Consider the following 57,671-nt stretch of genomic DNA (forward strand, 5'->3'; position numbering starts at 1 on the left):
CCGTCGGGGTGTGCCACGACGGTACCGCAACCTTTGAGCGCAATGTGTGCGCGGTAACGCCGAGCGAGCGCCTTGGCGGTCGCGACGCGGTCCGCCTGAACGGCGGCGGTTGTCGATTGAAGCAGGCGCGCCGCTTCGGCTGGGTGCGGGGTCATCAAAGTATCGTGCGGACGGGCGATCAGAAGCGTTTCCAGGTCGGGATCGGCGCCAATCAGATTGAGTGCGTCCGCATCCAGCACGAGAGGGCCTGCAAACGCCAGGCAGCGCTTTAGCAGCGCGCGTGCTGGCTCGTGTTGTCCCAGGCCGGGGCCAACCGCCAATACGGAAGCCAATGAAGGCACTTCGTCGGCGCGGCGCATCATCAGCTCGACGGCGCTGGGGTCCAACGCCGGTGCGTCGGCCGCCAGGCATCCGACGAACACCCGCCCGGCACCGAGCGCCAGGGCAGCGCGGCCGGCGATCCAGGCCGCACCGACCATGCCGCTCGCGCCGCCGACAATGCCGACGTCGCCATAGAGCCCTTTGTGGCTGTTGCGAGGGCGCGGCGTGAGGAGGGTCTCGAAGTTGCTGCGGGTGATCAGGCGACCGGCGTCATAGTGCTGGTCCACCGTGACGTCCAGCGTTGCCAGATGGAGCCGACCGCAATGGTCAGGCCCGTCCAGCGTCATCAAACCCGGCTTCCAGGCGATGAAGCTCAAGGTGTCGGTTGCGCGCACCGCGCAACCCAGAGCGCGGCCAGTATCGGCATCGATGCCGCTTGCAATATCGAGCGACAGGCGGCGGCACTTGAGCGCGTTGAAGCGTCCGACCCATTCGGCGACCTGGCCAGTCAGCGGGCGCGTTAGTCCAATACCAAATAGCGCGTCGACGGCCAGCACCCAGCCGTCGGACTTGAACTCTCGTGCCAGCGCGCCGCCGCCCTGTAGCCACGCGGCCATTGCAGCGGCGGCATCGGGGGGCAGGCGGTCGGCATCGCCGAGAAAGGCAACAACGACCTCACGGCCTCGCTGTCTCAGTTCGCTTGCGAGAACCAGACCATCGCCGCCATTGTTGCCAGGGCCGGCCAGAACCAGGATCGGCCCCGGGGGAAGATGGAGCTGCTCGACGAGCCGGGCGGCAGCGTGGCCGGCGCGTTGCATCAGCGTGGGCGCTGCGTCCTTGTAGACCGACTCCACCGAACGTATTGCGGCGGTCGAAAGTATCCAGTTCGCGATTGTGGCAGTCACGCGCCATTCCTCCCTGAGTACCGCCATTCTAGGGGGTCGGCAAGCGGGACGCTCAGAAACGAAAACCCCGGCTCAAGGCCGGGGTTGTACAGCTGATCGCCTTGGCCCGAAGGCCCAATGAATCAGTGCGCGGCAATCGCCGAGACAGGTGCGTTGAACCACATTGCGCCGCGCGACGGATCAAGGCGCTGCGCTTCGCCGTAGGCTTCGTTGGCCTGGGCGTAGCTGTGCAGCTTGCGGTAGCAATAGCCGAGGCCTTGCCAGGCGTCGGTGCGGTCCGGAACGAAACTCAGGACGGTGCGGAAAGCTTCGACTGCTTCCTCGAAGCGGCCAGTGCGGGCGTGGTCAACCGCGGTGGCGAAATGGCTGTCGGCGTTGACCGTGGCACCCGCGGCGTGGCGGAAACGAAGGCTGATTTCGTTGTTCATGTTCAAAGTTCCTTGGTGTGGATTCCGGTGCCGGTGCGTACCGTCTGATGCGGTGTTTGCTTTCCGGCGGGGTTGAATGAAGTGTAGGTTCGGGGGGCGAGCCACACCAATTCAGGAATTCAATCTGACCAATAGCGGAACTCGCGCTGTCCAGGCAGCAAGCGCGCAAGCGGGCATGCGAACAGCCCTCCGGCGGGTAAACGCCAAGAGGGTTATCGGGTACGCAGAGGAAATGCGCGTCGCCGAGCCGGCGACGAGGTGGCGCGGACCATAAGGTCCGCGCAAGCACGGCAGCTCATCGACTGCCGGGCGGGGTAGGTCAGCGGCGCGGGCCGTTCTGGCCAGGCGCGGCGCCCATTGCGGGACCACGCTCGTCTTTGTGGCGGAACGTGATCCGCCCCTTGGTCAGGTCATACGGCGACATTTCCAGCGTCACTTTGTCGCCGGCGAGGATACGGATGCGGTGCTTGCGCATCTTGCCGGAGGCGTAGGCGATCACGCCGATGCCATTGTCGAGAATCACCTTGAAGCGCGTATCGGGCATCACTTCTTCGATGACGCCGTTCATTTCCAGCAGTTCTTCCTTCGCCATTCATGGCTCCTGTCCGATGCAGACCCGGACGTCTGCGTGTTTATTGGGGCGGCAACAAAAAAGCCCGGGCGAACCGGGCTTTTCGCAAGCATCAGCCCGTGGCTGATTACTCGGGGCGGATGTTCGACGCTTGCTTGCCCTTCGGGCCGGTCGTGACATCAAAGTTCACGCGCTGGCCTTCGGCGAGCGTGCGGAAACCCTTGGTCTGGATTGCGGAGAAGTGCGCGAACAGATCGTCGCCGCCCTCATCCGGGGTGATGAAGCCGAAGCCTTTGGATTCGTTGAACCACTTAACGGTACCGGTAGCCATGTATCTAGCGTCCTGATGAAAAAATTTGGGTATTCGCCTTACCCGGAAAAATTGAAAATCAAGACGGAAGTGATCGAGAACCGGAGAACCGCACGCAGAACTGCTGCGGGGCCTAGCTACTGCAACTGCACACTGCTTGAAATTCGGCGAACCGGTAGTGTGTATCTGCTTTCCGGATTTGGCAAGGATTATTTTTCCTTCAACGCATCACTCGCACCAACAATCCAACCCTCCACAGGGTCGAAGTTGCGCGGCAATCCATAGTTTTCGGCTCGCGCCGACCAGGCTGTGGCCGCCTGGGTGAGTGCGAGCAGGGCATCGAGCAGGTCGCCACTGCCGTCGGAACATGCCTCGACTTTTAGTTTATCTGGCAAGCGAACAGTCAGGCCGGGCGTCAGTTGGCCGCCGGACAGGGCTGCCACGATCTCGGACCGGACGCGCTCGCGCTCAGGCGTTTGCTTGGTGCGCTCGTCGCTCTTGTAGGACGCACCGCTCACCTTGCGCGCCACCAAGGCGGGGTAAGCCTCTACGGCGATACGCAGCGGGTCGGCCTGGCACATGCCTGGAATGGTGACACCGGCCGCGAGCAGTCGCGGGGCACCTTCAAGAAACATCATGCCGACGGGCGGATTCACAAGTTTGAACGGGCTGTGGCTGCGGGCCGGGATATCGGTGGCGCGATGTGGATAGCGCTCGCCGTAGGGGCGTTCCGTGCGATCTGCGTCGAGTGCTGACTTGAACGCCTGCTTACCGAGCGCGGCACAGTGGGCGACCAATTCCGACCAGCGATCGGGCCACCCCAGCTTGCTCACGCCGTCACGCGGCAATCCAAAGGGGAAATCGAAGGCCCCAAGCCAGGGGCCGGGCGCGCGCAGCAGTTGCTCGAAGCTGAGCCATGCCTCGTGACGGGCAAGCGCTTCGCATACGAGCGTGCCGCCTTCAAGTCGCCCGTGCGCCACGGTAATTGGCTTGCGCCGCGAAGGTGCGGAGGTGAAGTCGACCCCGAGGAGCTTCATCGGTGACGCGCGTCCGCGGCAGCGAAGAAGCACTGATGCGCACGCGAAACGGTTTCGCAGTGGATCGCAACCGTGTCACCGATATCGTTTGCGTAGCCGCCGGCCATGGCGATGGCGAGTGGAACACGATGCGCGAGACAGGCATCGAACACCGCCTGGTCCCTTGCAGCAAGGCCGTCGCGGCTCAGCGCCAGCCGACCAAGGCGATCGCCCTCGAAGGGGTCGGCACCTGCAAGATAGATCACAAGCTGAGGCCGTGACCGGTCAAACGTCGTCTCCAACCCATGCGCCAGCGCGGCCATGTAATCGGCATCGCCGGTGCCGTCTGGCAACTCAATATCGAGATCGCTCGTCTGTTTGCGGAAGGGGAAGTTCTTTGCCCCATGCATGCTGAAGGTGAAGGCGCGCGGATCACCCGCGAGGATTGCGGCGGTGCCGTCGCCCTGGTGGACGTCGCAGTCGATGATCGCAACGCGCGATAGGTGGCCTTCTGCCAGCATGCAGCGCGCTGCGACGGCGGCATCGTTGAACACGCAGAAGCCCGATCCGAAATCCGCATGTGCGTGGTGAGTGCCGCCGGCAAGGTTGGCCGAGCATCCATCCGCAAGTGCGCTGCGGCACGCCGCAATCGTTGCGCCCGTGGAACGGCGTGAGCGCTCAACCATTTCGGGCGACCACGGAAAGCCGATGCGACGAATCTCGTCGGCCGCCAACTCGCCGCAGACAACCCGGCGGACATAGTCGGCGGTGTGGGCCAGTTGCAAGGTCGCGTCGTCGGCGGCGTCCGGTATGCAGAAATCGCTTGCCGCAAAGCGGCCGGTGGCCAGCAAGGCTTCGCGCAGCATCCGGTATTTCGCCATGGGAAACCGGTGCCCCTCGGGCAAGGGCAGTACGAACTCGTCGGCGTAGTAAAGCTTCATCGTTGAGCTTGCGGCGTGGCGTCGTCGCCTTGCGGCCGAACGATCAATCGCTGCCCTGATTGAAGACTGGCGCCTGGTAGCCAATCTTTCGCAGCCCCTCGCTGAGCGCGCGAGAGAGCTTCTTTCCCTCGGGGGTGCGGCGGAAGGCAACGTGAAGGCTCTTGAGCTCGAGCAGGCGGGAGTTCATCACGAGCTGCCCGCGCATACCAACGAGCCGGTGGTCGTTGCCCATCAGATTGGCGAAGACTTTCGAGTCGATCACGGCAAGGTCGATGCGGCCCGCAGCGAGCTTCATCAGGTTGCTGACGTCGTCGAGGGTGCTGTCCGAATTCTGTTCGCCGCTCGCGATCCGTCGGTCCAGGGCGGTGGTGTTGATGTAACCCTCGACCACGCCGATCCGCAGTGATTTCAGGTCGTCCAGCGTTGCCCAGATGCTTGGCGAATCGGCGCGCTGGGCGAAGCCGAGCGGGCTTTCGCCGACAGGGTCGGAGAGTTCGGTGCGGCGATCCCGGTCAGACGAGTAGTAGCTTGGGAAGTAGCCAGCAAACCCCTTGCCGGTTTCTCCGAGCGCGACCGCCTTGGGCCAGGGGTGATATTCGACGACCAACTTGTAGCCCGATGCGGCAAGCGCTCGCCGCACGGTATCGGTAACGGTGCCGCCCTCGGAAATGTTCGCGCCGGTGTACGGCGGCCATTCGAGTGACGCCAGACGGACCACGCGGTCCTCCGCGCGAGCTTGAGATGAAGCGAATGCGAATACGACCAGCAACGCGGCAAGCAGAAAACGCATGAATCGGTCCACGGTGGGATCTCGGCACCGCCCCCCCGGCCGGTGCAACCGGCGCGTATGTTACTCAAGTTCCGGCCCGGCCACCCGCGCATCGGCGTCTAGCAGGTGGCAGAGTCGACTCAAGATGCGGTCCGCCGCCGCCCGGTCCGCTGGCGCGAGACCGCCAATCAGCGCTCGCGCCTCGGTGTCGAGCAACGCGGTGACTTGCCTCGCGAGCTGATGTCCACTTGGCGTGGCGGCAAGCAGCAGCGCGCGAGCGTCTGCTGCGTCGGGCTCCTTGGTGACCAAGCCCCGTGCGTGAAGTACGTCGGTCGCGCGGGTGACGGCGCTCTTCTCCCAACCGGTCTGCCGCACCAGTTCGCGCATCGCAATCGTGTTGGCGCCGGCAATGCGCAGCAGCAGGCCCATCTGGGCATCGCTGCAGTCCGACATGCGGCGAAAGAGGCGCCGTTCTGCGGCGAGCACGCGTTCAGCCAGCGTTCGTAGGGTTAGCGACGGCATCTTCGGTGCTCCAGGCGCAATCCGCCAACGGTATTTTTTTACGTTGCGACTTGCAACTAATGGTGCCGAGCTCCGGTGCCCCGAAGCGATACGTAACCGTACGCTGCGATGCCGCTACCGCATTGCAACGTGACAATGCCCTGCATGCCGCTATACCAATAAATCCGGCGTATCCGGAGTGGATGCATAGCTCTGCGTTCGACGTGGCTTGCCCGAGAGCAACTCGAACGATCGCTGCTAGCGGGCCCGCCATTCAAGCTTTCTGGTGCCGGCTATCGCTACGGGTGCGTACGGAAAACACAACAAACACCTGAAGGAGGAGAAGGTGAATCACAAACGCTTGCGCATCTTTGTCTGTTTCATTGCCCTGCTGTTGTCGCCAGTGGTTTCGGCCGACACCTATACGCAGACGCGGTACCCGATCGTGCTCGTGCACGGAATGATGGGTTTTGACTCTATCGGTGCGATCAATTACTGGTACGGCATTCCAGAGAACCTTCGCGCCGGCGGCGCCACGGTTTTTGTGGCATCGATATCGGCCCTGAACAGTAACGAGGCGCGCGGTGAGCAGTTGCTTCAATACCTTGAAACGCTGCGGGCGAAGTACGGCTACGAACGCTTCAACCTGATTGGCCACAGTCATGGCGGGGCGACTTCCCGCTACGTCGCCGGCGTGGCACCCGGCATCGTGGCGTCGGTCACCACGGTTGGTGCGCCGCACGACGGTAGCAAGGTGGCGGACCTCATCAAGGCGGGCACCAGCGTGACCGGCACGACCGATCTGGTTGCGGCCCTCGTCAACGGTCTCGGGCAACTGATCGGCTTGCTGTCCGGCAACGGATCGCCTCAGGACGCGCTCGGGTCGCTTGCGTCGCTCAATACGGCTGGCGCCCGCGACTTCAATAGACGTTTCCCGGCTGGTGCGCCGACTTCGTATTGCGGAAACGGTGCGGAGCTGGCCGTAAACGGTGTGCGGTACTACTCGGTGGGCGGCACCTCGGTGGCGACCAACGTGCTGGACGTCCTCGATCCGATGCTGGTGGCGTCGTCACTCGTGTTCGGTTTCGAGGCCAACGACGGCCTTGTGTCGCGCTGTTCCTCGCATTGGGGGCGTGTGCTGCGTGACGACTACGGGTGGAACCATATCGACGAAATGAACCATGTCTTCGGCCTGCGCGGGCTCTTCAGCACCAATCCGGTGTCGTTCTACCGCGCTCAGGCGAACCGCCTGCGGAACCTGGGACTGTGAAACGCATTGTCATCGCTACTACCGCCGCTTTTGCGGCGGTAGTTTTGCTGCTCTGCCTCGCTCGTGCGCCAAGTAGCGTGGTGCCCGCGCGAACCGAAAGTGCGCACCAGAAGCCGGCAGACGTGAGTGGCGCGAGGGGTTCCGCGGGCCTTCCTTTCCTGTCGAGCCAGCTTGCCCAACGCACACTGAGTGAGTTGCGGGTGGCCGCTCGCGGCGGTGTGCTCGCTGGGGTTGAGCCGGACGGAAGATGGGTCTGCGCGGCAGACGGTGGTTTGCGGCCCGATCGGCGGATTCGCGAGCGCATGGATTGGTACGGCAATCAGCTCGGCCCGATGTCTGCCGACGAGCTCGCCCTGGTGCTGTCGGCCGAGGCGGCCGAAGCTTGCGGCCCAAAGGCGGGGCAGGATGCATCGCAAGTGTGGCGCGTGTATCAGGACGCCATGGTCGCCGTGGCGGGCGTTGTTCCGGCTGACCGTGCGGCGCTTGAACAGAGCGCTCGCGCCGCGGCGGCGGCACGACGCCGCAGCATGGGCCCAAGCTGGGCTGAGGCTTTCTTCGGTGACGACGAGCGCTTGCTGGCGGCGCAGCTTGCGGGGCAGGGTAGCCGGGAAGTGGAGCCACAGCCTCTGCCGGATGCAGCGGCGCGCTCTGCCGCCGTCGATGCATCGTGGGCGAGCTGGCGTCAGCGCATTGAAGATGCGCAGCAAGCCGTTAATCAGCTGCGCAATGACCCCAGCCTTAACGCAGAAACGCGGGCGGGCAAATTCCATGAGTTGATCGAGCAACGCTTCGCAGAAACGGAGCGATTGCGCGCCGAGGGGCTCTTGCGCCCAACGCTGGGCGGTTAGCCGACCAGAACGCGACTCTGCCGCGGCACGTGCCGGGCAAGGAAGTCCATCTGATCCGCCAGGATGTTGCGGTTGCAGAGGATCAGGTACTCGGCCTTGTTCGGCACGTACGGGGCATAGATCAGCTCCATGCGCGCCTGCTCAGGCGTGCGACCGCCTTTGCGCTGATTGCATGGGCGGCAGGCGGTAACGACGTTCATCCAAATGTCTCGACCGCCTTGCGATACGGGAAGGACGTGATCGCGCGTGAGCTTGCCGGCGGGCAGATGCGTGCCGCAATAGCCGCAGACCTGACGGTCACGGTGGAAGAGTTCGCGATTCGAAAGCGGTGGAACCCGATGCAGCGCGCGCTGGCTGAGCGCCTTGCCGCGTATGGCGATGATGCTGTTTGCCGTGATTACGGAACGCAGCCCGGTATCACGGCGCATACCGCCCTGGATCATGAACTCGTTGTCGCCAGCGGACCAGGCGACCTGATCCCTCGCATAGTAGATCACCGCATGCTGCCAGCTGACCCAGCGGAAGGGCTGGCCATGCACATCAAGCGTGAGGATCAGCGGCCGTCGCGAATTGCCCGCGACCGTGCCGCGTTCAACGAGGATCACGGCGACTCTCTCTCTACAATCGTATAGAGCATACGCCTTGCATGTGTGATTTCAATGACTACTTCAATGTGTCGCGCGACAGGCCAGGGGCGTCCGTTGTATTGGGCGCTTTTGTTGTCGATTGCGGTACATGGCGCTGCGTTGTTTCTGTTTCCAACGATCGACGCCGGCGCTCGCAGTTTGCGGGTTCGGCTTTCGGCTCAAGGGGCTGGCCGTGGCGCTGGCGCATCGGGCGATGTTGCGGCCCCACGACTTTTGAGCGCGGCGGCGGTGCCGGCCGTGCCTGCACCACGCCAAGCAAACCGGTCGCTGCAGCCGACGAATGGGCGGGCTCGCACCGCTCGCGCGGTAGATATGCCCAAGCGTGCGCCCGACTCGGCGCCGCTGGCGCCCGAACTTCAGGGGCTCGATGCCGGGGCTTTGCGCGGCCTGAAGGTGGCACTCGCGAGCGGATTGGCCGGCGTCTCCTTGCCAGCAGATGCCGCGGGCGCCAGCACCGAGGCGCACCTGGTGTTCGGCGACGGCGGTCGCTTGCTTGCCGTGAGTTTCAGCGGGCAGCAAAGCAGCCGCGAGTTGGAGGCGCGGCTGCGAGAGGCGCTGATGAAAGCGGCGGCGCGGATTAACCTTCCGGCGGGGCTGCGGGATGCTCGTTTCGAACTTGAGCTCGCGTTTGAGCTGGGTGACGACGGGCGCTGAGGGTCAGTAGGCGGCAACTGTTGCGGCGAGCGCCTCTTTCACGGTGTAGCGAGGGCGCCAGCCAAGGCCGTGGGTCAGGGCGCTGATGTCGACTTCGAGCGAACCAAGCAGACGATCGGCTTCCGCTTCTTTGCCGCAAAGCGTCAGCACTCCTCTGAGCACTTTGGGGGGTACTGGAATCAGGTGTGCGGACCTTCCGAGCGCGTTGCCCACTGCGCGGATCAGCGCTGGCGTACTCAGGGGCTCGCCGTCACTGATGAGAAACACCTTGCCGACGGCGTCCGGATGCTCTCCAAGCAGGCACAGCGCGTCGGCGAGATTACCGACGAAGACCAGATCGCGGCGGTTCTGGATGGCGCCGAGCGGCAGCCAGTATCCCTTCCGTACTAAGTGCAACAAGCGCGCGAAGTTTGCGCCGACGCCAGGGCCGTAGACGAGCGGGGGGCGCAGCACGACGGCGTCCACGCACGAGGTCAGCACCGCCGCCTCGGCTTCCAGTTTGGAAACGGCGTAGGGGTCAGCGGGAGCGGGCGGGTCCTCGGGGCGGAAAGGATGTTCCGGTGCGCTGGATTCGCCATTGACCTTGACTGAGCTGAGGTAGACCAGGCGCCGCACACCGGCAGCCGCGGCTGCGGCACAGAGTTCCGCCGTTCGCGCCACATTGACGCGCCGGAATGCGGCCAGTGGGTCGCGTTCGCTTTCCTGCATCACGTGCACCCGCGCGGCCAGATGCCAGATAGCATCGACACCCGACACTGCGACACGCCAGTCGACCGGCAAATTCAGGTCGCCGACGACAACGGATTCGTCCCAGGGGCCCGGCCGAGGTTGGCGAAGTGCAGCGCGCACACGGTAGCCGCGTGCTTTGAGCTGTGGAATCAGTGCCGTGCCAACAAAGCCGTTGGCGCCGGTCACCAGCGCGATATGGCGGGAAGATGACGACATGTTCCCATTTTGCCCGAGCCGGGCGGGCCGGCGCCGCGACGCGCGTGGTGGCGTCGCGGCGGCGCGGTCGCTTACTCCTCGTCGACCGGTTTGAACGCAGCAGTCAATGCCTGCTGTACGTTTGGCGGGGCTGGTTCATAGTCGGCCATCTCCAGCGTGTAACTGCCTTGTCCGCCAGTGATTGACTTCAGGCGCCCCTGAAAGTCGTTCAGCTCGGCGAGCGGTGCTCGTGCATTGATGGTCACCATGCCGCCGCGTGCCGTGCCGGTCTGCGTGACCTGACCGCGTCGAAGTGCGAGTTCGCCGTTCACGTCACCGATGGCCATCTCGGGCACTGTGACCTCCAGGTTCACAATCGGCTCCAGCACCATGCCGCGCGCCTTGCTGATTGCATCGAGGAAGGCCTTCCGACCCGCCGTGATGAAAGCGACTTCCTTGCCGTCGACCGGGTGGGTCTTGCCGTCATACACGGTGACCTCCAGATCCTGCACCGGGAAGCCGGCAATCGCACCGCCACCGAGCACGTCGCGCACGCCTTTTTCCACTGCGGGAATGAACACACCCGGGATCGTGCCGCCCTTGACGGCGTCGACAAAGCGGAACCCTTCGCCGCGGGCGAGCGGGGCGATCTTCAGGTAGACCTCACCGAACTGACCGGCACCGCCGCTTTGCTTCTTGTGGCGATGGTGGCCTTCCGCAGCGAGCGTGATGGTCTCGCGGTAAGGAATCGTTGGCGGGTGACTGTCCACTTCGAGCTTGTACTGTGCGCGCATCTTTTCGAGGATACGGCTCAGGTGCAGCTCGCCTTGGCCGCGAATCAACGCCTCGTGGGTGGTGACGTCGTGCTCGACGTGCAGGCCCGGATCTTCCGCGGCCAGACGGTGGAGGATCTCGGCGAGCTTCTGTTCGTCTCCACGGCGTTTGACGCGTACGGCCAAGCCGTACACCGCATGCGGAATCGGCAGCGGGTGGAAGTGGATCACTGCGTCTTCCGGGGCATCGTGGAGGACAGCATCGAAGGCCATGTCGTCGATCTTCGTGATCGCGCAGATCTCGCCGGGGCCCGCGCGATCAATCGGGGTGAGCTGCTTGCCCTGCATGCGGAACAAATGAGCGACACGGAAAGGCTTGCGTGCCTCGCCGGCATACAGCTGGGTATCCGGCGTGAGCGTGCCTTGCAGCACTCGCACCACGCCGATCTTGCCCATGTAAGGGTCGACTTCGACTTTGAATACATGGGCCAGCGCATGGTCGTTTGGGTCGTGGCTGGCGATCAGGGGCTCCGCTGCGTCGGCATTGCCGCCTGGCCATTTCTCGAAAAGCGGCGGGTTGCCTTCGAGCGGGCTGGGCGCGAGGCGCACGATGAAATCGATCAGCTCCGGGATGCCGGCACCGGTGCGGGCGGATACGAACAGCACCGGAACCAGGTGATCCTCACGCAGCGCGCGTTCGAACGCGTCGTGCAGCGCTTCCGGTGCGATCTCTTCGCCTTCGAGGTAACGCTCGGTCAGCGCTTCGTCCACTTCGACGACCTGCTCAACCAGGGCACGGTGTGCGTCCTCGATTGAGCTGAAATCGGTTGCGTCTCCGCTCAGGTTGAAGAAGCAGTCGACGACGCGGCTTCCTCCATCGGCCGGCAGGTTGATCGGCAGGCATTCGCGCCCGAAGGCGGCCTGAAGCTCTTCAACGAGGGCGGGGAGGTTTACCCGCTCGGCGTCGATCTTGTTCACAACGACGAGGCGGCAGAGCTTGCGTGTCTGGGCCCAGAGCATTGCCCGGCGGGCCGTGATTTCGATGCCGTTCTGCGCGTTAACGACGGTGGCGACCGTGTCCGCCGCATCCAGTGCGGCAAGCGCCTGACCAGCGAAGTCGGGGAATCCGGGCGTGTCCAGCAGGTGCACCAGGGTGCCGGCGCGTTCGAAGTTTGCAACCGCCAGTTTGGCGGAGTGACCATGTTCCTTTTCGAGTGGATCGTAGTCGCAGACCGTGGTGCCGCGGTCTACGCTGCCTGCCTGTGGAATCGCGCCGGCGGAAACGAGGACTGATTCGATCAGTGTCGTTTTGCCGGCGCCCGCGTGGCCTAGCAGGGCGAGAGTCCTCAGATCTTGCGGGGTCGTCATGGCTGCCTCCTTTGTGAGTCTTCTTGGCTGTGACGCTACACCCGGCGCGGTGCGCTCAGGTTTGACGCGCGTCAGCGCGTTGGCGGGCGGTTTGCTGGACTTCGCCGCGGCGCTGGCGTAGCATCCGCGCCCCTTCAGAATAGACGCCACCATGCTTGACCACGCGGCCCGCGCTTGCGGCATTGACTTCGGCACCTCGAACTCCACCGTCGGCTGGCTGCGTCCTGGCGCTCCCGCCTTGCTGACCTTGGAAGACGGCAAGCCGACGCTGCCCTCAGCGGTGTTCTTCAATGCGGATGAAGACAGCGTCTGTTTTGGCCGCGCCGCGCTGGCCGAATACCTGGACGGCTACGAGGGGCGCCTGATGCGCGCGCTGAAGACGCTGCTCGGTTCCAGCCTGATGGACGGCAACACCGAGGTGCTTGGCCGCCTGTTGCCCTTTCGCGATCTGCTCAGGCAATTCATCGCCGAACTCAAGCGGCGTGGCGAGCTCGCGGCTGGCCGCAGCTTCGATCAGGCGGTGTTCGGCCGTCCGGTGCATTTCGTCGACGACGACAGTGCCGCCGACCAGCTTGCGCAGGACACGCTGGCGCAGATTGCCCACGCCGTCGGTTTCCGCGAGGTGAGCTTCCAATATGAGCCGATCGCAGCGGCCTTCCACTACGAACAGTCGCTCGACCGCGAAGAGTTGGTGCTGATTGCCGACATCGGCGGCGGCACCTCGGACTTTTCGTTGGTGCGCTTGTCACCGGAGCGCGCGAAGGTGGACGATCGCCGCGAGGATCTGCTCGCCAACGCCGGCGTGCACATTGGTGGTACCGATCTGGACCGCGCGTTCAACCTGGCGCAGGTAATGCCCCTGCTGGGCTTTCGCTCGAAGAAGAAGAACGGCACCGAACTGCCGGCGACGCCGTTCTTCAACCTGGCGACCTGGCACACGATCAACTTTTGCTACACCCGCGCCGCCTGGACCGAGTTTCAGGACATGTATCGCGACGGTGCCGAGCGCGAGAAACTGGAGCTGCTGCTCAATCTGATCGGCGAACGCGCGGGGCACTGGCTGTCCTTGCAGGTGGAGGAGGCGAAGATCGCGCTGTCCGACGTGCCGGAGGTTGTGCTGGATCTTGCGCGGCTGCACCGCAAAGGCGGTACGCCGGTGCACCCGACGATCACGCGTGCTGCGCTGGATGCCGCGATTGCGCCGCTGGTTGATCGCGTCGGCGACACCGTGGCGGGCATGCTCGATCGCGCGGGGGTGGCGCGTTCGCGCATCGATACGGTGTTCTTTACCGGTGGTTCGAGCGGCGTGCCCTTGCTGCGCCAACGCATTGCGTCGGAAATCCCAACCGCGCGTGCGGTCGAGGGCGATCTCTTCGGCAGCATTGGTGCGGGCCTCGCGGTGGATGCCGCGCGCCGCTACGGCTAGTCACGCGCCGTTCCTGCTGGTTTGAACCCTCACGCGCGCACTGCAGTGCGCCACGCAATCCAGAGTTTGCGAATCGGGCCGAGCGAGGTGCGGTGCGTCAGTACCTGGCAGCCATCGGCGCGGATCTCGCTCAGCAGCGTGCGGTAGATCGCGGCCATCACGAGGCCAGCGCGCTGCGATTTGCGGTCTTCCTTCGGCAGCAGCGCCATCGCTTGCTCGTAGTGGTGTTCGGCGCGGTCGATCTGGAATTCCATCAGCGCGCGAAAGTTCTCCGAGTGCTTACGGTCAGAGATCTCACGCGCGGTCACGTTGAAGCGCTGCAAGTCTTCCACCGGCAGGTAGATGCGGCCGCGGCCCGCGTCTTCGCCCACATCACGGATGATGTTGGTGAGCTGGAAGGCTAGCCCCAGTTCGTGCGCGTACTTCTGCGTCTGCCGGTTGCTGTAGCCGAAGATTTCGGCGGCGAGCAGGCCTACCACGCCGGCCACGCGGTGGCAGTAGAGCGAGAGCCCCTTGAAGTCGAGGTAGCGGGACTGCGTGAGGTCCATCTCCATGCCGTCGATGATCTCGGACAGGTGCTCCTGCGGCAGGTTGAACTGCTGCACCATCGGCTGCAGCGCCTTGCCAACCGGATGCTGCGGGGTACCGTTATAGACCGCGGCGAGCTCCTTTCGCCACCAAGCAAGCTTGGTCTGCGCGAGCTGCGGATCAAGCGTTTCGTCCACGACGTCGTCGACCTCGCGGCAGAAGGCGTAGAGCGCGGTGATCGCGCGGCGCCGTTCCGGTGGCAGGAACAGGAAGCTGTAGTAGAAGGAAGATCCGCTCGCGGCGGCTTTCTGTTGGCAGTATTCGTCAGGCGTCATGGTTTCATTCGCAGCGCGCGCCAGATCAGGCGCAGCCAGTCTGTCCGTGCCAGCGTGGGGCGGCGGCGGAACACGTCGTAATCATTGCTTTCGATGGCCTCGCAGATGCGCAGGCCGCCCTGAACTACCAGCCGCAATTCCCAGCCGAAGCGGCCCGGCAGGGCCAGCGCCAGCGCGGCCCCGTCCAGCATCATGGTGCGTGCGCGTCCGACCTCGAAGGCCATCAGCGCGCGCCAGTTTGCGTCAATGCGCCCATCGGCGATCTGGGTTTCGTCGACGCCGAAGCGGGCGAGATCTTCGGCCGGAAGATACACGCGGCCCTTGGCCCAGTCGATCGCAACGTCCTGCCAGAAGTTGATCAGCTGCAGGCTGCTGCAGATCTGGTCAGACCAGCGTACATGCTGCGATGTGTCGGCGCGGAACAGCCGCAGCATCAGGCGACCGACGGGGTCGGCCGAGCGTCGAGTGTAGTCGCGCAGTTCGACGAAGTCCGCGTAGCGGGTCTTGCCGACGTCCTGACTGAAGGCGTCCAGCAGGTCGCGTAGCAACACGGTGGGCAGCTGGTGCTCGCGAACGGCCGCCGCAAGTCGTGCGAACATCGGCAACTTCGGTGTCTCGCCGCGGTCGATGGCATTGATCTCGCGGCGGTAGTCGTTGAGCTGCGCAAGGCGCTGGATTGCTGGCGCATCACCTTCGTCTGCAATGTCGTCCGCACTGCGTGCGAAGGCGTAAAGCGCTTCCACGGCCGGACGCAGATGCCGCGGTAGGAGGACGGACGCGACAGGGAAGTTCTCGTAGTGGTCAACCGGCATGGGGGCCGCAGTATAGCGGAGCCGCGTGGCGCGGCCTGGTGCGGGGCCGGCTGCACGGGGTATTCAAGGGGGCAGGGTGACGCGGCAACTGGAAATTGAAGGCCTGGCGAAGCAGGTTGCGGGGCGGCCGCTTTTTGCCGGCCTGCAACTGACCATGAAGGCTGGCGAGTTCGTGGCAGTGATGGGTGAGTCCGGCACCGGGAAATCCACCCTGCTGAACCTGATCGCCGGGCTGGAGACGCCGGACGCTGGGGCAATTGCGCTCGCAGGGCAGGCGCTGGGCGGGCTCGACGATCGCGCGCTGACCTTGTGGCGTCGTCACGCGCTGGGTTTTGTGTTTCAGTCTTTCCACATCCTGCCGCACTTGTCGGTAGGCGATAACGTCGCGCTTCCGTTGCGGCTCAACGGACATCGCGCGCCAGCGGCCGCTAAAGCCGCCTCCGCGATGCTTGAACGGGTGGGCCTGGCGGCGCGGGCGACCAGCATGCCTTCGGAACTCTCCGGCGGCGAGATGCAGCGGGTGGCGATTGCCCGCGCGCTGGTGCACCAGCCCTTGCTGGTGCTGGCAGACGAGCCGACCGGCAACCTTGATCCGGACAACGCAGCACGCGTGCTCGCCTTGCTCGCCGAGCAGGTGCGCGAGCAGGGTGCGATGTGCCTGATGGTGACCCACTCTCACCAGGCTGCATTGGTGGCCGACAGGGTGTTGCGGCTTGCCGATGGCTGTCTGACCGCAGCATGAACCTGGTCGTCGGCCTCTTCATATCCAGCCTGCGCCGGCGGCGGTTTGCCACCGGCCTGAGCCTGATCGCCGTGATGCTGGGTGTCGCGCTGGGCGTGGCGGTTAGTGTTGTAAACCGATCGGCGCTCGACGAGTTTGCGCACGGCGTCCGTGTGTTGTCGGGCGACGCGGATCTGCAGCTTGTCGGTCCGCGCAATGGTTTCGACGAAAACATTTTTCCGCGCGTCGCGATCAGCGACGGCCTTGGGCTTGCAAGCCCGGTGGTGGAGCTTGATGTGCGCTTGTCGGGGCGCGACGCAACGCTGCGGGTGGTCGGCCTCGATCTGCTGCGCTCGATGCAGGTGCAGCCAGAACTTCGCCCAGAAGTCGATGCGTCTTTGGACGCAGGGGCGCTGCTCGATCCAGATGTGATCTACCCGTCGCCTGCCGCCCTGCAGGCCTTCGCGCTGCGGACGGGGCAGACGATCACGCTGCAAGCGGGCTTGCGGACCGTATCGCTTCGCGTCGGGGGGACGGCGGGCGGTTTCGCGCCTGGTCAGGTCGCCGCGCTGATGGATATTGCGGGCGTGCAGTGGCATTTGGGGATGCTTGGGCGCCTGACGCGGATCGATTTACGCTGGGCGACCGGCGGCGATACACAGGCTACCCGTGCGGCGCTGCAAGCACGGCTGCCGCCAGGTCTGCAACTCGTGGCACCAGTGCAGCGCGAGATGCAGGCCGCCGACATGTCGCGCGCCTATCGCGCCAATCTGACGATGCTGGCCGTGATTGCGCTGGCGACGGGCGCCTTTCTGGTATTCGCCACCCAGAGTCTTTCGGTGGTTCGGCGGCAGTCGGAGTTTGCATTGCTGCGAGCGCTTGGGGTGACGCGCGGCCAATTGCTTGGCGGCGTAATCGCCGAGGGCTGTGCCGTGGGCCTTGTCGGCGGCTTGGCAGGCGTGGCCGCGGGGCACGGCCTTGCGGCGATCGCGCTGCGCACGCTGGGTGGCGATCTGGGGGCGGGCTACTTTGCCGGTTCGCGGCCGGCGCTGCAATTTGATCTCACGGCGAGCGCTGTGTTCTTGCTGCTGGGCCTCGCTGCCTCTGCGCTCGGCTCGTGGTGGCCGGCGCGGCGTGCCGCCAAAGCGGACATTGCGCCGGCGCTGCGAAGCGCGCATCAGCCCTTGCTGCCGCCCGCTCGTGTCCATCACCGCGTCGCGCTCTGCCTCGCACTGCTCGCACTGGCCCTCGCAAGCGCGCCGCCGCAGGGCGGCCTGCCTGTCGGCGGTTACCTTTCGGTTGCCTGTGTGCTGGCGTGCGCGGTGGTTTGCCTGCCGGCACTGGCTCATCTCGTGACCCGCTTGCTCACGCGCTGGCCGGGTTTGCTGCTTGGGCTTGTTCGTGCGCGAGCGGCGGCCACACCCAGCCACGCCGTGATTGCTGCAGGGGGTGTTCTGGCGAGCGTTGCCTTGTCCGTGGCGATGGCGATCATGGTGGCGTCTTTCCGCGATTCCGTGGATGCCTGGCTGGGGCGGGTGTTGCCGGCTGACCTGTATATCCGCACCGCTCAAGGTGCGGTGGTGGTGGGGCTGGATTCAGCAGCCCTGCAGCGGCTTGCCGCGATCCCGGGCGTAGCGCGCGTCGAGCCGATTCGGCATGAGCAGATCAGGCTGGGCGACAACAGCCTTCCGGTTGCGCTGGTGGCGCGTCCGGTGCCAGCCGAGGGGGCAGACCGTGTCTTCCCGATGCGTGCATTGCGAGCGTGCACGGGCGATTGCATCTGGGTCTCCGAGGCCATGACCGATCTGTATGGCTGGCGCCCGGGCCAGCAGGTAACGATCCCGATCGGCGAAAGCCTGCGGCGGTTTGAAGTGGCCGGTATCTGGCGTGACTACGCGCGGCAGAGTGGCGCGATCCTGATCGACCTTGCCCGGTATCGCGCGCTGACCGGTGACCAGCGGGTGAACGATGTGGCGGTGTGGGCTGCAGCGGGTGTGGCGCCGGATGCGCTGCGCGGCCGGGTCCGGCAGGTCTTCGGGCCCGGTGTCGAGATCGCCAGTGCCGAACTCATTCGGCGCAGCAGCCTTGCGCTGTTCGACCGTACCTTTGCAGTGACTTACGCATTGGAGGCTTGCGCCGTGCTGATCGGCCTCTTCGGCATTGCCGCAAGCTTTGCAGCGCTTGCCGCGGCGCGGCGCCGAGAGTTTGGCATGCTGCGGCACATTGGCGTCACGCGCGGCCAGATCGGCAGCATGCTGGCACTGGAAGGTGCCTTGGTCGCCGGGATCGGTGTGCTCGGCGGCCTGCTGGCGGGCGCCGCGATCAGCGTGCTGCTGATCTATGTGGTGAATCGGCAGAGTTTTCACTGGAGCATGGACTTCGCGGTGCCGGGTGCCAGCCTTGCGCTGTTCTCCGTGGCAATGCTCTTGTTTGCCGCGCTCGCGGCACGCTGGGCCGGCAGCCAGGCAATGCGGCTGGATGCCGTGCGCGCCGTGCGGGAGGACGCGTAATGCGGCCAACGCGTCGTCGCCTGCTGGGCATGCTCGCCGCGGCACCGTTTGCGCCCGCCGTCGCGGTGCCCGAATACCCGAGCGTGCAGCGGCAAGTGCTGCGCTTTCCGGCAGACCATGGCGCCCACCCCGAGCACCGCATCGAATGGTGGTATCTCACCGGCTGGCTGGAGACTGCGGGCGTTGCGCCATTTGGGTTCCAGCTCACCTTTTTTCAGGTCCGGCCCGGCATTGCGGAGGGCAATCCGAGCCGTTTCGCCGCTCACCACATTGTCGTTGCCCATGCGGCCGTGGCATGGCCCGGCGCAGGGCATTTGCTGCATGCGGCCCGAACAGCGCGCAGCATGGCGGGGCTGGTTGGCGCAAGTGTTGGCGATTGCGATGTGCGCCTTGATCGTTGGCGCCTATGGCGGCAGGCGGACTCGTTCAAGGCGGATGTCGACGCTGGCGACTTCGCCTTGCAACTTGCTTTTGGGCCAAGTGGTGCGCCATTGCTCCACGGTGATGGCGGCTTCAGCCAGAAGGCGCCCGGCGCGCAACACGCCAGCCAGTATGTGAGCCTGCCGCAGTTGCCGGTGCGCGGGCAGGTACGTGCGGCAGGGCGGGCATTGCAGGTTGAAGGGCGGGCCTGGTTCGATCACGAATGGTCCAGCAGCCTGATGCATCCCGAGGCAGCGGGTTGGGACTGGACCGGCATCAATCTTCACGACGGATCGGCGTTGATGCTGTTCCGCATGCGCCGGCGCGACGGCAGTGCCTTATGGCACGGCGGTACCTTACGGCGAGCGGATGGGGCTATCCAACACTACGGCCCGACGGACATCGCGTGGCAAACGCTTCGCAACTGGCGCAGTCCGCGCTCAGACGTGCGCTGGCCTGTGTCGCAGCGCGTCCGATTTGCCGGTCGCGCACTGACGCTGACGCCCTTGATGGACGACCAGGAACTCGACACCCAAAGCACTACAGGTGCGATCTACTGGGAGGGCGCGGTACGCGCGCACGAAGGCGGGCAGGAGGTCGGCCGTGGCTATCTTGAGCTGACCGGCTACGACAAGGCGTTACGTTTGTGACGCCGGCTGTGGCGATTGATTCCATCAAATTGGGTAAGCTGGCCCCGCTGGCGCGCGCTTCAAGGCGCTAATCGGCGGCGCGCCACGATGGGCCGGGCGATATGAACTGCGATACTCTCGGCGCTTGGAAGGCTGTTTGGCTGGCGGATCGGGGTGATCGTCGCGAGCCTCTGTGCGGCTGTGAAATACCGGCATCGGGCCGGTGCGAATGCGGAGAAGTTGGATGAAGAAGACCCTGATGTGGATCGTGCTGTGGCTGTGCTCGTTGTCGGCCGCGTGGGCGCTGGAGTCGCCCGCGCGCACGCCGCTTACGCCTCAGCAGCATCAGGCTTCGACGGCCAAGATGGTCGCGACCTTGTTGTCGCGTTATCACTATTCGGCGCCGCCGCTGGATGACGCCTTGTCGGTAAAGGTGTTCGACCATTACCTCGAATCGCTGGATTCCGAGCGGGTGCTGTTCCTGCAGCGCGATGTGGATCTCTACTCCGCGGCCCGCAAGCGTCTGGATGACGCGATCCTTGCCGAAGACATGCGGGTGCCATTCGCGCTGTTCAACACTTATCGGGATCGTCAGATCGAGCGCTATACGTATTCCAGGCAGTTGCTCAAGGCCGGCTTCGACTTCACCGAGAAGGAGACGCTGGACTATGACCGCAAGGCCGCCGACTGGCCGCGCACACAGGAGGAGTTGCGCGATCTGTGGCGCAAGCGCGTCAAGAACGACTGGTTGAGGCTGCGCCTCGCCGGGCAGAAGGACGACGCGATCCGTACCACGCTGGACAAACGCTACGAAGGTTTCCTCAGCCGTATCGACAAGACCAATGCGAGCGACGTGTTCCAGGTCTTCATGGATGCCTACGCAACCGCCGTGGATCCACATACCAACTATCTCGGCCCGCGCGCATCGGAAGAGTTCGATATTTCGATGAAGCTCTCGCTGGTGGGTATCGGTGCAGTGCTTCAGACCCGTGACGAATACACGACGATCCGCGAGCTGGTGCCGGGCGGTCCGGCAGCGCTGTCGGGCAAGCTCAAGGTGGGTGACCGCATCGTCGGCGTGGGGCAGGGCACGACTGCACCGGTGACCGAAGTGCTGGGCTGGCGGCTGGACGATGTGGTCAGCCAGATCCGCGGCAAGCTCGATACTGTGGTGGTGCTCGATGTATTGCCCGGTGATGCTGGGCTCGATGGCAAGCGCAAGCTGATTCAGCTGACGCGGAAGAAGATCAGTATCGAGGAGCAGGCGGCCCGCAAGACGATCATCGAAGTGAAGGAGGGTGCTTCGGTACGCAAGATCGGCGTGATTACGCTGCCGTCCTTCTACGAGGATTTCGAGGCGCGACGCCAGGGCGACAAGGAATTCCGCAGTGCATCGCGCGACGTCGCGCGCCTGCTGGGTGAGCTGAAGAAGGACAAGGTCGACGGCGTGGTGGTCGATTTGCGTAACAACGGCGGCGGTTCTTTGCGGCAAGCGGTTGAAATTACCGGTCTGTTCATCGACCAGGGGCCGGTGGTGCAGCAGCGTGATGCACAGGGCAAGGTGGTGGTGGAGTCAGATACGCGCCCCGGCTTTGCGTGGAGTGGGCCGATGGCGGTGCTGATCAACCGCTTCTCAGCGTCGGCGTCGGAGATCTTTGCTGCAGCGATTCAGGATTACGGGCGCGGCGTGGTGCTGGGCGAGCCGAGCTTTGGCAAGGGCACGGTGCAGACGGTGGTCAGCCTCGATCAGTTGCTCAAGTCAGAGAAGCCGGTCTATGGCGAGGTCAAGCTCACGGTGGCGGAGTTCTTCCGCGTAAATGGCGATACCACCCAGCTGCGGGGCGTCAAGCCTGATATTGCCTTCCCGGTACTCAGCGACATCGAGCATCTGGGGGAATCCAGCTTCGATAACGCCTTGCCGGCGATCCAGATCAAACCGGCCAGTTTTGCGCCGGCGGGCGAGTTGGGCGGGCTGATTCCGGACCTGCGCTCGCGCTATCAGTTGCGCCTTGGAAGCGACCGTGCGCTCAAGCGTTTGAACGAGGATGCGGATGAGATTGCCGCGTTGCGCAAACGGACAACGGTGTCGCTGAACGAAGCGGAACGTCGCGCCGAACGTGACGCGCAAGAAGCCCGCCAGAAGCAGCGCGCCGCGGAAGACGCGCGGGCCAGCGGCAAGGCCGGTGCTGGCAAAACTGTCACGCGCGGTGCGGCAGCTGTCGATCCGGATGACGCCGATGACGGCTTGCTCGATAGCGAGCGCCCGGCTGGCCAGACGCGCACCGACAAAGCCAAGAAGAAACGTGAAGAGCCGGATGTTCTGCTGACTGAGAGCGCGCGGATCCTCAGCGACGAGGTCAGCCTGCTCAAGGGTGACGCACGCTTGGCCGCCAAGGTACTGCCACGAGCGGCTGTGACAGCAGGCAATCCGTAACGCGAAGCCTGTCGTTCAAAACTACCGCTTGCTTCGCTCGAATACTGTAATAAAATACAGTTGTCGCGCCGCCTTCGTGGCGCGGTATCGAGCGGAGCAGCGAACATGCACTATCACGGCAGTTGTCACTGTGGGCGGATCGCCTACGAAGTCGAAGGCGAAGTCGAGCAGGGCATCGAGTGCAACTGCTCGCATTGCAGCCGCAAGGGCTATTGCCTTTGGTTCGTCTCGCGCGAGCAGGTTCGTCTGCTGACCCCGCCGAGCGCGATGAGTACCTACACCTTCAACCGGCATGTGATCCAACATCACTTCTGCCCGGTCTGCGGCTGTTCCCCCTTTGGGTTTGGTCGTTCGCCAGACGGCAAGGAAACGGCGGCTGTTAACCTGCGCTGCCTGCAGGACTTTGATCTGGCCAGCGTGCCGCGCGTGCAGGTGGACGGGCGCAGCTTCTAACGACACCTGTCGGGACGCTGTGGCAAGGGCGCGCACCGTGATGCAGGCTCAAAAGTCGGACTCCGATACGGGTACCCGTAAATCTGCGCCCGCCATGTTCGCGCGCCGATCCGTTATCGAAAGCGCCAGCCTGCCCGCATGTCGACGAGGCATTGCTGCGGCGTTGCGTGCAAGCCTGACTGGGCCGGCCACAGCGCCATGAGCGGGCCGAGCTTGCTGATCTCCATACCGCCAGTATCCAAGCCCGCATTGCCTTCCTGCCATGTCTGCCGTTCCGCTTCCTCTTTCTGCTCTGTTGCAGCGCGCCGATGTGTGGCGTGGGGACGCGCTCGGCAGTGCGGAGCAGGCGGGGGTGGCGAGCGGCTTCGCAAGCCTTGATGCCCTGCTGCCCGGTGGTGGCTGGCCGCGGGGGGCGCTGACCGAATTGCTTTTGCCGCGCGCCGGATTGGGGGGCGGCCTTGGTGAGTTAGCCTTGCTGCGGCCTGCGCTGAAGGCGTTGGACGCTGATGCTGGGTGGGTGTTGCTGGTGTCGCCACCCTGGCGGCCGCTCGCACCCGCGTGGCAAGGATTTGGTCCCGGCCTGTCACGACTGCTCGTGGTAGAGGCCGCTCGCGACGATGCCGCCTGGGCGTGCGAACAACTGCTCGCCAGCGGCTCAGTTGCTGCGTTGCTGGCCTGGTTGCCAGACTCGGATGCAAAAGCGCTGCGTCGGTTGCAATTGGCAATGGCGGGGCAACAGACGCTCGCGTTTGTGTTCCGCCCCGATCAGGTTGTTGGCAGTGCATCCCCAGCACCACTTCGGATTTCACTGGAAGCAGATGAAGCGGGCCTGAAGCTGCACATCGTCAAACGCCGTGGGCCACCGCTGGCTGCACCGCTGACCCTGCAGGTCGAGCGTCCGGTCAGTTGGGCACGACTGGCTGCACGGCAAGTTCTTGCATCGCGGCAACCGGCCGTGGTGACGCGGGGAGGCGCCCCTGAGGGGCGGGTGGTCAATGCGGCAGATGCAGCCCGGGCTTAATCATCGGCGGCCTGCCAGCAAGCGTTTTTCCGGCTCGTGATCCTGGCTTCTGGAGGTTCCCGATGCGCTGGCTAGCACTCCGTATGTTTCGCCTTCCGATCGAAGTCTTTGCTGCTCGAGCCCCGGCTGTCGCGGTGACGCGCGGCCGCGTGCAGGCAGCGGACGCGGCGGCTGAGGCGCTCGGCGTGTTACCGGGGCAGAAGTTGTCGAGCGCCTTGGGGCTGGCGCCGCAGCTGACAGCCTGCGAACGCGATCTGCTGCGCGAATCGGCTGCCCTGGCCCGTCTGGCTTGCTGGGCCGGCCGCTTCAGCCCGCAGGTCTGCCTCGCGCCGCCAGACGAGTTGCTGATTGATATCGGTGGCAGCCTGCGTCTGTTCGGAGGACTCGCCCCCTTGCTGCAGCAAGCCGCGGCCGGCGTTGCAGCCGAGGCTTACTCGGTCAGTCTCGGGTTGGCGAGCACGCCGCTGGCTGCGCAGTGGTTTGCGCGCGCCGGTGTGGCACCTGAACTGACACAACGCCCCGCTGACGAACAGACGCAGTTGGCGGAATTGCCGGTCGCGGTGCTGGGCTTGGACGAGCGTTCAGCGCGCCGGCTTGCGGTGCTCGGGATCGAGCGCGTAGGCACGTTGCTGGCCTTGCCTGCCGCATCGCTTGCGCGCCGTTTCGGCCCCGCCTTGCCGATGCAGTTGGCACAGGCGCGCGGCGAGTTACCCGATCTGCGTCGATGTTTCGACTTTCCGGAACGTTTCTCCGAATACCTTGAATTGCCGGCGCGCGTCGAGCAGGCGCCGATGCTGCTGTTCGGCGCACGCCGGCTTCTGCAGGCGTTGGCTGGGTGGCTCAACGCGCGCGGTGCGGGCTTGCAGCAATGCGTGCTTGAGCTTGAACACGAGGACAAGGACGACTCGCGGCTGGTCCTTGGCTTTGCCGCGCCCACCCGCGATGGCGAGCGTCTGGTGCGGGTGCTGCGCGAGCGGCTCGATCGGCTTGAACTCGTCGCGCCGGTGGTGGGGCTACGTCTTGTCGCGGAGCGGATCGAGGCGATGCCGGGTGAGAGCGCACCAATGTTTGGCGAGGCGGGCACGCAAGGCATAGCACCGGTGATCGAACGCCTGCGCGCACGCTTGGGGCGTGAGGCCGTGCATGGCATTGCAACGGTGGCCGGGCATCGGCCGGAGTGCAGCACTGTCGCGCTTGATTGGCCGCAGGAAACCGCATCCAGTGAGGCGCCACTGCGCCCGCTATGGCTCTTGCGTGAGCCGCGCCCCTTGCAAGAACAAGCCGGGCGACCGCATCACGATGGCCCGCTGCAATTGCTCACCCGCCCCGAACGGATCGAGAGCGGCTGGTGGGATACCGGGGAAGGGCTGGGCGATATCCGGCGCGATTACCACGTCGCCCGCTCGGTTCGTGGCGAGTGGCTGTGGATCTACCGCGACGCCGGCGGGTGGTGGCTGCAGGGGCTGTTCGCATGAAGCCGCTACCAGCCTACGCCGAACTTCACTGCATTTCGAACTTCACCTTCCTGCGCGGCGCATCGCACCCGGAAGAGCTGGTCGAGCGCGCCTACCGGCTTGGCTACACCGCGCTGGCGATTACCGACGAGTGCTCGTTTGCCGGTGCGGTGCGCGCTTTCGATGCCTGGCGGCAACTGCGTGAGGCGGCGGGGGGCGATTTCGACTTCCGGCTGATCCATGGCGCCGAGTTTCGCTTCGAGTGCGGCCTGAAGCTGGTGCTGCTGGCGAAGAACCGCGCGGGCTATGGCAACCTCGCAGCGCTCATCACACTCGGGCGACGACGGGCTGAGAAGGGTGAGTACCGGCTGGTACGTGGCGATCTGGAATCCGTGTCGCCCAGCGGCGCAGTGCCGGACTGTTTTGCGCTATGGGTGCCGGATGAGCGCCTGAGTGTGGAAGACGGCCGCTGGCTCGCGCAGCGCTTCCCAGGCCGCATCTGGCTGGCGGTGGAACTGCACAGCGGGCCGGATGACGCGGCGCGGTTGGCTGCACTGCAGGCGCTGGCCGAAGCCTGCGGCATGCCCTGCGTGGCGAGTGGTGACGTGCACATGCATGCGCGTCTGCGCCGCCCGCTGCAGGATGTGCTGACCGCGATCCGCCTGAACACCACAGTGTTCGAGGCGGGCGACAAGCTCTACCCGAATGCCGAACGTCACCTGCGGCAGCCGCTGCGGCTATCGCGTCTGTACCCCGCTGCGATGCTGGAGGAATCGGCCCGTATCGCAGCACAGTGCAATTTCACGCTGGACGAATTGCGTTACGAATACCCGGACGAAATCGTGCCGAACGGCGAAACGCCGACCAGCTACCTGCGTCGTGAAACCTTCGCCGGCCTCGCGCGGCGCTATCCGGACGGCGTGCCGGAGATGGTGCTGGGTGACGTCGAAAACGAACTCGCGCTGATCGCAGAGCTCAAGTACGAGCCCTTCTTCCTCACGGTGTACGACATCGTCTGCTTCGCAAAGCGCGAAGGCATCCTGTGCCAGGGGCGCGGCTCGGCTGCCAATTCCATCGTCTGCTACGCGCTCGGCATCACCGAGGTCGATCCGACACGCGCCTTCCTGCTGTTCGGGCGTTTCATGTCGCGCGAACGAGACGAGCCACCGGATATCGACGTCGACTTCGAACACGAGCGGCGCGAAATCGTGATCCAGTACATCTATCGGAAGTACACACGGGAACGCGCCGCGCTGGCCGCGACACTGATCCGCTACCGCACCAAGGGCGCACTGCGTGACGCGGGGCGGGCGCTGGGTTTCGGCATTGAACAGATCGACGCGCTGTCCGGCTCACTGGCATGGTGGGACAAGCGCGAGCACCTGCCCGAACGGCTCGCCGAAATCGGGCTCGATGCGAAAAGCCCGCGCGTATCGAAGTGGCTGGCGCTCACCAACATGCTGCTCGGTTTCCCTCGCCACCTCTCGCAGCATGTGGGCGGCTTCGTGATTTCGCAGGGGCCCTTGGCCCGCCTGGTGCCGGTGGAAAACGCCGCGATGCCGGATCGCTCGGTGATCCAGTGGGACAAGGAAGATCTGGAAACCCTAGGCCTGCTGAAGGTGGATGTGCTGGCGCTGGGCATGCTCACCGCGCTCAAGCGATCGCTCGATCTGGTCAGCCAGCGGCGCGGGCGCCCGTTCGCCTTGCAGGACATCCCGCCCAAGGATGCCGCGACCTTCGAGATGCTGTGCCACGCTGATTCGGTGGGCGTTTTCCAGGTCGAATCACGCGCGCAGATGAGCATGCTGCCGCGCCTCAAACCGCGCACTTACTACGACCTGGTGGTGCAGGTGGCGATCGTGCGGCCGGGGCCGATCCAGGGCGACATGGTGCATCCCTATCTCGCCTATCGTGCCGACCCCGCCATGGCGCAGGCCGCCATGAACCGCCTGCCGAAAGAGGTGGCCGATGTGCTGACGCGCACCTGCGGCGTGCCGATCTTCCAGGAACAGGTGATGAAGCTCGCCGAGGTGGCTGCCGGCTTCACGCCTGGCGAGGCTGACCAACTGCGGCGCGCGATGGCCTCATGGCGGCATAAGGGGCATATCGACCGCTTCAAGGACAAACTGCGCGCCGGCATGGCCGCCAAGGGGCATCCGCCGGAATTTGCCGAAGCGCTGTGCCGGCAGATTGAAGGCTTCGGCGACTACGGCTTCCCGGAATCACACGCGGCAAGCTTTGCGCTGCTGGCCTACAGCTCGGCCTGGATGAAACGACATGAGCCGGAGGCCTTTCTCTGTGGGCTGCTCAACAGCCAGCCGATGGGCTTCTATGCGCCGTCTCAACTGGTGCAGGATGCGCGCCGCCATGGCGTACAAGTGCTGCCGGTGGATGTGATGAAGAGCGGCTGGGAGAGCGGTTTCGAGTACCTGCCCGGTGCGCGGCGGCCCGGGGTGCGGCTGGGCTTGCGCGAGATCCGTGGCTACCCGCAAGCAGCGGCAGCGCGTGTCGTCGCCGCACGCGAACGGGGTGCGTTCAGCTGCGTCGACGATCTCGCGCACCGCGCGATGCAAGGCGCACGTGAGCTGGAATTGTTGGCCGGCGCGGGCGCGCTGAAGCCGCTCGCCGGGCACCGGCGACAAGCGGCCTGGCAGGTCAGCGGCGTGCAGCGGCAGGGCGATCTGTTCGACAGCGCGCCGCCAGCCGAGGTGCCAGTGCAATTCGCTGCGCCGCGCGAAGGGGAGGAGATCGTTGCGGATTTCGCCGCCACGGGTTTGTCACTCGGCCGCCATCCGCTCGCGCTCTTGCGTGATCGCCTGAGTGCGCGGCGCTTCCTGGCAGCAAGCACGATCCGTGAGATGCAGCACCGTGCGCTGGTGCGCGCGGCAGGCATCGTCATCGGCCGTCAGCGCCCTGGCACGGCGCGTGGCGTGATCTTCGTGACGCTGGAAGACGAAACCGGGCAGGCGAATATCGTTGTTTATGCCGATCTTTCCGAGCGCCAGCGCCGCGAGTTGCTCGGCGCACGCCTGCTGGGTGTGTATGGCCAGCTACAGCGCGAGGGCGAAGTCGTGCACGTGCTGGCCAAGCGTCTGGTAGACCTCACGCCCTGGCTTGGCGCGCTACCTACAGCGAGCCGCGACTTTCATTGAGTTACGAGCGCTGCTGGCGCTAGAACAGTATCTTGACCAGACGAGAGATCAACTCTTCCAGCGGCATCATTGTCAGCACGAGCGGACTTAGTGGTGCGACGATCGCTGCGGCCAGCCGAATCAGGGTGTCGCGCGTAATCGGTGCGACGCGCATGCCGGCGATGATCTGCAGGCTGTTGTTCAGATCGGAGAGTGACTGGATGTCGGGGCTGCCGAGCAGCGATTCGTTCGCCGGCGCGCCGCCACGCAGCCACTTGCTATCGAACTCCTGCGCATAGCGCTGGGCGAGGGCGCCGTATTCCAGCAAGCCGGTGCGCTTCACTTCCGCGAGTCGCGGCGCAAACACCAGCAGCGGCACCAGCACAACGGCCAGCAGCACAATGACCAGCGCAATGATCTCGTACTTGAATGACAGCAACGGCGCGCCGAGGTAGAGGATGCGATTGGCGAGATTGCCGGCAAGCAATGCGCCGTGTGCCAGCAGGAGCGGCATGAATGCGAACGTGGTGCCGGCAAGAAAGCCCAAGCCACCGAGCCGATCCGGATGGATCGGCGATAGCACGAGCTCGATGCGCGACACCTGCCACAGGAAGCGCATCCAGATGAACAGGCGGAAGTACCAACGCAGCAGCAGGAACTGGAAGACCGGCAGGCTCACATAGCCTAGCCAGATCCCGGCAAGCGTCAGCTGCGAGCCGTCCGCCGACGCCGTCGAGTACCAGGTATTCGCGTCCAGCGCGGTGTATTGCCGCCAGATCAGTTGAACCCCGACGCCATACACCACTGCCAAAAGCAGCACTTCGGCCGCGGTCGAGTTGCGTAGCCGCAGCGCTGAATCGATCGCCGCATTGAAGCGTTCCATGGCGCCTGCGGGGATCAGCTTGCGCTCGACAAACTGCTTGACCAGCACCCGCATGCGCTGATGAACAATCAGTTCGGCAATGATCAACAGCGGAACGACAACCAGAAATCGACCGTGGGCTTCGAAATCGTAGAGGAAGGGAACCGCCAGCTTGCCCTGCAGCAGATTGCCCTGAAGCGCGGACAGCACCAGTAGCGGCAGCCAGCAGAACAGCGCGATCACACCAATACGCTGACCAACAAGGTGCAATTCATTGTCTGACAGATGCGCACGGCGCAGTGCCTGGAAAAGCGGGCCGCCCAGCACGAGCGAGAAGTCGGCAGGGTCCCGGAGAACCTCGTGATGCGGTGTGTGCTCGCTCATTCTCATTCTGGTTAGTCCCCGAACTCGATCGAATCCGTCGTCGGCCTGGCACGCGCTGGATCGGTGCCGCTCATCCATGGCCGACACACCGGACAGCCGCCTCCTACTTGATTGTGGGTCGTAGCGAAACGCAATGCCAGCGCGCGGCGCCTGCCCGGTTGACGCGCCTCAGCAGGCCGCCGGATAGCGCGGAGCGCAGCGTGGTGCAGTCGCGATGGAACGCGGGCGGCTGGTTTGCGGTCGAACCGCCGTTGTACGACACTCCATCAATCACCACATCACGACGGCCCATCATGAGCGAAGCCTTACAGAAGCCCGATACCGCTGCGATCCAGCCCGTGTCGGCGCGGATTCGCGAGCGGATCTATCGCGCAAAACAGCGCTTTCACGCCAACGACAACATCTCCGCCTTCCTTGAGCCCGGCGATCTCGAAGCCTTGCTGGACGAAGTGGAAGGCAAGATGCGAGGCGTGCTCGAAAGCCTTGTGATCGATACCGAGAGCGACCACAACACGCAGGACACCGCACGCCGTGTTGCAAAGATGTACCTCACCGAAGTCTTTCGGGGGCGTTACATGCCGGCCCCGGCGGTAACCGAGTTCCCGAACGCCGAGCGCCTCAATGAACTGATGATCGTTGGCCCGATCACGGTCCGCAGCGCCTGCAGCCATCACTTCTGCCCGATCATGGGGCGGCTGTGGATCGGGCTGATGCCCAACGAACACTCGAACCTGATCGGCTTGTCGAAGTACTCGCGACTCGCCGAATGGGTCATGAGCCGGCCGCAGATCCAGGAAGAAGCAATCACGCAGATGGCTGAATTGTTGATGCGCAAGGTGAGCCCGGATGGCCTTGCGGTGGTCATGGAGGCGGACCACTTCTGCATGCACTGGCGCGGAGTGAAGGATTCTGAGACCAAGATGATCAACAGCGTCATGCGCGGTTCCTTCCTCAAGGATGCAGCGCTGCGCCGCGAGTTTCTCTCACTCATCAACCTGAAAAACTGAGGCTCCGATGCTTGTTCGTTTGCTCTACGCCAGCCGCGCGGCATCGCCGCTTACTGCTCCCGTGGTGGACGCGATCCTCGCGCAGTCGCGCGACCACAACCCCAAGCTCGGCATTACCGGCATGCTCTGCTACAGCGACGACCTTTTTCTGCAGGTGTTGGAAGGTGGGCGCGATGAGGTGTGCGAGCTATTCAACACGATCGTTCGCGACGATCGGCACACCAAGGTCCGAATCCTGAGTTTCGAGGAGATCCCGGAACGGCGCTTCGGCGCATGGACCATGGGCCATGTCAACATCGCCCGCGTGAATCCTTCGCTCTTGCTCAAGTACGCCGAACGCCCGGTACTCGATCCGTTTGCCTGCTCGGGGCGCGCATCGATGGCGCTACTCGATGAGCTGATTGCAACGGCGTCGGTCATCGGTCGCTGTTGATCCTTGGACTCAATGGGCCGGCGTGCAATGCGCCGGCCTGGTCTGATCGCCGTTGAAGCAATGCAGACCGTGCAAATGCTGCTTGCAAGCCCATCGTCCTCCAAATAGACTCCACTCGATAATTCGAAAAGCATATCCGGCGCGCGGATCATCGGGAACGGACTACGGTTCGTGCTCGGCCATGCGCGTCGTCCTCGTCGCCCGGAACGGTCATGCCGGGTTGCTTGCTGCGCGCAGGTCGCCGCGGCGGACGTCACTCCCGAACACGCGTAGCGATGCCGGTCATTCCGGCACGCAGGGGCCAGTTGCCCCGTTTCGTTCAATCCAGAGGAGTGAAGCTGAATGAAGCGTTTCCATCGTTGGCCCACTGTGGCCATGACCGCCGTTGCAGCGGCGCTGCTTGCGTCGTGCGGCGACAACAGCGATCTTCCGTGCTGCGATCCACCTCCGCCTGCGCAACTGTTGCATGTGGCCTCGCCTGAATGGCAGGACCAGATCGTCTACTTCGTGATGACCGATCGCTTCAACGACGGCGACCCGAGTAACAACGACCAGGGCGCCGGCGAGTTTGATCCGGCCGACGGCGCGAAGTACAGCGGTGGCGATCTCCGCGGCGTGGAAGCCAAGATCGACTACATCAAGGGCCTGGGGGCAACGGCGGTGTGGGTGACCCCGCCGGTGGCGAACCAGTGGTGGGATCCGCTCAACAACTACGGCGGCTACCACGGTTACTGGGCCAGCAACTTCATGGAAGTCGACAAGCACATGGGGACTCTGGCCGATTACAAGAGCCTGTCGTCCTCATTGCACAAGTCGGGCATGTACCTGATTCAGGACGTTGTGCTGAACCACACCGGCAATTTCTTCAGCTATCGGGGTGGCTACGACGCGGCAGACCCGACCAAATTCCTTGTGATGAACACCGCGTCCAAACCCGGCGCCGCGCCAACGCAGTCGCCTTTTGAACTGAACGATCCGCGCAACGCGGACCATGTAAAGGCGGGCATCTACCACTGGACGCCCAGCATCAGCGACTTCCAGGACGCGGCGCAGGAGAAGAACTATCAACTCTCCGACCTCGACGACCTGAACACCGAGAACCCTGCGGTGCGCGACGCGCTGCGCAAGAGTTACGCGTACTGGATCAAGGAGGTGGGTGTCGACGGTTTCCGCATCGACACTGCATTCTACGTACCCCCCGACACCTTCAAGGACTTCCTGTACTCGACCGACACGACCAACCCCGGCATCGTCGCTGCTGCCAAGGCAACGGGCCGCGAGAACTTCCTCTCCTTCGGCGAGGGCTTCGCATCCGATCGCGCCTACGAAGACACGAAGGCGAAGAAGATCGACAGCTACATGACCGATCCGGCCACCGGCGAGACGATCCTGCCAGGCATGATCAACTTCCCGCTCTACACGTCCGCAGGCGATGTGTTTGCGCGAGGCCGGCCGACTGCGGAACTCGGCTACCGCATACGCGACGTGATGACCACGCACAAGCGGCCCCACCTGATGCCGAGCTTCCTCGACAACCATGATGTGGATCGATTCCTCGCAGGGGGTTCAGAGGCCGGGCTCAAGCAGAACCTTTTGATGATGATGACGCTGCCTGGTATCCCGGTGATTTACTACGGCACCGAGCAAGCCTTCAAGGAACAGCGCGCCGCGATGTTCAAGGCGGGCTACAAGTCGGGTGGGAAGGACAACTTCGACACCACCGCCCCGCTGTACCAGTACATCGCGCAAGTCAGTGCGCTGCGCAAGGCGAACAAGGTGTTCTCGCGCGGTACGCCGACGGTGCTGAAGGAGAATGGCGCTGCCGCTGGCGTGTTCGCCTACAAGATGAGCTGGAACGGCACGACCGCCTTTGTGGTGTTCAACACCGCCGACGGCGAAACCTTGCTCGACAACCTTGAAACCGGGCTCGCGGCTCACGCCGTGCTGAAGCCGTTGTTTGCAGCAAGTGGCACCGCAACGCAGGCCGTCGCGGACAAGAACGGTCGCCTCTCGATGAAGCTGCCCGCCCGCAGTGCCTATGTCTGGCTTGCGACGGCGGACACAGCGAGTGTGGTGGACCCGACCGCCACGATCAGCATGACGGCTCTGAATGACGCGAAAGAGGCGGGTGATTTCACCGTCAGCGGTGTCTCAACCGAACTCACGAACTTCAAACTGGTGATCGACGGCGATGTGGCGCACGCTCAGACCGTTACCCCGGCGGGCGACGGCAGCTGGTCGGCAACGGTGGACACCGCAACGATGATCGACCCGACGATCCGCCACAGCATCGTCGCCTGGAGCGAAACCTCCGCCGTGCTCTCTAACAGCGGTAGCTTCTTCGTCGATCGTCCGTTCGTGAAGCTTGCCGAGGTGGTGGACCCGGCCGGTGATGATGTTGGGCCGACGGGTGTCTACAAATACCCGACGAATGATTCCTGGGGCAGCAACCGCCAGCTCGACTTGCGCAAAGTCACGGTATCCGGCGCTGGTGGGGCGATGCGCATCGACGTGCAGACGAACAAGGTCACAACAGTCTGGAATCCGGCGAACGGCTTTGATCACGTGGCCTTTACGATCTTCATCGAAGTGCCCGGAAAGGCGGGCGGTGTGACAGCGATGCCTTTGCAGAACGCTGTGTTGCCAGGCGGGATGAAGTGGCATTACCGCCTTCGTGCGCACGGGTGGTCGAACGCCATCTTCACTTCATCGGGCGCGAGTGCCAGTAACGAGGGGACGAACGCCTCGCCCGCCGCCGGCTTGAAGGTGGATACCGCGACGAATACGGTCAGCTTCATCCTGCCCGACGCGTCGCTTGGGAAGTTGTCGTCGCTGTCTGGCGTGAAGGTCTACGTGACGACCTGGGACTATGACGGCGGCTATCGTGGTCTGTCGCCAACAACCCAGGAATGGGCGTTCTGGGGCGGTAATGGTGCGACTGACCCGCTGGTGATGGACGATACGACGGTGATCAGTTTGCCCTGATCGTTGTCGGTTCTTCTGCTGAAAAAACAGGGCGCCATCGGCGCCCTTTTTTTGGCAATTAAGGAGAGGTAATTCGGAATTGGTTGGTTTTGCAAACGAAACGAATAAGGGTGATTAATACTTTGTGCGTCCTGATTTTGAGTAACAACTGTAGGAATTGATATCCATGCATGACGGATAAATACCTACACACCAATTCAGAAAACGGAAAATGACATCTAAATGGGATATGCGCCCATATTTATGGTCTTGGTGTTCATTTGCCGTGCAGTACAAAGTCGCTTTACCAAGCTGCTTACGACAAGAACAGCCATGCAAAACAGTGCTTTATGGCTTCTTCCACGAGCCTTGATCGGTGCCGGATTGCTCAAATTGAATGACGCTCTGTGTCATTTTGTGGTGCAAAAGCGCGACCGTTCATTCGTCATAAAGTGCCGTTTGTCGCTTCGCAATTAATTCGACAAGCGGCGTTAAATATTCACGCCTAAATCAGAATGGAGGCGCTCGTTTGAGCTGACGGTTTGCAATTGAAAGCACTTTGCGTGGCGGGTTCGCAAGGTGGTTTCTTTCGATAAACCGTTGGATGGGGCGGTTCGATCGCTGCACTGACTTTGCCGCGCACGACGAATCGCAAGGGCGCCACCTTCATGGAAGGGGCGTAGGCAATGCTGAAACTTGGATTGGGCAAATACCGCTCGATCGTCGTTCTGATCACGCTGTTTCTGGTGTTCGACGTTGGCGTGCTCGGGATGACCTTCGTGATATCCCGCCAGCTGACGGCGGATGCGATCTCGATCAACCTCGCTGGCCAGCACCGTTATCTGGTGCAAAAGCTCGCCAAGACAGCGCTGTTGATCGATCAGGATGCCACCCAGGGCACCTTTGACAGCAGCGGCCGATCGAGCCTGAACGAGGTCAAGGACCTCATCGCAACCGCCGATCGCTTCAACGCGATCATCAACACGTTTGATGGCGGCGCGAAGCTACCGGACATGGCCGAAGAACTGGCGCTGACCCCGAGCCAGGACGAGCAGGCGGCCGCGATGTTCGCCTTGGTGAAGGAGCTCTGGGCGCCGATCAACAGCGAAGTGCAGTCGCTGAATCAGCCAAAGGATGGCCACCGTCCTGATGTCGGCCCGCTATTGCAGGTGCTGATTCCGAACAACTTGAACCTGCTGGCAAGCTCGCACCTGCTGACGAGCCGCCTCGAAGCCCTGTCTGCGGCAAAGGCCGCAAGGCTGCGCGCGGTGCAGATGGCCGGCATGGCGGCCGCGTTGATCAACTTCGCCTTCATCCTCTACAGCTTCCTCGGCCAGTTGCGCAAGAGCGACCAGGCGGTGGAGCGCGCGCAGCGTGAAACCGAAGACATCCTGCGGACCACACAAGAGGGGCTCTTCCTGCTCGACCCGGATTTCCGCATGGGGTCGCAAACCTCCCATGCGCTGTCGCGCATCATCGGCGTGGAGGCGAAGGGCGGCGAAAACTTCCTCGATCTGCTCAAGCCTTTGGTGACACCGAAGACTTACGACACCACCAAGGAGTACATCGAGCTGCTGCTGCGGCACGACGTGAAGGAAAAGCTCGTCGCCAGCCTCAACCCGCTCGACTGCATTGAAATCAGCGCTGTGAAGCCGAGCGGGGCGGTGGAGTCGCGCTTCCTGCAGATCCGCTTCAACCGGGTGCTGCAGGGCAACAAGGTCACGCACCTGTTGGTTACGGTCAACGACATTACTCGCCGCGTGAAGCTCGAGCGCGAGCTGAAGGACAGCGAGCGCCGCGTGCAGGATCAGATGGGCATGATGGTGAACATCCTCCAGGCTGATCCGCGACAGTTGCAGGACTTCCTGCGTGCTGCGAGCGACGGTCTCAATCAGATCAACGAGGATCTGCGCACCGCGAGCCCGACGACCGGCGTATCCACGCCGCGGGTCGACGCAATGATGCGCATCGCCCACCGCTTGAAGGGCGACGCCGCGGCGTTGCAGCTCGAAGCGGTGTCGCAGTCACTGCACGCCTTCGAGAATGTGCTTCAGGAGTTGCGCGTGCTGACTCGCCGCTCCAGTGAAGACTTGTTGCCCGTCGCGGTGCGGGTAAAGGGGCTGTATGCCGAGATCGCGGCAATCCAGGATGTGATTGCACGCATCGGTCAGGTGCGTGGCGTCGTCAGTGTCGAGCCGCCCAAACCGGCGCATGACCCCGAACTGGCGGCCCAGGCCTTCGTGCGGCAGTGGCGCGGCTTCGCGCAACAGCTCGCGCAGCGGCACGAGAAGCAAGTCGAGCTGAGTTATCAAGGCCTCGATATCGAACTGCTCAACCCGCAGTTGCGCGACGCGGTGAATACCACGGTGAATCAGTTCATCCGCAACGCCGTGGTGCACGGGGTCGAGAAGCCGGCGGATCGCAAGATGCGTGGCAAGTCCGAGGCGGGGCGGCTTTCGGTTTACGTCTCAGACCAAGGCGACGGCACGATCGAGCTGAGCTTCCGTGATGACGGACGCGGCATCAACCCTGAAAAGATCCGCGCCGCTGCCATCCGCTCCGGGCGCATCGCGGCCGACGCGGCGAAGGCGCTTGATGCGCGCCAGCTGACGTTGATGATCTTTGAGCCCGGCCTTTCCACCCGCGATCAGGTGGATGAAGACGCAGGGCGCGGCGTCGGCCTCGATGCAGTGAAAGACCTGATTACACGGCTCGGCGGCCGGATCCGCATCGGCACGACCAGTGGTGAGTACTGCCATTTCCGTGTGCAGCTGCCGATCAAAGTGGAGCCGCGCGACGACCACATTGATGCCCCGATCAAGGAGGTGGCCTGATGGCACTCAAGCTCATGATCGTGGATGACTCGAACATCATCCGCAGCAAGATCACCCGAACGCTCACGCAACACGATATGCAAGTGGTGGCGACGGCAAGCAACGGCGAGGAAGCCGTCAAGCTGTTCGGTGCCCACAAACCGGATGTCGTGACGATGGATCTGACCATGCCGCGCATGGATGGGCTTGAGTGCATCCGCGCGTTACGCAAGATCGACCCGGGCATCAGCATCCTCGTGGTCTCGGCGCTGGCGGACAAGGCCACAGCAATCCAGGCCCTGAAGGAAGGCGCTCAGGGTTTCCTGTGCAAACCGTTCTCCGAAACCGACCTCACCGAGGCGATGGAGGAACTTCTGGGGGAGGACGCTCATGGATGAGCAACAACTGCGTGTCTTCATCGACATCGTGAGCCAGTACTTCGAGCGCCAGACGGGCAAGGCGCCGGAGGTCGGAAGCCCGTATCTGGGCGATGCCAGCGCGCTGCCGATCTACGACTTCACCGGCGTGATCGGTATCTCCGGCGAGCGCCAGGGCTGCGTGTACGTCACCGCGCATCGCGATCTGCTGCGGCAACTGTTGCTGCACGTGGGCGAGGCCGATGTGTCGGATACCAATCTCTGCGATCTCGTTGGTGAGGTAGCCAACACCATTTCGGGCAACGCACGTCGTTACTTCGGGCCGGATTTCATGATCTCGGTGCCGGTCGTCGTGTCGGGCAACGCGCGTGCGATCCAGGTGCCGCGCAGCGTCAAGGCCTACATCCTGCCACTGCGGTGGCACAAGTTTGAGGCGGCACTGGTCGTGAGCCTTCAGTAGTCGGGCAACGCGCAGGGTCAAGCCAGGAGACGGAACATGACAAGCTGGGCAGCAAGAGCAGGGGTGTGGCATGTTGGGTTGGTACTGGGGCTGGTAGGTGTGTGCGGCGCGGGCGCAACTGCCCGTGCCGACACCACCCTGATCAACGCTTCGTCGAACATCAATCAGGAGATGTTCCAGGAGTACAACGCCGCGTTCACGCGCTACTGGCGCGGGAAGACCGGCGAGGCGGTGACGATCAAGCAGACACACGCGCAATCCACGAACCAGGTCGCGCGGATTCGCAACGGCGAAGAGGCGGATGTGGTGACGCTGGCGGTGTCACTGGATATCGACACAATCGCCGCCGCGGGCCTCATGCCGAGCGATTGGCAAGGCCGGCTGGCTAACCACTCGTCGCCCTTCACGTCGACCGTGGTGTTCCTCGTGCGCCGCGGCAATCCGCGCCAGATCAAGGACTGGAACGACCTCGTGCGCTGGGGCATCAACGTCGTCACGTCGAATCCCAAGAGCTCCGGCATTGCGCGCTGGGGGCATCTGGCGGCCTATGGCTATGCGCTCAAGCAGCCGGGTGGCAACGATGCGAGCGCGAAGCTCTTCCTCAAGCGCCTGTACGGCAACAACCGCGTACTTGAGTACACCGCGCGCGGCGCCAACAACGCTTTCACGAAAAACAAGATCGGTGACGTGATGATCACGTGGGAGAGCGAGGCGCTTCAGCTCGTTGCAGCTGCGCCGGACGACTACGAGATCGTGGTCCCGAGCGTATCGATCGTGGCCGAGCCGCCGGTTGCGCTGGTCGACCAGATGGTCGAGAAGCGGGGCACGCGGAAGCTTGCCGACGCCTACCTTAACTACCTGTACTCGCCCGAGGCGCAAGAGCTGCTGGTGAAGTACTACTACCGGCCCGCAGACGCCGCAATCGCCGAGAAGTACAGCAAGCGTTTCAAGCCCCTGAGCCTGTTCCGGGTGGATGAGGTCTTCGGCAGCTGGCAGCAGGCGTTCAAGACGCACTTCAGCGATGGTGGCGTGCTGGATCAGGTCTACGACCCGTATCGCAATGCGTCGTAAGCGCGCGATCGGGCAGACCGGGTGGAACGGAAACGGAAAGGAACGACAATGAAAACGCTGTTGTGTCGGGCCGTCGCGGCATGCGCGATCGCCGGGGTTTCGATCATCGCTCAGGCGGCGGAGGTGACGGGCGCCGGCGCATCGTCGCCGCGGCTGGTGTACCTGAAGTGGGCGGAGGCCTACGGCAAGGCAACCGGCAACACGATCCGCTACCAATCGATCGGTTCTGGCGGCGGCGTGAAGGAAGTGACTTCGAAGAGCGTGGACTTCGGCGCGTCCGATATTCCGCTGACCGAATCCGAACTCGACAAACGTGGCCTGGTGCAGTTTCCAGTACTCGTTGGCGCCGCGGTGCCCTTCGTGAACCTGCCCAAAGTGGCGGCCGGCGAACTGCGCCTGACCGGGCCGCTACTGGCAGACATTTTCCGCGGCCGCCTGACCCGCTGGGACGACCCGCGCATTGCAGACATCAATCCGGGCGTGTCCTTGCCGGCCATGTCGATCGTCGTCGTGCGGCGTGACGATGGCGCCGGCGTCTCGTACTTCCTCACGCACTACCTCGCCAAGGTGAGCCCGGAGTGGCGCGACAGCATTGGGGTGGGCAGCGCCGTGCAGTGGCCCGTTGGCCTTGGGGGTAAGGGTGATGAAGGCGTCGCCAACTTCGTCAAGCGTTTGCCGGGTGCCATTGGCTATGTGGAGTACGGCTACGCCCGCGCGAACAAACTGGCCTACGTGAGCATGCAGAACCGCAGCGGCGCGTTCGTTGCCCCGGATGAGAAGAGCCTTGCGGCCGCAGCGCGCAGTGCCGCATGGGACAAGAGCGCCTTCGGCGAGGTGCTGAGCGACCAGTCGGCACCCGAGGCCTGGCCGATCGCAGGCGCCAGCTTCGTGATGCTGCAGCGTACGACGGACAAGCTTGCGCAGGCGGCCGCCGTTGTGAAGTTCTTTGGCTGGTCTTGCCAGAACGGCGGCAAGTTTGCGTTGGACGGCGGCTATGTTCCGCTGCCGGGCGAAACGGTGAACCAGCTCGGAGCCGCGTGGCAGCGCATCAAGGACCCCGCCGGCAAGACCATCGCAATGTTGGAGTGATGGTGCGCGACGCTGAGAAGACAACTGCATCGCGAACGCGGAAGACGAGGTAAGCATGTTGGAGACTGATCCGGCACTCAGGGGTGTCTTGCCCCGTAAAGGGGTGCGCAAGAAGGGCGCGCTGGCGAGCGCGCCGATGCGCCCGGTCGGCGCCCTCTCGCACGTGCGGGTGCTGGATCTGTCACGCGTGCTGGCGGGCCCGTGGGCGACGCAGTTGCTCGGCGATCTTGGCGCCGAGGTCATCAAGATCGAACGGCCCGGCCGCGGCGACGACACGCGCTCCTACGGGCCGCCGTGGGCGAAGGACGAAGCGGGCGAAGACACCGATGTCTCCGCCTACTACCTGTGCGCGAACCGAAACAAGGAATCGATCACTGTCGATTTCACCCGCGCCGAGGGTCAGGCACTGCTGCGCGAGCTGGCTGCGCAATCCGATGTGCTGGTCGAGAACTTCAAGGTTGGTACGCTCGCGCGCTACGGCCTCGATTACGAAACGCTCGCGGCAATCAACCCGCGCCTGATCTACTGCTCGATTACCGGCTTCGGTCAGGATGGGCCTTACGCGGAGCGTTCGGGCTACGACTTCCTGATTCAGGGCATGGGCGGGCTGATGAGCATCACGGGCGCGCCGGATGGCACGCCGACCAAGGTCGGTGTCGCACTGGCCGATGTCATGACCGGGCTCTATGCCAGCAACGCGATTCTCGCCGCGTTGGCGTGGCGCGAGCGCAGCGGGGAAGGGCAGCATATCGATCTCGGCATGCTGGATGTGCAAGTGGCTGCGCTGGCCAATCAGGCGCTCAATTACCTTTCAAGCGGCAGAGCGCCTGCACGTGTCGGCAACGCCCATCCGAACATCGTCCCTTACGACGCGTGCCCAACCGCCGATGGCCACATGATCCTTGCGATCGGTAATGACGCTCAGTTTGCGCGCTTCTGTATCGAGGCCCGCACCGATTGGCTCGGTGACGCACGCTTCGGGAGTAACGCGGCGCGGGTACGCCATCGGGATGTACTGGTTCCACTGATACACGACGTCACCCGAACGCGTACCACGGCGGAGTGGATCGCAGCGCTGGAGGCGGCGGGCGTACCCTGCGGCCCGATCAACACGATTCCGCAGGTCTTCGATGATCCCCAGGTTCGCCACCGCGGCATGCGCATCGAAATGGCGCATCCGTCCGCTGGCAAGGTAGCGCTGGTAGGGAGCCCGATCCGTATGTCGAAAACGCCGCCCACCTACCGCCGCGCGCCGCCAAACCTCGGTAGCGATACGCGCGACCTGTTGGCGCGGCTGCTGGGTAAGGAGCGCCCGCAGCTCGATGCACTGCACGAGCAAGGCGTGATCTGAAGGAACAAAATAAAAACGCCCCGCATCTCGCGATGCAGGGCGTTCAGGCTCAGGTCATTGGCGGTCAGACTTCGACGGCCTTTGCTGCGTCCTGGTACTCGGCGATCTGATCGAAGTTCATGTACTTGTAGATCTTGCTGCCGTCAGCGTTGATCACGCCCATGTCAGCGTGGTACTCCTCGACCGTCGGGATCCGCCCGAGCTTCGATGCGATCGCGGCCAACTCGGCCGAAGCCAGATACACGTTGGTGTTCTTGCCCAAGCGGTTCGGGAAGTTACGCGTCGAGGTGGAGACCACCGTCGCACCTTCACGTACCTGTGCCTGGTTACCCATGCACAGCGAGCAGCCCGGCATTTCGGTGCGCGCGCCGGCGCTGCCGAAGACGCCGTAGTGGCCTTCCTTGGTCAGCTCGGCAGCATCCATCTTGGTCGGCGGCGCAATCCACAGTTTTACCGGGATATCGCGCTTGCCTTCGAGCAGCTTGGACGCCGCACGGAAGTGGCCGATGTTGGTCATGCACGAGCCGATGAACACTTCGTCGATCTTCGCGCCGGCGACTTCGGACAGCAGCTTCGCGTCGTCCGGATCGTTCGGGCAGCAGAGCACCGGCTCCTTCAGATCGTTCAGGTCGATCTCGATCACCGCGGCGTACTCGGCATCCTTGTCCGCTTCGAGCAGGTTCGGGTTGGCCAGCCATGCCTCGACCGCCTTGATGCGGCGTTCAAGCGTGCGCTTGTCCTGGTAGCCGTCGGCGATCATGTTCTTCATCAGCACGATGTTGCTGTTGAGGTACTCGATGATCGGTTCCTTGTTCAGCTTGACCGTGCAGCCGGCGGCCGAACGTTCAGCCGACGCGTCCGAGAGCTCGAATGCCTGCTCGACCTTCAGATCCGGCAGGCCTTCGATTTCAAGGATGCGGCCCGAGAACACGTTCTTCTTGCCGGCCTTGGCGACGGTCAGCAGACCGGCCTTGATCGCGTAGTAGGGGATCGCGTGCACCAGATCGCGCAGCGTGATGCCCGGCTGCATCTGGCCCTTGAAGCGAACGAGCACAGATTCCGGCATGTCCAGCGGCATCACACCGGTGGCGGCGCCGAAAGCCACGAGGCCCGAGCCCGCCGGGAAGGAGATGCCGATCGGGAAGCGGGTGTGCGAGTCGCCGCCGGTGCCCACGGTGTCCGGCAGCAGCAGGCGGTTGAGCCAGCTGTGGATCACGCCGTCGCCCGGACGCAGGGCAACACCGCCGCGGCTGCTGATGAAGGCCGGCAGCTCACGGTGGGTCTTCACGTCAACCGGCTTCGGGTAAGCGGCGGTGTGGCAGAAGGACTGCATCACCAGATCGGCAGAGAAGCCAAGGCAGGCCAGATCCTTCAGCTCGTCGCGCGTCATCGGGCCGGTCGTGTCCTGCGAGCCAACCGTAGTCATCTTCGGTTCGCAGTAGGTGCCGGGACGCACGCCCTGGCCTTCAGGCAGGCCGACCGCGCGGCCAACCATCTTCTGCGCCAGCGTGAAGCCAGCCTTCGATTCCGCCGGCGGCTTGGGCAGGCGGAACAGTGTCGAGGCGCCCAGGCCGAGGAACTCGCGCGCCTTGCCGGTCAGGGAACGACCGATGATCAGGTTGATACGGCCGCCAGCGCGCACTTCATCGAACAGCACGTCGGACTTGAGCTTGAACTCGGCCACCGTCTCGCCGTTCTTCAGGATCTTGCCGTCGTACGGCAGGATGTCGACGACGTCACCCATTTCCAGCTTCGAGACGTCGACTTCGATCGGCAGCGAGCCGGAGTCTTCCTGCGTGTTGAAGAAGATCGGCGCGATCTTGCCGCCGAGCGTGACCCCACCGAAGCGCTTGTTCGGCACGTACGGAATGTCCTGGCCGGTGGCCCAGATCACCGAGTTTGTCGCGGACTTACGCGAGGAGCCAGTGCCCACCACGTCGCCAACATAGGCGACCAGGTGACCCTTCTTCTTCAGGTCTTCGATGAACTGGATCGGGCCACGTTTGCCGTCTTCCTCGGGCTTGAAGGCCGCATCCGGGCGGGTGTTCTTCAGCATCGCGAGGTAGTGCAGCGGGATGTCGGGGCGGCTCCATGCGTCCGGCGCCGGTGACAGGTCATCGGTGTTGGTCTCACCCGGCACCTTGAACACGGTGACGGTGATTTTCTTGTCCACTTCCGGGCGCGTGGTGAACCACTCGGCGTCAGCCCAGCTCTGGATCACTTCCTTGGCCTTGGCGTTGCCAGCCTTGGCCTTTTCTGCGACGTCGTTGAAGAAGTCGAACATCAGCAGCGTCTTCTTCAGCCCCTCGGCGGCGACGCCAGCGACTTCGGCATCGTCCAGCAACTCGATCAGCGGGTGGACGTTGTAGCCGCCCACCATGGTGCCCAGCAGCTCGGTGGCCTTGGCCTTGGAGATCAGATCGACCTTGATGTCGCCATGCGCAACGGCGGCGAGGAAGCTGGCCTTGACCTTCGCGGCATCATCCACACCGGGTGGCACGCGGTAGGTGAGCAACTCCACCAGGAAGGCTTCTTCGCCTGCCGGCGGGTTCTTGATCAGTTCAATCAGGTCGGCCGTCTGCTTGGCATCCAGCGCAAGCGGCGGGATTCCAAGGGCGGCGCGTTCGGCGGCGTGTTGGCGGTAGGCTTCTAGCACGGTGAGGTCCTCCGGTTTGCTGTCAGGATGCCGTTCGGCATTCGGTTAATTGGGGTTGGGGGTGAAAAACCGTTGCTCGGCCTCGCTGGGCAGCGTCATCCCGGTAGACCGGGCGCGCACGAGCAAATTCCAGTAATGGCGGAACGAGCCGCGATCGTGCAATCGTGTGCCGACGCGGATCGGTCCCCAGTTCGCGTCCTGCGCAGCACAAACGATGCCAGCAGCCTCCGTCACTTCATCGGCGGCTGGGCGCATGCCTTGCAGGATCGGCTCAATCTGCGCGGGGTGGATGCTCCACATCCGCAGGTAGCCAAAGTCGTTACGAGCGAGGCGCGCATCATCGAAAGCGACCTGCGTGTCGTCGAGTACGGTGGTCACGTTGTGCGTCGGAATTACGCCGTGAGCGATTGCTGCGGCGACGACTTCGCACTTGGCGCGCACCACCATGGGGTGTGTGAACTGCCCGGGCGAGCGCATTGCCGAACCAGGAATCGCACCGTGGTGTTCCGAGACGAAATCCATCAGGCCGAAATCCAGCGTTTCGATGCCGGGCAGGGCGGCAATCTGCCACGCTTGATGCAAGGCGCCATGCGTCTCGACCAGCGCATGCAGCGGTATCTCACGCTTGAGACCAAGGCGCGATTCGATATTGCGCAGGGCGGCGAGCGCTGTTTCCACATCCGCAGCGCCGCGAGCCTTTGGTACGGTCACAAACGCGATCCGGTCGGCGGCGCGACCGAGAATGATCTCAAGGTCGTCGTGCCAGCTCGGATGTGTGACATCGTGAATGCGTGCGCCGATGCGTCCGAACAGATTGTCGGCGCCTGCGATCAGGCTGCCGCACAGCTCGGCGTGGGTGCGTTCAGCGCCAGCGGGGGCGCCATCTTCGCAATCGAGCGTGATGTCGAAGAGCGGGCCCATCCGTTGCTGCAAGGCGATCGCCTTGCGCATGTTCTTTTCGGAGCCGCAGTAATGGTCCACCGCGGGGATCGCCGGCAGCGGCCTGCCGCCGGCGAACAGCACGGCATCGGGATGGAGCGGTGAGCGCCCGCGGTCGCCATTCGGCGACCTGCCCCCGATGGGGGCGCCAGGAAACTCGGGGCGGCCCGTGGTTTCCTCGGGGCGTACGTTATCCATGAGCCCGACGCCGTTTGCGTTAAGCCAGCAGGTCTGCGACGCCTGCGCGCTCTTCTTCGAGTTCCTTCAGCGTGAAGTTCATGCGGTCACGCGAGAACTCGTCGATCTCCAGGCCTTGCACGATCTTGTATTCGCCGTTGGCCGTGGTGACCGGGAAGCCGTAGATGATGCCTTCCGGGATGCCGTAGGAGCCGTCGGAAGGAATGCCCATGGTGACCCATTCACCGTTCGAGCCCAGCACCCAGTCACGGATGTGGTCGATGGCGGCGTTGGCGGCCGAGGCGGCGGACGACAGACCACGCGCTTCGATGATCGCAGCACCGCGCTTGCCGACGGTCGGCAGGAAGGTTTCGCGGTTCCAGGTTTCGTCGTTGATCAGCGCCTTGACGTTGTCACCGTTCGAGGTGACATAGCGGTAGTCGGCGTACATCGTCGGCGAGTGGTTGCCCCAAACGACGAGGCTCTTCAGGCTCGACACGTCGCGGCCGGACTTGGCGGCGAGTTGCGACAGCGCGCGGTTATGGTCGAGGCGCAGCATGGCAGTGAAGTTGCCCGGCTTGACGCGACCGAACTTGGTAGCCGTTGCCTTGGCGATGTAGGCGTTGGTGTTGCAGGGGTTGCCGACGACCAGCACCTTGACGTTCGGATCAGCGTACTGGCCGATTGCGGCACCTTGAACGGTGAAGATCTTGGCGTTCTCGGTCAGCAGGTCCTTGCGTTCCATGCCCGGGCCGCGCGGACGTGCGCCAACCAGCAGCGCGACTTGGGTGTCCTTGAACGCAACAGCCGGATCGTCGGTGGCGATCATGCCGGCGAGCAGCGGGAACGCGCAGTCTTCCAGCTCCATCATCACGCCCTTGACCGCCTTCTGGGCCTGGGGCAGATCCAGCAACTGAAGGATCACCGGCTGATCCTTGCCGAGCATTTCGCCCGAGGCAATGCGGAACAGCAGGCTGTAACCGATCTGACCGGCGGCACCGGTGACGGTGACGCGAACGGGAGCTTTGGCCATGTGTGACTCCTTTATCTATGCTGGAGAGCGCGGCCCTGCGCGCAGGTTCTGGTAGGGCGCCGCGGCGCCTGCCGGCGGCAATGTGGCTATCATCGTAGGCCAGAAATCTCACAGTGTCAAAAGCTAACTTATGTCTTATATAAGACAGGAGATGCATTATAGACACACCGATTTTTCTGTGCTTGAATGCGGTCATGGTGAACCTGTCGCCCACCTTCAGCCCGCTCTACCAGCAGATCAAACGCCTGATGATTCAGGCGCTTGAGTCGGGGGAGTGGCGTCCCGGTCAAGCTATCCCCAGCGAGCAAGAGCTCGCCGTGCGTTTCCAGGTCAGCCAGGGAACGGTTCGCAAAGCGATCGATGAGCTGGCTGCGGACAACCTTCTGATCCGTCGTCAGGGCAAAGGCACGTTCGTTGCCTCGCACGCGGACCCGCGCGCGTTGTTCCGTTTCCTGCGTCTGACGCCGCTGTCCGGTGAAATCGTTCCGCTCAAGAGCGAGCCGCTGGACTGCTGGCGCGCCAAGGCGGGGCAGGAAGCGTCGCGCAACCTCGGCATCGAACTGTCAGCGCCGATCATCATCATTCGGCGGGTTCTGAAGCACGAATCCAAGCCGATCGTGGTGGATGAAATCTACCTGCCGGGGGAGATCTTCTCCGGGCTCAATATCGAAATGCTGCGCGACTGGCAGGGCTCGATCTACGGCCTGTTCGAGTCCCGCTTCGGGGTGCGGATGCTGCATGCGCGCGAAAAGATCCGCGCGGTGGCGGCCGACCGCAATGTCGCAGAAACCCTTGGTGTGCCGGAAGCCTCGCCGCTGCTGTCGGTTGAGCGTGTTGCCTATACGTATGGAGACAAACCGGTGGAATGGCGTCGCGGCCTGTATTCCACCGCCGAGCACTACTACCTGAATGAACTGAGTTGAGGCTGTAATCGGGCCGGTTGGCCGGTTGCAGGCAAGAGAACGGCGAGTCCAGCGACGCGCCCCTGTGAGAGGTGAAGCATGTCAGATACAACAATCAAGAAACCGAGACCCAAGCATCTCGACCTGAAGGTGATCCGTCTGCCGCTACCCGGATTCGTGTCGATCCTGCATCGCGTGAGCGGCGCCGGTTTGTTCCTGATGCTGCCGGTTTTGCTGTGGCTCTTTGGTTCCAGCGTTGGCAGCCCCGAGGCTATGGCGCAAGCCAAATCGGTGGTTGCGAATCCGCTGGTGAAACTGGTGCTGTTTGGTTTGCTGTGGGCGTATCTGCACCACTTCTGCGCCGGCATCCGCTTTCTTCTGCTGGACATGCACAAGGGCCTCGATCTGCCGACCGCGCGCAAGAGCGCCGGCGCGGTGCTGGCAGTAAGCCTGACTCTTACGGTGCTGATCGGCGCCAAGATTTTCCTGGGGTAAGCCATGCAAAACCGAATTGTCGTTGGTGCCCACTACGGCTTGCGTGACTGGCTTGCTCAGCGCGTCACGGCCACGGTGATGGCGCTGTACACCGTCTTCTTCGTCGTCAACCTGTTCTGTCTGCCGGAATTCTCTGCGGAAGCCTGGCGCGCCATGTTCTCGGGCGGGTTCATGCGTTTCGCGACCTTCCTGTTCTGGCTCGCACTGTTCTTCCATGCGTGGGTTGGCGTTCGGGACATCTTCATGGATTACATCAAGCCGGTCGGTGTGCGCCTGATTGCGCACTCGGTCGTCGCTTTCCTGCTGATCGGCTATGCGGGCTGGGCAGCCCAGATTCTTTGGAGGCTGTAAGTGAAAGTCGCTAAGCGTACGTTTGATGCGGTGATCGTCGGCGCGGGTGGCGCCGGGATGCGGGCCGCAATTCAGCTCTCCGAGGCTGGCCTGAAGACGGCCGTGCTGTCCAAGGTCTTCCCGACTCGTTCGCATACCGTTGCGGCGCAGGGCGGTGTCTCGGCGTCGCTCGGCAACTCGGAGCCCGATCACTGGCACTGGCACATGTACGACACCGTCAAGGGGTCGGACTGGCTGGGCGATCAGGACGCGATCGAGTTCATGTGCCGCAAGGCGCCCGAAGTGGTTGTGGAACTTGAACACTTCGGCATGCCGTTTGACCGTACCGACGAGGGCAAGATTTACCAGCGCCCCTTCGGTGGCCACATGTCGAACTTCGGCGACAAGCCGGTGCGCCGCGCCTGTGCGGCCGCTGACCGTACCGGCCACGCGATGCTCCACGCGCTCTACCAGCGCAACGTGAAAGCGAACACGCAGTTCTTCGTTGAATGGATGGCGCTGGATCTGCTGCGCGACACGGACGGCCGCGTGCTCGGCGTGATCGCGATGGAGATGGAAACCTCGGAAATCGTGGTGTTCCAGGCCAAGGCGACGCTGTTCGCAACCGGCGGTGCGGGCCGCATCTTCGCGTCCTCGACGAACGCCTTCATCAATACCGGCGACGGCCTGGGTATGGCGGCGCGTGCCGGTATTCCGCTCGAAGACATGGAGTTCTGGCAGTTCCACCCGACCGGCGTTGCCGGCGCGGGCGTGCTGATCACCGAAGGCGTGCGCGGCGAAGGCGGCATCCTGCGCAATGCCTCGGGTGAGCGTTTCATGGAACGCTATGCGCCGAACGCGAAGGATCTTGCCTCGCGTGACGTCGTCTCCCGCGCGATGGTCACCGAGATCAACGAAGGTCGCGGCTGCGGCCCGAACAAGGATCACGTGCTGCTCGACATCACGCACCTTGACCCGGATGTCATCAACAAGCGCCTGCCGGGCATCCGCGAGATCTCGATCCAGTTCGCCAACGTTGACCCGATCCGCGCGCCGATTCCGGTGGTGCCGACCTGTCATTACCAGATGGGCGGTATTCCGACCAACTACCGTGGTGAAGTCGTCGTCGACGGTGCCTCAGTGCCCGGCTTCTACGCCGCAGGCGAGTGCGCATGCGCATCGGTGCACGGCGCGAACCGCCTCGGCACCAACTCGCTGCTTGACTTGCTGGTGTTTGGCAAGAGCTCGGGCGAGACGATGGTGGAGTACATCAAGGGGCAGGGCAGCGCACAGCCTGAGATCCCGCAAGCCGAAATTGATCGCTCAGTCGCGCGCGTTGATCGCCTGCTGACGCAGAGCGGCGGCACCAACGTGCACGATGTTCGCGCACAGATGCAACAGACGATGCAGAAGCACTGCGGCGTGTTCCGCTTCAAGGACATGCTGGCAAGCGGCGTCGACAAGATCCTTGAAGTCGAGAAGCTGGTGCAGCGCACCGAAATCAAGGACAAGTCCAAGGTCTTCAACACCGCGCTGACCGAAGCGCTGGAGCTTGAGAACCTCATCGAGGTCGCCAAGGCGACGATGATCTCGGCGAACAACCGTACCGAGTCGCGTGGCGCCCATGTGCGCGACGATGCGACCGACACGCCGCAAACGCCGGACGGCCGTGACGACGCCAACTGGCTCAAGCACACGCTGTGGCATCGCGACGGCAATCGCATCGATTACAAGCCGGTGGTGATGAAGCCGCTGACCGTCGACACCATCGCGCTGAAGAAGCGCGCGTACTGATCTGCCATCGGAGGAACCACGCGTGGCAAACCGTACTATGAAATTCCAGATCTACCGCTACGACCCGGACAAGGACGCAGCGCCGTACATGCAGGACGTGTCGATCGAAGTCGACGCGACCGATCGCAAGCTGCTCGATGTGCTAGTCAAGCTCAAGGCCAAGGACGATTCGATCTCGTTCCGCCGCTCATGCCGTGAAGGCGTGTGTGGCTCCGACGCGATGAACATCAACGGCAAGAACGGGCTGGCCTGCCTCACCGATATCGCATCGCTGAAAGAGCCGGTGCAGTTGCGCCCGCTCCCGGGACTGCCGGTGATCCGCGACCTGATCGTGGACATGACCCAGTTCTTCAAGCAGTACCACTCGATCAAGCCGTACGTCGTCAACAACGACCCGCCGCCCGAGCGCGAGCGGCTGCAGTCACCGGAAGACCGTGAAGAGCTCAACGGGCTGTACGAGTGCATTCTGTGCGCGAGCTGCTCGACCTCCTGCCCGTCGTTCTGGTGGAACCCGGACAAGTTCGTCGGCCCCGCCGGTCTGCTTGCCGCCTACCGCTTCATCGCCGACACGCGCGACCAGGCGACCAGCGAACGCCTCGACAATCTCGAGGATCCGTATCGCCTGTTCCGCTGCCACACCATCATGAACTGCGTCGATGTGTGCCCGAAGGGTCTCAACCCGACGCGCGCGATCGGCAAGATCAAGGACATGATGGTCCGCAGGGCCGTCTGAGCACACGATGAGCGCACTCAAGGAACGCGTGAAGTGGCGTAGCCGCCGGGGCCTGCTGGAACTCGACATCTTCTTCACGCGTTACTACGCGAAGCATCTCGATGCCCTGAGCGACGCCGAGCTTGAAACGCTGCTCGACATGCTCACCACGGACGATATTGAGCTGTGGAAATGGGTTGGCGGCCGGGAGGAATGCCCGGTCGAAGAATGGAAAAGCTTGATCGCCGCCATCCGTCAGGCATGACGGGCGCGGTATCCGATGGATTACTGCAATCACTGGCACAGAAGGGACGAATCATGACGACTCAACGCACCGCTACGCTGACCATCGATGGCAATAGCGTCGAATTCCCGGTGATGTCTGGCGTACACGGGCCGGACGTCATCGACATTCGCAAGCTCTACGGCTCGACCGGTAACTTCACCTTTGACCCGGGCTTCCTGTCTACGGCCAGCTGCCAGTCGAAGATCACGTACATCGACGGCGACAAGGGCGAGCTGATGTATCGCGGCTACCCGATCGAGCAACTCGCCGAGAAGTGCGACTTCCTCGAAACCGCCTACCTGCTGCGCGAGGGCGAACTGCCCACGGTGAAGCAGAAAGAAGCCTTCGTAAAGTCGATCCAGCGTCACACGATGGTTCACGAACAGCTGACCCGCTTCTACCAGGGCTTCCGCCGTGACGCACACCCGATGGCCGTGTGCGTGGGTGTGGTTGGTGCGCTGTCGGCGTTCTACCACGATGCGGCTGACTTCTCGGATCAGGAACACCGCACGGTGTCCTTCCACCGCATCCTCGCGAAGATGCCGACCATCGTTGCGATGGCCTACAAGTACTCGGTTGGCGAGCCGTTCATGTACCCGCGCAACGACCTCGACTACACCGAGAACTTCATGCACATGATGTTCGGTACGCCGTGCGAGAAGTATGTGCCGAACCCGGTGCTGGCCAAGGCACTTGACCGCATCCTGATCCTGCACGCTGACCACGAACAGAACGCATCGACCTCCACCGTGCGTCTGGCTGGCTCGTCGGGTGCCAATCCGTTTGCGTGCATCTCGGCCGGTATCGCCTGCTTGTGGGGCCCCGCCCACGGTGGCGCGAACGAGGCCTGCCTCAACATGCTGGAAGAGATCGGCGATGTGTCGCGCGTTGGCGAGTACATCAAACGCGCGAAGGACAAGAACGACTCCTTCAAGCTGATGGGCTTCGGTCACCGCGTGTACAAGAACTACGACCCGCGCGCCAAGCTGATGCGCGAGACCTGTCACGAAGTGCTGCACGAGCTTGGCCTGCACGACAGCAAGCTGTTCAAGCTCGCGATGGAACTCGAGCGCATCGCGCTGGAAGATCCGTACTTCGTCGAGAAGAAGCTTTACCCGAACGTCGACTTCTACTCCGGCATCGTGCAGAGCGCGCTGGGGATTCCGACTTCGATGTTCACCTGCATTTTCGCCCTTGCGCGCACCGTTGGCTGGATGAGCCAGTGGGAGGAAATGCTTACCGACGCCGACTACAAGATCGGCCGTCCGCGTCAGCTCTACGTGGGCGCCGCAAAGCGCGACGTTACCCCGATCGGCTTGCGCTGACACAGCAGATGGCAAGTCGCAACAGTGTTTGACCGCGGGGCGGGCTGACGATCTGGGGGGAGAGTCTCCCCGTCCCGTTTTTTCCGGTGTGAGTGGCTTCCACCGGATCGCTGTGCGGCGTGCTTCATTCACCCGCAGAAAGACAGGTGGCTCCAATGATGAGACAGTTTATGGGCAACTCCTATCTGTTCGGGAGCAATGCGCCGTTCATCGAGGAACTCTACGAGTCCTACCTCGATAACCCGGCCAGCGTTCCCGAGCAGTGGCGAGATTATTTCGATGCCCTGCAGAACATGCCTGGTGCCGTGACGCGCGACGTCGCCCACGCACCGGTCATTGCATCCTTCGCCCAGATGGCGAAGCAGAACAAGCTCGCGACCTCCGCCGTCGGTATCGCCGACAAGCGTCAGATCGGCGTGCTCCAGATGATCAACGCTTATCGATTCCTCGGTAACCGTTGGGCACAGATCGATCCGCTCAAGCGCCAGGAGCGCCCGCAGATCGCCGAGCTCGAACCTTCGTTCTATGGCTTCACCGAAGCGGATTTGAGCCAGCAGTTCAACACAGGCTCCTTCCACTTCCCCAACGGTCAGCAGGCAACGCTGCGCGAGATTCTCGAGTCCGCACGCGAGACCTACTGCGGCACCGTTGCAACGGAGTACATGTACCTCTCTGACATCGGTCAGAAGCGCTGGATCCAGAGCAAGCTGGAACCGAACCGCAGCCGCCCGAACTTCAGCGTCGAGCAGCGCAAGCGCATCCTCGAACGGATGACCGCAGCGGAAACGCTCGAGAAGTACCTCCACACCCGCTACGTTGGCCAGAAGCGCTTCTCGCTGGAAGGCGGCGAATCGGCCATCGTTGCGATGGACACGATCATCAACCATGCGGGTACCGCCGGCGTGCAGGAAATCGTGATCGGCATGGCCCACCGTGGCCGCCTTAACGTGCTGGTCAACACGCTGGGCAAGCAACCAGCGATGCTGTTCTCGGAGTTCGAGGGCAAGCACGCGGCGGATCTGTCCGCCGGCGACGTGAAGTACCACATGGGCTTCTCGTCCGATGTCAGCACGCCCGGAGGCCCGGTGCACCTGACGCTGGCGTTCAACCCGTCTCACCTCGAAATCGTGAACCCGGTGGTCGAGGGCTCGGTGTATGCCCGTCAGCAGCGCCGCTCTGAAGCGGAGAAGCTCTGCGCGCTGCCGGTGCTGATCCACGGCGATGCGGCGGTGGCGGGGCAGGGCGTTAACCAGGAGATGCTGAACTTCTCGCAGACGCGGGGTTTTGGCACTGGCGGCACGATCCACATCGTCATCAACAACCAGATCGGTTTTACCACGTCCGATCCGCGCGATCTGCGTTCGTCGATCTACTGTACCGACGTGTTCAAGATGGTCGAAGCGCCGATCTTCCACGTCAACGGCGACGACCCTGAAGCGGTCGCGCTGGTCTGTCAGATCGCCGTCGAGTTCCGCCAGACATTCAAGAAGGATGTCGTGGTTGACATCATCTGCTACCGCAAGCTCGGCCACAACGAGCAGGACGAGCCGATGGTCACGCAGCCGCTGATGTACAAGAAGGTCAATGCGCATCCGGGCTCGCGCAAGCTGTACGCGGATCGCCTGGTCGGGCTTGGCGTGTGCCGCCCGGACGAACCGGACCAGATGATCACCGAGTACCGCGCCGCACTCGACCGCGGTGAGCTGCTCTACAACCCGGTGCTGTCTGGCTACACCCGCAAGTTCGCGCAGGACTGGTCGCCGTTTCTGAAGAAGGAATACACCGACGAGTGCGACACCTCGGTGCCGCAAGCCGAGTTGCGCCGCCTCGCGCAGCGCCTGACCGACGTGCCTTCCAGCATCACGCTGCACTCGCGTGTGGCGAAGATCATTGAAGACCGCAAGGCAATGGGTGAGGGCAAGCTGCCGCTCGACTGGGGCATGGGTGAGAACCTTGCTTACGCGTCGCTGGTGGCCGAAGGCTTCGGCGTGCGCCTGTCGGGTCAGGATGCCGGGCGTGGCACCTTCTTCCATCGCCACGCAGTGCTGCACGATCAGAACCGAGAGGTGTGGGACGAAGGCATCTATGTGCCAGCCCAGCACATCCAGGAAAACCAGGCGCCCTTCACGGTCATCGACTCCGTGCTGTCCGAAAACGCCGTGCTGGCGTTCGAGTACGGTTTCGCGACTGCGGAACCGAATCACCTGGTTGTGTGGGAAGGCCAGTTCGGCGACTTCGCCAACGGCGCCCAAGTGGTGATCGACCAGTTCATCAGCTCGGGAGAAGCAAAGTGGGGCCGTCTGTCGGGCATCACGATGCTGCTGCCGCACGGTTACGAAGGTCAGGGGCCGGAGCACTCTTCGGCGCGCCTTGAGCGCTACATGCAGCTGTGTGCCGAGAACAACTGGCAGGTCTGCGTGCCCTCGACGCCGTCGCAGATCTTCCACCTGTTGCGCCGTCAGATGGTGCGCAAGCTCCGCAAGCCGCTGATCGTGATGACGCCGAAGTCGCTGCTGCGCCACAAGGACGCGGTTTCGACGCTGGACGAACTCTCGGATGGCCGTTTCCGTACGGTGATTGGCGAGGTTGATCCGCTGGATCCGAAGGCCGTCACGCGCGTGGTGCTGTGCTCCGGCAAGATCTACTACGAGCTGGTTGCCGAACGGCGTGCCAAGGGCATCCAGAACACCGCCATCGTACGTATCGAACAGCTTTATCCCTTCCCGAATGAGGCATTTGCCGAAGAGCTTGGCAAATACCCCAACGCGCAGGAAGTGGTGTGGTGTCAGGAAGAGCCGCGTAACCAGGGTGCCTGGTACTGGATCGTTTCCCGTCAGCATCTCGCCCGCTCGCTGGGCAAGAGCCACCACCTCTACCTCGTCAGCCGTCCGGCCTCGGCATCGCCGGCGGTCGGCTACTACGCCAAGCACCAGGTGCAGCAGAAGGCGGTGATCGAGGGCGCGTTCGGTGAACTGAATCAGGACGTCGCTCCGAGCCGTTGAGCTGGCGCGTCAGAAAGCACATAGAGGGAAGAAAAAATGCTGATCGAAGTGAAAGTCCCGCAGCTTTCCGAATCGGTGTCCGAAGCGACGCTGGTGAGCTGGCACAAGAAGGAAGGCGACGCGGTTGCCCGTGACGAAAACCTGATCGACATCGAGACCGACAAGGTCGTGCTCGAGACCCCGGCCCCGGCGGCCGGCGTGTTGGTCAAGATCATCAAGGGCAACGGCTCGAGCGTTACCAGTGGTGACCTGATCGCACAGATCGACACCGAAGCGACCGCAGGCGCCTCTGCGCCCGCCGCGACTGCGGCCCCGGCCGCAGCACCGGCGCCCGCTGCTGCTGCGGCTACCGCACCGTCGGGCATGGGCCCGGCCGCGCGCAAGATCCTCGCGGAGAAGGGCGTCGATGCATCGAGCGTGCAGGGCACCGGCCCTGGCGGCCGTGTAACCAAGGCGGATGCGCTGGGTACGACGACCCACACCGTCACCAAGGCGGCGGTGGTGCCGTCAAGCCTTCCGGCAGTTGGCTCCACGGCGTCGGCATTGCCGCAGCCGCCGGCACCGGTGGCGGTGGAATCGGTGCTGGCCGATCGTCCGGAGCAGCGCGTGCCGATGAGCCGCCTGCGTGCCCGCGTTGCCGAGCGCTTGCTGCAGTCGCAAGCCACCAACGCCATCCTGACCACGTTCAACGAGGTCAACATGGCGCCGGTGATGGAGATGCGCAAGAAGTACCAGGAGAAGTTCGAGAAGGAGCACGGCGTGAAGCTGGGCTTCATGTCCTTCTTCGTGAAGGCGGCTGTTGCCGCACTGAAGAAGTACCCGGTGCTGAACGCGTCGGTCGATGGCAATGACATCGTCTATCACGGCTACTTCGATATCGGTATCGCCGTGGGTTCGCCGCGCGGTTTGGTGGTGCCGATCCTGCGCAACGCCGACCAGATGACGCTGGCGGAAATCGAGAAGAAGATTGCGGAGTTCGGCGCCAAGGCACGCGATGGCAAGCTTTCCATCGAAGACCTGACCGGCGGCACCTTCTCGATCTCGAACGGCGGCATCTTCGGTTCGATGCTGTCGACGCCGATCATCAACCCGCCGCAATCGGCGATCCTCGGCATTCACGCCACCAAGGATCGTCCGGTGGTTGAGAACGGTCAGGTCGTGATCCGTCCGATCAACTACCTTGCGATGTCGTATGACCACCGGATCATCGACGGCCGCGAGGCAGTGCTCGGGTTGGTCACCATGAAGGAAGCACTGGAGGATCCGGCGCGTCTGCTGCTGGAAATCTGACCGGAGGCAATCAATGTCCGTCGCCGATGAAATCGCCAAACTGCACCAGCTGAAAGAAAGCGGAGCACTGACGGACGCGGAGTTCGCTGCGGCGAAAGCGCGCCTCCTGGGCGATGAAACACCCCGCAGCAACGCTGCGGGGTCGGCGGCGATCAACGGATTGCGCCGTTCGCGTGACGACCGCTGGATCGGTGGCGTCTGCGGCGGCATCGGCCGGATGACCGGGGTAGAGTCGTGGGTCTGGCGCCTGCTGTGGGTGCTGATGGCCTGCTTTGCCGGTGTAGGTGTGTTCGCCTACGTCCTCTGCTGGATTTTTGTACCCGACGAGAACGCCGGGTAATCACGATCGGAGCGTTCAATGGCTCAGGAATTCGATGTACTGGTGATCGGCGGCGGGCCCGCTGGTTACGTCGCCGCCATCCGTGCGGCGCAGTTGGGGCTGAAGGCAGCCTGTTGCGAATCTGCGGCGTATGCCGACCCGAAAGGCGAGCCGCGTCTGGGTGGCACCTGCCTTAACGTCGGCTGCATCCCGTCGAAGGCGCTGTTGTATTCGTCGGAACTCTACGATCACGCAACCCACGCCTTCGTGATGCATGGCATCAAGGTCGAAGGTGTGTCGATCGATGTGCCCTCGATGATCCGCCGCAAGGACAACATCGTCACGCAGCTCACCAGCGGCATCAAAGGGCTGTTCAAGAAGTACAAGGTCACCTTCCTTGCCGGTCACGGCAGCTTCGTCGCGGAGGCCGACGGCCTCTGGAAGATGAAGGTTGGCAACGAAGATGTCGTCGCCAAGCATGTGATCGTTGCCACCGGTTCGCGTGCGCGGCATCTGCCGGGGATTCCGGTCGACAACGTCAACATCGTCGATAACGAAGGCGCGCTCAAGACGGAGTCCGTACCGAAGCGCCTGGGCGTGATCGGTGCTGGGGTGATCGGCCTTGAAATGGGCAGCGTCTGGAAGCGCCTTGGCTCCGAGGTCACCATTCTTGAGGCGCTGCCGGACTTCCTGGCGGCAGCCGATCAGGCGGTGGCGAAGGAAGCCTGGAAAGTCTTCACGAAGAAGCAGGGTTTGAACATCCAGCTTGGCGTACAGATCAAGGAAGTGACGACCGGCCCCAACACGGTCTCGGTGAAGTACGAGAACGACGAAGGCGACCAGGTCCTTGAGTTCGACAAGCTGGTCGTGGCGGTGGGCCGTACGCCGAACACCGAAGGGCTCAACGCGGCCGCCGTCGGGCTCAAGCTTGATGCCCGTGGCCGAATCGAAGTCGACGATCACTGCTCGACCAATCTACGCAACGTATGGGCGGTCGGCGATGTGGTGCGGGGGCCGATGCTGGCGCACAAGGGCATGGAAGAGGGCGTCATGGTGGCCGAATGCATCGCCGGTCAGGCGGGGCACTGCAACTACGACACGATTCCGTGGGTCATCTACACCCAGCCGGAGATCGCCTGGGTCGGCAAGACCGAGCAGGATCTGAAGGCCGCGGGTATTCCGTTCAAGGCGGGCCAAATCCCGTTCATGGCGAACGGCCGTGCCTTGGGGCAGGGCGACACCACGGGTTTTGTGAAGGTTCTGGCGCATGCCGAGACTGATCAGATCCTCGGTGCTCACATCATCGGCACCAACGCGTCGGAGCTGATCGCCGAGGCCGTCGTTGCGATGGAGTTCGGCGCGTCGTCTGAAGACCTGGCCCGCACCGCCCATGCCCACCCGACCCTGTCGGAAGTGATGCACGAAGCCGCGCTGGCAGTCGACAAGCGTTCGCTGCACTTCTAAAGCATTGCAACCGGAC

General features: G+C 63.5%; 50 protein-coding genes (1 of these 50 running past the window's edge). 33 read left to right on the top strand and 17 right to left on the bottom strand.

All coding sequences use genetic code 11. The annotated features are described in order from the left end of the window. The 8 genes from HH302_RS05865 to HH302_RS05900 form a co-directional block, all read right to left on the bottom strand. Nucleotides 1–1,226, bottom strand: partial view of an NAD(P)H-hydrate dehydratase gene (locus HH302_RS05865; RefSeq protein ID WP_371814576.1) — the 5' portion only. It extends 256 nt beyond the left edge of the window; 1,226 of the gene's 1,482 nt are visible here — the first part of the coding sequence; the start codon lies at nt 1,224–1,226; the stop codon falls past the left edge of the window. A gap of 122 nt (nt 1,227–1,348) precedes the next feature. Then, a complete protein-coding gene (locus HH302_RS05870) occupies nt 1,349–1,654 on the bottom strand; it encodes a tetratricopeptide repeat protein (protein WP_172199504.1) in 306 nt (101 codons plus the stop codon). Between the two features lie 319 nt (nt 1,655–1,973). After that, the gene (infA, locus tag HH302_RS05875; RefSeq protein ID WP_172199507.1) at nt 1,974–2,246 is read right to left on the bottom strand and encodes a translation initiation factor IF-1; all 273 of its coding nucleotides are present in this window, start codon (nt 2,244–2,246) and stop codon (nt 1,974–1,976) included. Between the two features lie 106 nt (nt 2,247–2,352). Beyond that, a complete protein-coding gene (locus HH302_RS05880) occupies nt 2,353–2,556 on the bottom strand; it encodes a cold-shock protein (protein WP_172199510.1) in 204 nt (67 codons plus the stop codon). Nucleotides 2,557–2,744: 188 nt separating this feature from the next. Then, nucleotides 2,745–3,572, bottom strand: a complete 828-nt coding sequence (locus HH302_RS05885; RefSeq protein ID WP_172199513.1) for a DUF429 domain-containing protein — start codon at nt 3,570–3,572, stop codon at nt 2,745–2,747. Next, the gene (locus HH302_RS05890; protein ID WP_172199516.1) at nt 3,569–4,492 is read right to left on the bottom strand and encodes a histone deacetylase; all 924 of its coding nucleotides are present in this window, start codon (nt 4,490–4,492) and stop codon (nt 3,569–3,571) included. Before HH302_RS05890 ends, HH302_RS05885 begins: the two co-directional genes overlap by 4 nt. A 43-nt stretch (nt 4,493–4,535) precedes the next feature. After that, entirely contained in the window at nt 4,536–5,282 is a 747-nt protein-coding gene (locus tag HH302_RS05895; protein ID WP_172199519.1) for an ABC transporter substrate-binding protein, read from the bottom strand. Between the two features lie 60 nt (nt 5,283–5,342). Beyond that, nucleotides 5,343–5,783, bottom strand: coding sequence for a MarR family transcriptional regulator (locus HH302_RS05900; protein ID WP_172199522.1), 441 nt, complete (start codon nt 5,781–5,783; stop codon nt 5,343–5,345). A 325-nt stretch (nt 5,784–6,108) separates the two neighbouring features. On the opposite strand from HH302_RS05900, the gene HH302_RS05905 reads away from it, so the two are divergent. Next, the gene (locus HH302_RS05905) at nt 6,109–7,032 is read left to right on the top strand and encodes a triacylglycerol lipase (protein ID WP_172199525.1); all 924 of its coding nucleotides are present in this window, start codon (nt 6,109–6,111) and stop codon (nt 7,030–7,032) included. A 122-nt stretch (nt 7,033–7,154) separates the two neighbouring features. Then, complete coding sequence (locus tag HH302_RS22710) at nt 7,155–7,880, top strand: lipase secretion chaperone (protein ID WP_172199528.1); 726 nt, start codon at nt 7,155–7,157, stop codon at nt 7,878–7,880. Here HH302_RS22710 and HH302_RS05915 read toward each other — a convergent pair. After that, nucleotides 7,877–8,485 carry an HNH endonuclease gene (locus HH302_RS05915; RefSeq protein ID WP_371814579.1) on the bottom strand — a complete coding sequence of 203 codons (609 nt, stop codon included), beginning with the start codon at nt 8,483–8,485 and terminating at the stop codon, nt 7,877–7,879. The genes HH302_RS22710 and HH302_RS05915 overlap by 4 nt on opposite strands. Nucleotides 8,486–8,839: 354 nt before the next feature. Here HH302_RS05915 and HH302_RS05920 point away from each other — a divergent pair, with 354 nt between their 5' ends. Further along, the gene (locus HH302_RS05920; RefSeq protein ID WP_172199531.1) at nt 8,840–9,181 is read left to right on the top strand and encodes a hypothetical protein; all 342 of its coding nucleotides are present in this window, start codon (nt 8,840–8,842) and stop codon (nt 9,179–9,181) included. A 3-nt stretch (nt 9,182–9,184) separates the two neighbouring features. Here the strand turns inward: HH302_RS05920 and HH302_RS05925 are convergent, their stop codons facing one another. Both HH302_RS05925 and fusA read right to left on the bottom strand, forming a co-directional pair. Further along, nucleotides 9,185–10,126 (bottom strand): NAD-dependent epimerase/dehydratase family protein, encoded by a 942-nt coding sequence (locus HH302_RS05925; protein WP_172199534.1) that lies wholly within the window; start codon nt 10,124–10,126, stop codon nt 9,185–9,187. A 71-nt stretch (nt 10,127–10,197) separates the two neighbouring features. Next, complete coding sequence (fusA, locus tag HH302_RS05930; RefSeq protein WP_172199537.1) at nt 10,198–12,246, bottom strand: elongation factor G; 2,049 nt, start codon at nt 12,244–12,246, stop codon at nt 10,198–10,200. Here fusA and HH302_RS22595 point away from each other — a divergent pair. Together HH302_RS22595 and HH302_RS05935 are read left to right on the top strand one after the other, a co-directional pair. Then, complete coding sequence (locus HH302_RS22595; RefSeq protein WP_256378316.1) at nt 12,245–12,367, top strand: hypothetical protein; 123 nt, start codon at nt 12,245–12,247, stop codon at nt 12,365–12,367. The two genes, fusA and HH302_RS22595, sit on opposite strands and share 2 nt — an antisense overlap. A gap of 30 nt (nt 12,368–12,397) precedes the next feature. Further along, nucleotides 12,398–13,672, top strand: coding sequence for an Hsp70 family protein (locus HH302_RS05935; RefSeq protein WP_172199540.1), 1,275 nt, complete (start codon nt 12,398–12,400; stop codon nt 13,670–13,672). 29 nt (nt 13,673–13,701) lie between these two features. On the opposite strand, the gene hpnD is transcribed toward HH302_RS05935, so the two are convergent. Together hpnD and hpnC are read right to left on the bottom strand one after the other, a co-directional pair. Continuing rightward, nucleotides 13,702–14,535: a presqualene diphosphate synthase HpnD gene (gene hpnD / locus HH302_RS05940; protein ID WP_172199543.1), complete on the bottom strand. Its 834-nt coding sequence runs from the start codon at nt 14,533–14,535 to the stop codon at nt 13,702–13,704. Further along, on the bottom strand, nt 14,532–15,347 hold the full coding sequence (gene hpnC / locus HH302_RS05945) for a squalene synthase HpnC (protein WP_172199546.1): 816 nt from the start codon (nt 15,345–15,347) through the stop codon (nt 14,532–14,534). Before hpnC ends, hpnD begins: the two co-directional genes overlap by 4 nt. A 76-nt stretch (nt 15,348–15,423) precedes the next feature. On the opposite strand from hpnC, the gene HH302_RS05950 reads away from it, so the two are divergent. The 8 genes from HH302_RS05950 to HH302_RS05985 all read left to right on the top strand — a co-directional run bounded on the left by HH302_RS05950 (nt 15,424) and on the right by HH302_RS05985 (nt 28,141). After that, entirely contained in the window at nt 15,424–16,089 is a 666-nt protein-coding gene (locus HH302_RS05950) for an ABC transporter ATP-binding protein (RefSeq protein WP_371814580.1), read from the top strand. Next, a complete protein-coding gene (locus tag HH302_RS05955) occupies nt 16,086–18,578 on the top strand; it encodes an FtsX-like permease family protein (protein ID WP_172199549.1) in 2,493 nt (830 codons plus the stop codon). The genes HH302_RS05950 and HH302_RS05955 overlap by 4 nt, the downstream gene beginning before the upstream one ends. Further along, on the top strand, nt 18,578–19,648 hold the full coding sequence (locus HH302_RS05960; RefSeq protein ID WP_172199552.1) for a lipocalin-like domain-containing protein: 1,071 nt from the start codon (nt 18,578–18,580) through the stop codon (nt 19,646–19,648). Before HH302_RS05955 ends, HH302_RS05960 begins: the two co-directional genes overlap by 1 nt. A gap of 223 nt (nt 19,649–19,871) precedes the next feature. Continuing rightward, a complete protein-coding gene (locus HH302_RS05965) occupies nt 19,872–22,061 on the top strand; it encodes a carboxy terminal-processing peptidase (RefSeq protein ID WP_172199555.1) in 2,190 nt (729 codons plus the stop codon). A 105-nt stretch (nt 22,062–22,166) separates the two neighbouring features. Beyond that, nucleotides 22,167–22,514, top strand: a complete 348-nt coding sequence (locus HH302_RS05970) for a GFA family protein (RefSeq protein WP_172199558.1) — start codon at nt 22,167–22,169, stop codon at nt 22,512–22,514. 262 nt (nt 22,515–22,776) lie between these two features. Beyond that, a complete protein-coding gene (gene imuA / locus HH302_RS05975) occupies nt 22,777–23,535 on the top strand; it encodes a translesion DNA synthesis-associated protein ImuA (RefSeq protein ID WP_172199562.1) in 759 nt (252 codons plus the stop codon). An 83-nt stretch (nt 23,536–23,618) separates the two neighbouring features. Next, nucleotides 23,619–25,010 (top strand): DNA polymerase Y family protein, encoded by a 1,392-nt coding sequence (locus HH302_RS05980; RefSeq protein ID WP_253945991.1) that lies wholly within the window; start codon nt 23,619–23,621, stop codon nt 25,008–25,010. Then, a complete protein-coding gene (locus HH302_RS05985) occupies nt 25,007–28,141 on the top strand; it encodes an error-prone DNA polymerase (protein ID WP_172199568.1) in 3,135 nt (1,044 codons plus the stop codon). The genes HH302_RS05980 and HH302_RS05985 overlap by 4 nt, the downstream gene beginning before the upstream one ends. Before the next feature lie 19 nt (nt 28,142–28,160). Here the strand turns inward: HH302_RS05985 and HH302_RS05990 are convergent, their stop codons facing one another. Then, nucleotides 28,161–29,366 carry a hypothetical protein gene (locus tag HH302_RS05990; RefSeq protein ID WP_172199571.1) on the bottom strand — a complete coding sequence of 402 codons (1,206 nt, stop codon included), beginning with the start codon at nt 29,364–29,366 and terminating at the stop codon, nt 28,161–28,163. Between the two features lie 293 nt (nt 29,367–29,659). On the opposite strand from HH302_RS05990, the gene folE reads away from it, so the two are divergent. From folE to HH302_RS06035, 9 genes are all read left to right on the top strand, one after another. Continuing rightward, nucleotides 29,660–30,373 carry a GTP cyclohydrolase I gene (gene folE / locus HH302_RS05995; RefSeq protein ID WP_172199574.1) on the top strand — a complete coding sequence of 238 codons (714 nt, stop codon included), beginning with the start codon at nt 29,660–29,662 and terminating at the stop codon, nt 30,371–30,373. A 7-nt stretch (nt 30,374–30,380) separates the two neighbouring features. Next, the gene (locus HH302_RS06000; RefSeq protein ID WP_172199577.1) at nt 30,381–30,806 is read left to right on the top strand and encodes a BLUF domain-containing protein; all 426 of its coding nucleotides are present in this window, start codon (nt 30,381–30,383) and stop codon (nt 30,804–30,806) included. 342 nt (nt 30,807–31,148) lie between these two features. Beyond that, a complete protein-coding gene (locus HH302_RS06005) occupies nt 31,149–33,791 on the top strand; it encodes an alpha-amylase family glycosyl hydrolase (RefSeq protein WP_172199580.1) in 2,643 nt (880 codons plus the stop codon). Nucleotides 33,792–34,456: 665 nt separating this feature from the next. Next, the gene (locus HH302_RS06010; RefSeq protein WP_172199583.1) at nt 34,457–36,604 is read left to right on the top strand and encodes an ATP-binding protein; all 2,148 of its coding nucleotides are present in this window, start codon (nt 34,457–34,459) and stop codon (nt 36,602–36,604) included. Beyond that, on the top strand, nt 36,604–36,981 hold the full coding sequence (locus tag HH302_RS06015; RefSeq protein ID WP_172199586.1) for a response regulator: 378 nt from the start codon (nt 36,604–36,606) through the stop codon (nt 36,979–36,981). The genes HH302_RS06010 and HH302_RS06015 overlap by 1 nt, the downstream gene beginning before the upstream one ends. Beyond that, nucleotides 36,974–37,420 (top strand): chemotaxis protein CheX, encoded by a 447-nt coding sequence (locus tag HH302_RS06020; protein ID WP_172199588.1) that lies wholly within the window; start codon nt 36,974–36,976, stop codon nt 37,418–37,420. The genes HH302_RS06015 and HH302_RS06020 overlap by 8 nt, the downstream gene beginning before the upstream one ends. A 36-nt stretch (nt 37,421–37,456) precedes the next feature. Then, nucleotides 37,457–38,491 carry a sulfate ABC transporter substrate-binding protein gene (locus tag HH302_RS06025; RefSeq protein ID WP_172199590.1) on the top strand — a complete coding sequence of 345 codons (1,035 nt, stop codon included), beginning with the start codon at nt 37,457–37,459 and terminating at the stop codon, nt 38,489–38,491. 48 nt (nt 38,492–38,539) lie between these two features. Continuing rightward, a complete protein-coding gene (pstS, locus tag HH302_RS06030) occupies nt 38,540–39,580 on the top strand; it encodes a phosphate ABC transporter substrate-binding protein PstS (protein ID WP_172199592.1) in 1,041 nt (346 codons plus the stop codon). Nucleotides 39,581–39,716: 136 nt separating this feature from the next. After that, entirely contained in the window at nt 39,717–40,931 is a 1,215-nt protein-coding gene (locus HH302_RS06035; protein ID WP_172200770.1) for a CaiB/BaiF CoA-transferase family protein, read from the top strand. Nucleotides 40,932–40,995: 64 nt separating this feature from the next. Here the strand turns inward: HH302_RS06035 and acnB are convergent, their stop codons facing one another. The 3 genes from acnB to HH302_RS06050 are packed head-to-tail and all read right to left on the bottom strand — an operon-like array spanning nt 40,996 to nt 45,736. Beyond that, a complete protein-coding gene (acnB, locus tag HH302_RS06040; RefSeq protein WP_172199594.1) occupies nt 40,996–43,587 on the bottom strand; it encodes a bifunctional aconitate hydratase 2/2-methylisocitrate dehydratase in 2,592 nt (863 codons plus the stop codon). A 45-nt stretch (nt 43,588–43,632) separates the two neighbouring features. Further along, on the bottom strand, nt 43,633–44,724 hold the full coding sequence (locus HH302_RS06045; RefSeq protein WP_172199596.1) for a CoA ester lyase: 1,092 nt from the start codon (nt 44,722–44,724) through the stop codon (nt 43,633–43,635). A 19-nt stretch (nt 44,725–44,743) separates the two neighbouring features. After that, on the bottom strand, nt 44,744–45,736 hold the full coding sequence (locus tag HH302_RS06050; RefSeq protein ID WP_172199598.1) for a malate dehydrogenase: 993 nt from the start codon (nt 45,734–45,736) through the stop codon (nt 44,744–44,746). A 194-nt stretch (nt 45,737–45,930) separates the two neighbouring features. Between HH302_RS06050 and HH302_RS06055 the strand changes: the two genes are divergently transcribed. The 11 genes from HH302_RS06055 (at nt 45,931) to lpdA (ending at nt 57,655) form a co-directional block, all read left to right on the top strand. Next, nucleotides 45,931–46,659: a GntR family transcriptional regulator gene (locus HH302_RS06055; protein ID WP_172199600.1), complete on the top strand. Its 729-nt coding sequence runs from the start codon at nt 45,931–45,933 to the stop codon at nt 46,657–46,659. Between the two features lie 78 nt (nt 46,660–46,737). Further along, nucleotides 46,738–47,133: a succinate dehydrogenase, cytochrome b556 subunit gene (sdhC, locus tag HH302_RS06060; protein ID WP_172199603.1), complete on the top strand. Its 396-nt coding sequence runs from the start codon at nt 46,738–46,740 to the stop codon at nt 47,131–47,133. 3 nt (nt 47,134–47,136) lie between these two features. Further along, on the top strand, nt 47,137–47,484 hold the full coding sequence (gene sdhD / locus HH302_RS06065; RefSeq protein WP_172199606.1) for a succinate dehydrogenase, hydrophobic membrane anchor protein: 348 nt from the start codon (nt 47,137–47,139) through the stop codon (nt 47,482–47,484). Beyond that, complete coding sequence (gene sdhA, locus HH302_RS06070) at nt 47,485–49,257, top strand: succinate dehydrogenase flavoprotein subunit (protein WP_172199609.1); 1,773 nt, start codon at nt 47,485–47,487, stop codon at nt 49,255–49,257. It begins immediately after the preceding gene. Nucleotides 49,258–49,294: 37 nt separating this feature from the next. After that, complete coding sequence (locus tag HH302_RS06075; RefSeq protein WP_172200772.1) at nt 49,295–49,990, top strand: succinate dehydrogenase iron-sulfur subunit; 696 nt, start codon at nt 49,295–49,297, stop codon at nt 49,988–49,990. A 7-nt stretch (nt 49,991–49,997) separates the two neighbouring features. After that, on the top strand, nt 49,998–50,234 hold the full coding sequence (locus HH302_RS06080) for a succinate dehydrogenase assembly factor 2 (protein ID WP_172199612.1): 237 nt from the start codon (nt 49,998–50,000) through the stop codon (nt 50,232–50,234). Nucleotides 50,235–50,287: 53 nt separating this feature from the next. Continuing rightward, nucleotides 50,288–51,580 (top strand): citrate synthase, encoded by a 1,293-nt coding sequence (gltA, locus tag HH302_RS06085; protein ID WP_172199615.1) that lies wholly within the window; start codon nt 50,288–50,290, stop codon nt 51,578–51,580. 155 nt (nt 51,581–51,735) lie between these two features. After that, nucleotides 51,736–54,582: a 2-oxoglutarate dehydrogenase E1 component gene (locus HH302_RS06090; RefSeq protein ID WP_172199618.1), complete on the top strand. Its 2,847-nt coding sequence runs from the start codon at nt 51,736–51,738 to the stop codon at nt 54,580–54,582. A gap of 36 nt (nt 54,583–54,618) precedes the next feature. Continuing rightward, nucleotides 54,619–55,872 (top strand): 2-oxoglutarate dehydrogenase complex dihydrolipoyllysine-residue succinyltransferase, encoded by a 1,254-nt coding sequence (gene odhB / locus HH302_RS06095; RefSeq protein WP_172199621.1) that lies wholly within the window; start codon nt 54,619–54,621, stop codon nt 55,870–55,872. A gap of 13 nt (nt 55,873–55,885) precedes the next feature. After that, complete coding sequence (locus HH302_RS06100; protein ID WP_172199624.1) at nt 55,886–56,212, top strand: PspC domain-containing protein; 327 nt, start codon at nt 55,886–55,888, stop codon at nt 56,210–56,212. Between the two features lie 18 nt (nt 56,213–56,230). After that, complete coding sequence (gene lpdA / locus HH302_RS06105) at nt 56,231–57,655, top strand: dihydrolipoyl dehydrogenase (RefSeq protein WP_172199627.1); 1,425 nt, start codon at nt 56,231–56,233, stop codon at nt 57,653–57,655. Nucleotides 57,656–57,671: the final 16 nt, after the last annotated feature.

It is taken from the genome of Niveibacterium sp. COAC-50 (genome assembly GCF_013184235.1).
Classification (GTDB): Bacteria; Pseudomonadota; Gammaproteobacteria; order Burkholderiales; family Rhodocyclaceae; genus Niveibacterium; species Niveibacterium microcysteis.

Coding starts and splice junctions, on each gene's coding strand:
- HH302_RS05970 (WP_172199558.1), top strand. CDS start 22,167: ATGCACTATCACGGCAGTTGTCACTGTGGGCGGATCGCCTACGAAGTC.
- HH302_RS06090 (WP_172199618.1), top strand. CDS start 51,736: ATGATGAGACAGTTTATGGGCAACTCCTATCTGTTCGGGAGCAATGCG.
- sdhD (WP_172199606.1), top strand. CDS start 47,137: ATGCAAAACCGAATTGTCGTTGGTGCCCACTACGGCTTGCGTGACTGG.
- HH302_RS06000 (WP_172199577.1), top strand. CDS start 30,381: ATGCTTGTTCGTTTGCTCTACGCCAGCCGCGCGGCATCGCCGCTTACT.
- HH302_RS06010 (WP_172199583.1), top strand. CDS start 34,457: ATGCTGAAACTTGGATTGGGCAAATACCGCTCGATCGTCGTTCTGATC.
- HH302_RS22595 (WP_256378316.1), top strand. CDS start 12,245: ATGGCTGCCTCCTTTGTGAGTCTTCTTGGCTGTGACGCTACACCCGGC.
- lpdA (WP_172199627.1), top strand. CDS start 56,231: ATGGCTCAGGAATTCGATGTACTGGTGATCGGCGGCGGGCCCGCTGGT.
- HH302_RS05885 (WP_172199513.1), bottom strand. CDS start 3,572: ATGAAGCTCCTCGGGGTCGACTTCACCTCCGCACCTTCGCGGCGCAAG.
- HH302_RS06025 (WP_172199590.1), top strand. CDS start 37,457: ATGACAAGCTGGGCAGCAAGAGCAGGGGTGTGGCATGTTGGGTTGGTA.
- HH302_RS05965 (WP_172199555.1), top strand. CDS start 19,872: ATGAAGAAGACCCTGATGTGGATCGTGCTGTGGCTGTGCTCGTTGTCG.
- HH302_RS06020 (WP_172199588.1), top strand. CDS start 36,974: ATGGATGAGCAACAACTGCGTGTCTTCATCGACATCGTGAGCCAGTAC.
- gltA (WP_172199615.1), top strand. CDS start 50,288: ATGACGACTCAACGCACCGCTACGCTGACCATCGATGGCAATAGCGTC.
- HH302_RS06055 (WP_172199600.1), top strand. CDS start 45,931: ATGGTGAACCTGTCGCCCACCTTCAGCCCGCTCTACCAGCAGATCAAA.
- HH302_RS05980 (WP_253945991.1), top strand. CDS start 23,619: ATGTTTCGCCTTCCGATCGAAGTCTTTGCTGCTCGAGCCCCGGCTGTC.
- HH302_RS05935 (WP_172199540.1), top strand. CDS start 12,398: ATGCTTGACCACGCGGCCCGCGCTTGCGGCATTGACTTCGGCACCTCG.
- HH302_RS05895 (WP_172199519.1), bottom strand. CDS start 5,282: ATGCGTTTTCTGCTTGCCGCGTTGCTGGTCGTATTCGCATTCGCTTCA.
- HH302_RS06050 (WP_172199598.1), bottom strand. CDS start 45,736: ATGGCCAAAGCTCCCGTTCGCGTCACCGTCACCGGTGCCGCCGGTCAG.
- HH302_RS05955 (WP_172199549.1), top strand. CDS start 16,086: ATGAACCTGGTCGTCGGCCTCTTCATATCCAGCCTGCGCCGGCGGCGG.
- HH302_RS06005 (WP_172199580.1), top strand. CDS start 31,149: ATGAAGCGTTTCCATCGTTGGCCCACTGTGGCCATGACCGCCGTTGCA.
- hpnD (WP_172199543.1), bottom strand. CDS start 14,535: ATGACGCCTGACGAATACTGCCAACAGAAAGCCGCCGCGAGCGGATCT.
- sdhC (WP_172199603.1), top strand. CDS start 46,738: ATGTCAGATACAACAATCAAGAAACCGAGACCCAAGCATCTCGACCTG.
- HH302_RS05925 (WP_172199534.1), bottom strand. CDS start 10,126: ATGTCGTCATCTTCCCGCCATATCGCGCTGGTGACCGGCGCCAACGGC.
- pstS (WP_172199592.1), top strand. CDS start 38,540: ATGAAAACGCTGTTGTGTCGGGCCGTCGCGGCATGCGCGATCGCCGGG.
- HH302_RS05990 (WP_172199571.1), bottom strand. CDS start 29,366: ATGAGCGAGCACACACCGCATCACGAGGTTCTCCGGGACCCTGCCGAC.
- HH302_RS06100 (WP_172199624.1), top strand. CDS start 55,886: ATGTCCGTCGCCGATGAAATCGCCAAACTGCACCAGCTGAAAGAAAGC.
- folE (WP_172199574.1), top strand. CDS start 29,660: ATGAGCGAAGCCTTACAGAAGCCCGATACCGCTGCGATCCAGCCCGTG.
- HH302_RS05920 (WP_172199531.1), top strand. CDS start 8,840: ATGCCCAAGCGTGCGCCCGACTCGGCGCCGCTGGCGCCCGAACTTCAG.
- fusA (WP_172199537.1), bottom strand. CDS start 12,246: ATGACGACCCCGCAAGATCTGAGGACTCTCGCCCTGCTAGGCCACGCG.
- infA (WP_172199507.1), bottom strand. CDS start 2,246: ATGGCGAAGGAAGAACTGCTGGAAATGAACGGCGTCATCGAAGAAGTG.
- HH302_RS05870 (WP_172199504.1), bottom strand. CDS start 1,654: ATGAACAACGAAATCAGCCTTCGTTTCCGCCACGCCGCGGGTGCCACG.
- HH302_RS06035 (WP_172200770.1), top strand. CDS start 39,717: ATGCGCCCGGTCGGCGCCCTCTCGCACGTGCGGGTGCTGGATCTGTCA.
- HH302_RS05960 (WP_172199552.1), top strand. CDS start 18,578: ATGCGGCCAACGCGTCGTCGCCTGCTGGGCATGCTCGCCGCGGCACCG.
- HH302_RS06045 (WP_172199596.1), bottom strand. CDS start 44,724: ATGGATAACGTACGCCCCGAGGAAACCACGGGCCGCCCCGAGTTTCCT.
- imuA (WP_172199562.1), top strand. CDS start 22,777: ATGTCTGCCGTTCCGCTTCCTCTTTCTGCTCTGTTGCAGCGCGCCGAT.
- hpnC (WP_172199546.1), bottom strand. CDS start 15,347: ATGCCGGTTGACCACTACGAGAACTTCCCTGTCGCGTCCGTCCTCCTA.
- HH302_RS05900 (WP_172199522.1), bottom strand. CDS start 5,783: ATGCCGTCGCTAACCCTACGAACGCTGGCTGAACGCGTGCTCGCCGCA.
- HH302_RS06015 (WP_172199586.1), top strand. CDS start 36,604: ATGGCACTCAAGCTCATGATCGTGGATGACTCGAACATCATCCGCAGC.
- HH302_RS06075 (WP_172200772.1), top strand. CDS start 49,295: ATGAAATTCCAGATCTACCGCTACGACCCGGACAAGGACGCAGCGCCG.
- HH302_RS05880 (WP_172199510.1), bottom strand. CDS start 2,556: ATGGCTACCGGTACCGTTAAGTGGTTCAACGAATCCAAAGGCTTCGGC.
- HH302_RS05985 (WP_172199568.1), top strand. CDS start 25,007: ATGAAGCCGCTACCAGCCTACGCCGAACTTCACTGCATTTCGAACTTC.
- HH302_RS05890 (WP_172199516.1), bottom strand. CDS start 4,492: ATGAAGCTTTACTACGCCGACGAGTTCGTACTGCCCTTGCCCGAGGGG.
- odhB (WP_172199621.1), top strand. CDS start 54,619: ATGCTGATCGAAGTGAAAGTCCCGCAGCTTTCCGAATCGGTGTCCGAA.
- HH302_RS06080 (WP_172199612.1), top strand. CDS start 49,998: ATGAGCGCACTCAAGGAACGCGTGAAGTGGCGTAGCCGCCGGGGCCTG.